The organism is Undibacterium sp. GW821-FHT07F11, from assembly GCF_059418665.1.
In genome coordinates, this window is sequence record NZ_JBWKQH010000001.1 from 115,344 (window position 1) to 173,014 (window position 57,671).

A 57,671-nucleotide genomic window follows, 5' to 3' on the forward strand; every position below is an offset into this window, starting at 1 on the left:
CGAACGTGCGGACGATATTGATTGCCCTGGTTCTGTTCTATCTGATTGAAAAAATCAGCAGCCAGCAATATGTACGCAATATGCTGGCTCTACCTGTCCTGATCTGGATAGTTTATAGTTTTTATTCAAATTATCGTAAAGCCAGGCAAGCGCGTCTGGATTTGATTAAGACAATTCATGACTTGTCACAAGTCAGCAATGAATCCTGGATTGATACCTGCAATGACAGCGCACTCGCCGTAAACTACAACAACAATACTATTTATCTCATCGATGGAAAAATCAGAAAAACCATACCAGCTGGTGAACTCTTGCGTTGGGAAATGTTTCCTGCGCAAGGTACGGAACTCACAGGTATCGTGGTTGGCGGCTCAACCAGCACGCCGCAAGGTCAGGCTGCAGCCGGTGCTGCGATGGGCTATGGAGTGTTTTATATTCTGGGCAGACTGCTATTCAAGCGCAAAGACATCGGCTATATCAAATTCTGGATCAATGATGCTGAGCGTAGCATTGTCAGCGTCTATATTTCCAACAAAGCTATCCTCGATCAGTTACAGCATTTCTCGATGACGATAGGTCACAAAATACTATAGCTTTTTTATCGGTACAGAATGAAAATTTCACACAAGTCGATAGCAGTTGCTTTCTGTAGCATGAGCATTACTGTGCATGCACAAATGTGGACTGACATGCCGCGCATGGATCAAAATGCCAATGTCATCACGCAACGTGCTGACAGCCCCATTTATAGCCGCATGGCCAGCGACAAAAAATACCGTGAGTTTGCCTACAATGCCATCAACGTCAAGGGTGAGCAACTTGGCTATAAACTTGTACTTGAATCACGCGAGGCGCTGTTCGCAGACAAAAAATTACGCAAAGTCTTTGAAGCCAAAGCAGGTACGTATTTTGTCTCTTACTGGATCAGAGAAAGTCCCAACTTTCGCAAAATGCCCTTCAAGCGCAATGCCGATGTATTACTGGTCGTCGTTGACACAATGCCAGCAAATAAAGACAATCCAGAATTCAAGGCTGCCGCCAGCAAACTACCGTATGTAACGTATCAAATTCGTTGGGAACAATTCAAAAGCAATCATAGTGGCGGCATAGTCGGTGACGACACAGGTTCAGCAGTCAAATGGAATTGCAAAACCAAGGAAGGCCAGATCATGCCGACCATGATACAAACCATTATCATCCACAAGCCCAACTTCAAAAAAGAAGAAGAATGGTATCGCACAGCGTATTACATTACCGATGCGGGTGAACTCAAGGACAATGGTGCGGGCAGAAGAAATATCTGCACTGAACGCAGTATCGGCCCTGATGATGAAGTATCTAGCTGGGTGCGTTTTTTTGGTGGTGTTGGTGGCTGATACTAACCAGGGAAATGAAGCTTGCTGAGGATGCCGTACTTTATGCAACGAACATCCTCACCCATCCCCAGCACTGTCAGATTATTTGGCAGGCACGTCCGGCAAACTCAAGGCCAGCTCAGCAATCTGATCCTTGCGCATGAAGACCACGCCCGGATGCTGCAAAGCATACTGCAAGAATTCCCCCATGATCTTGACACGCGACGGGGTGCCGCCTATGCGGTCATGCAGGGAAACCGACATCATGCGCCGCCTGTATCCTGACTCCATATATAGCTGATCGAATTCGTCCCGCAATTCCTGGCCAAAGGCTTGCGCTGTCAATGGCCCCTCCGCCCCAAAGCGGGCAATATCGTTATTGCGCAAAGTGTAGGGAACGATGGCAAAATCCTTGTCATTGACTATGCTCATCATCGGTTCATCCGCACTGAGATCATCGATGTGATAGGTGAAACCCAATGACTGCAATATCCCCAGGGTACGTGGCGTGCCACGCAACCAGAAGGCATTAAAACCGACAGGACGCGTGCCTGTTGCCGTTTCTATCGCTGCGATATTGGCGATATACGATGTACGCTCTTCAGCCTCACTCATGGTCCAGTGTGGCGTCCAGCTATGTCCATGCGCTGCTGCTTCATGACCGCGCTGCACGATCTCCCGGGCAAGTTCTGGTCTTTGCAATACTGCCTGCCCCACCATGTGTGAAGTCACGGGTATCTTGAATCTGTCCCACAAATCCAGCATGCGCGGTATGCCTTCACGTGCGCCATATTCAAACCAGGTACGGGCTGGCAAGTCAGGCAGACTGGTGTCTGCCATGGCAGGGAAAGGTGAGCCATTCTGGTGTTCTGATTGAGCACCGGCTTCAAACTGCATAGAAACAGAGACCACCATGCGTATACCATCTGGCCAAAAATGACCATCAGGCAGATTGATTTTGTTTTTCATTTCAAGCTCCTTAGAACCTGTTTACGATCTGTAGCGAGCGTGCGTCAGCGGGGTCAGGGTAACAAAAACGCAGCGCAAAAAGCGGAATTTACTCTCTAGTACATGAGCACTTTGAGCAGCACATGAACCCCGATCACGAACGCGCAGTAAGATCGGAAGCTGGTTCTTATATCACTGTTTGATGACGCCCAATTGCTGCAACAGCGTCAGGTTATCTTCGAGATGCCAGTTTTCTGCAATACGGCCATCGGAGACGCGGTAGATATCAGTTGCAATAAAATCGACCTTGCGGCCATCTCCTTGCTGACCATGAAAGCTGCCGCTGAAGTGTCCGGTAAAATGCAGACGACCTATGACACGGTCACCGATCAGCAGCATTTCCTCCACTTCCAGTGTCAGGTCAGGCACAGCAGCACGAAAATTTTTTGATGCAAACAATGGCCCCTGCGGGCCTTGAGGCCGGCCTGCGGGTAAATTTCTGTCCATAAAATTATCTGCCAGTGCGGCTTGCGCAAACTGTGCCTCACCGGTATTCCAGAAAGCGTAATAACGCCTTGCTGCGAGTGACATGCTTTGCTGTTGCGCTACCGGGATGGACTGATCAGCAATGATGTGGCGCGGCTGCGGCAAGTTGTCTTGCGCATAAGCGGTGCCTGCGTAAGTGTTAATGGCTAGTAACAGACCGAGGCCTGCTAAAAATTTGACATGCATGATATTCCTTTCTGTTTGGTTAATCCTGATATGTAAAGCGAATTTCGCCTGAACACTACTGTGCTACCATTCCAATTTATTGAAAATAGGCTTAATAATTAAAGCATCTATTCCAATTTAGAAAAGATAGGTGGTTTGTGCATGATAGAACTGGCTGATATGAAGCTGTTTGTGCAGGCGGTAATCAGCGGCAGCCTGTCTGCTGCTGGCCGTGAATTGGGGTTTTCACCAGCCGTAGGCAGCAAGCGCATGAGCCGGCTGGAAGCCGCCTTGGGGACGAGGCTGCTGCAACGCAGTTCGCGCCGACTTAGCCTGACGGAAGAAGGCGCACTGTATTTCGAGCGCTGCCAGGCCATTTTGCTGGATGTTGCCAATGCCGAGGCAGAACTGGGACAAGGCCAGGCAGAGCCACGTGGCATGCTACGCGTCTCCTCGCCGGTCGCTTTGGGCAGGCACTACATAGGCCCCGCATTGGCAAAATTTGCCAGTCAATATCCAGAGCTGCAAGTACAGCTTTCGCTGAGTGACCAGTTGATTGATCTGCTTGCATCCGGCTTCGATTGTGCCATCAGGATAGGTGCAAACAACGATTCACGCCTGGTCGCACGCACACTGGCAGCCAACCGCCGTGTCATTTGCGCGGCTCCCGCGTATATCGTCAAGCATGGCAAACCAGATACACCAGCCGATTTACTGCAGCACAGTTGCATACTCATGCAATCGTCCAGCGTCATGTATGCAGACTGGCATTTTCATTCCCTCGCATCACAAGAAGAACAAACCATCAGGGTACGCGGCAACTGGCTAACCGATAATGGTGAGCAGGCGCATGACTGGGCAATCGCAGGTCTGGGGTTGGTCAGACGATCAGTGTGGGATGTGGCAGCAGCTTTGGCAAGCGGTGAGTTGATTGAAGTTTTGTCAGAATGGGCAGATATCAGCGCACCGATACAAATCATGTATCCATCGCGCCGCTATTTACCGCTGCGCACTCGCTTGTTCATAGATTTGCTGGTGGCAGAATTTGCAGCAGCAGAAAGTAACAACCATCCACAGAGAAATAAATAAAAATATCCACATCATTATTTTGCATACTTGCCGCTGGCTGTCGCTTATGCATGGCCACACCCGCAGACACTGCGCATGCCATGGTCGTCATCAATGAGGATGATGTCAAACGTGATGAGCCACCACCGCACGGTGCAATTGGCATGTCAACGGCTTACCGCATCAGTGATGCCGCACCTGCACCACGCAGCATGGAATTCAGGAAACGCATCCTGCATCCCAAGGCAGAGATAGGTTTGCACCCAATTGCCCATGACGAAATTTATTACGTGCTTTCTGGCGAAGGCATAGTCAGTTCAGACGGCAAGACTGCAGCTTTAAAAACTGGCATGGCCGCCTACTTATACAAGGGTGCAGTAGTTGGTATAAAACAAGTGGGGACTGTGCCGTTGAGCATTATTGTCAGCTATCCCAATGCTGCACATTAAAGCTCAGTCGCCCAGCTCTATCAGGTCAGACAAAGGCAGGCCTTGCGGCTTGACATACATGGCAAGTATCCAGGCCTTTGCGGTATCTGACGCATATTGATTGAGCATACCCACAATAAAATCAATGGATGACTTGTCCAGGGCAGCGAAGGGATCATCAAGCAAACTGACTGTGGCACCAGCAGCAAAAGCCGCGGCCAGCCAGACCTTGCGTTTGCTCCCGGTAGACAGCATGAATATCTGCTTGTTGATATGTGGAGTCAAACCAAGGCCCTCAATGGCTTGCGCCAAAACAGCATCATCAAACCCTCGATATGCGCTGCGCACGGTAGCGAAATATTCAGGCACAGGCAATTGGTCAAACTCATCTGTACGTGGGTCTACCCAGAATACCTGGCTGCGATAGGTATCAGGCTGTGCATGCAAAGGTGCATCTTTAATCTGTAATTGCCCGCTTTGTGCACTTAAGTCACCTGCCAGCAATTGCAACAAACTGGTCTTGCCGCGACCATCACCACCCAGAACCAGCGTAATGCCTGCGGGTATATCGCAAGACCAGTTGGTGAACAAAGGCTGGCCGGGATAATGAAAAGTCAGATCAGTCGCTTGCAGGATCGTGTTTCTCTGGTTGCTCGTGGTTGTCATTGCGCAGGCATCTATTTATTTGGTGATGACGCATAGTATAAGCTGTCATCACGAAAAGACACTGGCAAAGCGGCAAGCCCTGACTGCTTCACTCTTTGACGAGGTAACCCCGCATGATCCAGCTCAGCGTTGCATTACCACCATTTTGTGGAACATAAGCATTCCAGAACATGCCATAACCACCGGGAACACGGATACCAGCTGCCAGTAACTGGGTTTTCATGGGATAGCCGGTACTGGCCTCCAGCGGCACCCGTGCCAGGGTGACAATGCCAGAATTTGCTTGTCCGGGCGGGCTCAGATACAAGGTGGCTGTGCCCGCCAGTGCCAATGGATTCTGTATCGTTTCTATCTCCAGTATCACCAGTGAATAGCCGTTAGGGACGGAATATGAACTGGTAGTCCCTGGCGGCAATTGGCCACCTTGCCACACACTCCATTGTGCGATACCGCCGCCATAAAAAGATTTGTTGCCGTTGATGGCGATCATGCGGGCGGCGGGTACACCGAGATGCGTCAGCTCCTGCGCTTGCACAGCCGGGCTGGATAAGAAATAAAAGCTGCTTGCCAATAACAGGCATTTAAGTTTGTTCAACATTGGGAGTGCCCAGATAGAGATGAATAAGTGACTACAGCAGTCAAGTACTTCGCATGGTCACAGAGTTCATGGTCTGCAGTAAGTGTTCCTTGTCACAAGAATGTATGACTAATGTCATATTCTCATTTTCAATTGCCTTATCCGCCTCAATCTCTGTCTTGCCCTGAATAAAGCGTGCTAGACTTTTTTGAGTTTGTTTCTGATCCACTTAATCCAATTGCACCTGTCTGCGGTGACCATGAATACACCATTCTCTCTATCAAAAAGCACCGTTTGCAGTTTTCTGCTTGTAATGGGCGCGCTGTACGGCAATGTGGTACATGCCGAGCCTGAAGTGACCGCATGCAAACTCAAAGTTTTTTCCATTGATCCTGACACCAGGGGCAGCAATATCCGCAGCGGCCCGGGCTCCGAACACAAGGTGCTGGCCAGCATCAAAGACAGCGATTCACAAATGGACATCACAGGCTCAGCCGGGAAATGGCTGCGTGTTCGCCAGGTCAGTGGCATGGGTGGCGAGGTGTATTTCAAAGGCGAGGGCTGGGTATTCGCACCCTTGACTGGCGTCAATGCGCGGACAAGTGTGAGCCTGCGTGCCAACCCGCTTACGCAAAGTGCCATGACAGGAAAAGTTCCTGCCGATGCAGGTGCATCAGTGCAAAGCTGCCATGGCGAATTGCTGGAGATACAATATAAAAACATGAAGGGATGGATGCCTCCTCGCTCATATTGCGGCAATCCTGTGACGACCTGCTCATAAAAAATACTGTCATACAAAAGCCCCATAATTGCTGTAGCACTGTGGGGCTTTTTCCATCAGAGAACGTCAATTAATACTGGCTTTCCCTGTCATCAAAATTCAAAGGCACCAATATCGATCATGCCATCCTGCTTGCGCAAGATCGCAGCGCCGGGTTGTGCCACTGGCAGCAAACTGGATGTCAGATTACCCAGACCATTGCCAGCATTGATCAGAGGCGAACCAATTGCCGGGCGATAATCATGCTGTGCCACGTTCGCCAATACCGGATTATTATTGGCACCCAGATTGCTATTCCAGCCATTCACGACAGCACCTGTCAGATGCCCGACCCAATACTGCGCAGCATTTGGCGAAACCCAGTTATTTGTCATATTGACGGTACCCTTGCCCAGTGCCATGGCCTGTACTTTACCTGGCGAGCCCGGCGTGACTGGTAATGCATAAAACAGATTATTCCTGACATCGGCAACAGCATTGGGCATGCCCAGATTAAACATCAGCGTCTCTGGATAAATGCCATGGGTAGCGTCACCTCTTACCACCATCGTATTATTGTAGAAGAACAGGGTGCCCTGACGATAATTTGCCGTCAGACCACTGTCACCGCCATAATTGACCAGGTTGGTACTATTGCTACCCGGCGTCACATCAAACAGATTGCCATAGACATAGGTCGATGCATAATTTGGCTCACCATAAATGAGTGCATTACCACCAGTAGAATCCATCAGATGCAGTTGCAGTCCACAGCTTGACGCAAAGGTGTTGTAACGGACAACCAGACCCGATGAACGGTCTTTTAAACAATCACCAAAAGCACCCGGGCGCACATCACCGAAATAGTTGTACTGGAAGATGATATCGCGCGCTTCTGTATAGCTATTGTGCTCAGAGTAGCCGTTAGTCACATTGGGGACAGGTGCATTGCCGTTGTTGTAGAAGGTATTAGCTTCGATCAGCACATCTTGCGACAACTCCACCAGCGTGCCGTTTTTTGAATTAATGAAAAGGCCATTACCACAATTGTGCATGACATTATTTTTCACCACCAGATGTGCTGCGGCTTCGACAAACAGGCAGGTGCCGAAGGCAGCATAACTGTCTGTTTTCTTGCCCTGCGCATCAGAGAAGGAATTGCCATATACAGAGTTGCGGATATCCAGGTTCTCAATGCCGATATAACCCGCCGGGCCATTATTGTAGTTGTAACCAGCCTGCGGCCCCACCATGACCAGGCCCAGCTTATACAGAGCGCGACTGGTGCTCGCATTGTCATGATATTGCAGGGTGCGTGCAGCCTGGCCTGGCAGTGTCTCCAACTGTGTTGCCAGCTTGCCCTGGGCATCTGGCGCACCATCAATGATGGGACGCGCACCGGTCACGGGGTCAGGCACACCGATAACACGCATGAATTTATTCGCAGCAGTTGGCGCCAGATTGGTACCCGCTGAAATCAATATCATTTCATGGTAAGGCACATTGTTTGGCTTGGCATAAATCCTGACGGTGTCGCAGCCTTTCAACTGGCTCCACGGCAGTTGGCCCAAGGCGGTATAGGTCTTGCCCACACCTACATCATAATAATTGATGGCAGCACAGGCAGACTGATCTGCATTCATGGTCGGCGTGCTTGCCCTGATGATGGTAGATGAACCGGAAGCAGGCGGTATGCCTGTGCTGGCTGCCGTGATGACAAAAACCCGTGAGCGGCTATAAACAACACCCGCTACAGTAGCGCTGGCTGTAATAGTGGCGCTGCCTGAGGGTGCATTGGCAGGCACTGCCAATAAATAATTGCCTAGTGCATTAGCGACAGCGACCTTGCTGACTGTCATCAGCGCAGGGTTACTGCTGCTGACCGTGATGGCCACTGATGTGTCTGTCGCGCCGGTCTCGCTTATAAATTCGATGAGCGCATATTCCAAGGAACCAGCATTGCGCGCATTGCTGGCTTCAAAACCCACGGTTTTGGATGAGAACCCTATACGAGCCGGGGTAGTGACTGCATTTGCTGTCTGTGCAGACAGTGAAATTGCGGTCACTGAAACGACAACCAGACAAAAGCCAAAAGCCAGTACCCTGATCAGCTTTTGATGCAGTTTTTGATACAGTTTTTGATGCATTTTCATACCATTCCTCCTGACGACGCGACTTTACAAATGAAGGCAAATGAAATCAAATGAATGTTGTCGCAAAAAATTGAATATGCGGATTTCAAATCTGGCGAGTATCATCACAAGTCTGCGTTCATAAAATAAGTGTCGGTCGTCAGGTATTTATATGACATTGAGCATATTGAATGCAGACTCTGTTTGTGAAGACCTGATACGGAAAATAGATTCTGTCGCAAACAGGCTGCCTTGCTGATTCATCTGAAAGGATGCTGGAAAGAAAAATCTGAGAAAACCTTCTTTTTTAACTTGCATCTCGCCTGTATCCATGCACTAGGGCAAGGCTTGTATCTATTCCGGACGACAGCGCAGGTGCAAACTTATCCAATCTTAATTTCAATCCTTCAAGAAAGAGACATGCATCATGATCAAACTGACCCGAATGAAACTGACCCACTTGATACAGGCACTGGTGCTGACCTCCGTCGTAGCCACTGGCAGCGCGGGTGCTGCCGATCCAAGTTCCGCCAATGAAAAAGACCAGCTGCGCTCTACCCTGCTAGAAAGCAAAGAGAAAAACAAGGGCATTACCATCCATACCAGCGGCAACAATGTCGCCATGGTGGTCACTGCGCTGGAAGAAAAATATGTCATCGGACGTAACCAGCAAGCCAGCCGCATCGTCATCCGTCTGGACCGTATAGACGGTGTCTCTGCAGCATTCTGATCCATATTGCCAACGTCAGGCATCGTCAAACGAAGCGCAAAATCAAGGAGAATTACGATGTCTGACTGGGCATTTTTGGCAACAGGCCTGGCCGTAACAGGTTTTGTGTATGGCTGGCGGCGCAAGCCACCTGGTACTGGCGAACATTCCTACCTTGGCTGGATCATGGCTTTTGTATTCGGCGCACCAATAGCTAGCCTGCTATTGGCAAACCTGTTTGGCAGCGCTGTATTGGGTTGGATTTTTGGCTTGTCGTTGATGTTCATGTGGCCGCTGGCCATCCTGTTCATCGCAGGCAAGGCAGCTGGTTCGCTGCTGGCTCAGCGCGAACAGCATAACAATCATGAGCCTCCCATGCTGCACATACGTATCGACAGGGACAGTGTGCATGCAGGCGATGACACCGTGTCACATGCCGAAAACATCGCCATCCCTGCCAACACCAGCCTGGCAAGCTTGCTCGAGCAAATCCGCGCAGGCAATTTCCTGCCATCCATCAGCGGCGGCAAAGCAACGTGGATGATAGAATCTTCAGGGAGCCAGTTCAAGACCATAGGTGTACTGGCCCAGCAATGGCAAGATCCCTGCATGATCATAGATGCAGCGGAAAATGTAACGCAGCACTTTGCAGGCCACCAAGCCAATCTGTTCTTCCGTTATCGCTGCCAGATTGACCCTGAAACCGTACATGCAGAATTGCAGGCTTCGTATGCAAACAGTATTAGCCAGACACCAATACATGGCCCTGGCGGCATCGCCAGCCTGGTAAAGCATGCAAGCTATCTGCGCAGTCTGATGAATCCGGGTTCAGACAGATGTTAAGGAAAATCAGAAAATACCCACCCTGGATCATATTAATGGGCATCATCTCTTTCTTGTTCGGATGCGGTAATGAATCAGCTTATTATAAAAAGAATGGCAAATGGCATTACGACGGCACTGTCATGGACAGCCAGAATGGCCTCGTCAATTTCACACCCATAGATGACTATTTTGCCAAAGATGCGCGTTACGCTTATTACAGAGGCGTGCCGATTTTTAACGGCAATGATGCGAGTGACAGTGCCAGTTTCCAGGTGCTGAGTAAATACTATGCCAAGGATAAGTCCATGGTGTTTTTTTGCGATACCGAGCGTGACAGCAAGGAATACTGGAGCATCAAACGTACTGTCGTCAAAGAAATCAGGGATGCTGACCCAGCCAGCTTCCGCATGATGAGCGACGGTTATCTGGCCAGAGATAAATCACATCTCTTCAGACAAGACAAGATCGTGCCGGTGCAGGATATTGACAGTTTCGTCCTGCTGGAACATTTCTTCGCAAAAGACAAATTACGTGGCTACTACCGTGAAACTGAGATTGCAGGCAGTGACGGCCTTACTTTCACAGCGCTGGATGCACACTATGCAAAAGACCGGTCAAAAATTTACTACGTCGATGGATTCAATGTGGGCGGAAGTCTCAGGAGCGTCAGTTACGAAACATTCAGAGTAATAGAAGAAGGCTATGCCCTTGATGGCAACAAAGCCTATTACCATGGTGATGTCATCAGCAAAGAAGATGTAGTTTCATTGCAGTATCTGGCGATGGGATATGCAAAAACTTCACGCCAGGTTTTCTATTATGGGAAACTGCTAAAGGGTGCAGATGCGCCCAGTTTTGCCATGGTCGAACGCTTTAACGGCAATTTTGATGCGACAGATAAAACCGGCCAATACAGTGCAGGGGAACGCGTCAAGGCGTCACCGTAAAACCTGTGCACTACTTTGTATATATAGCTTAGTTTTTTGCAGCGCTGGCCATGCCATGCCGCATGACCGTCGCCATATGATCAAACAAGCCTTCCCAGGCACTGCGATGCGCGGCAGTAAACCTGGCACCGCCGCGTTCTGCCAGGGTATCAATCAGGACATTGCGCATCACACCAAAGTAAGCCTGCTGAACCTGATAATGATGATGGCGCACGCCGGAAGCGCGCAATAGCAACAGCAATTGCTCGGGCTGATGTACCAGTGCCACGGTTTCTTCAAGCGTGTGGGTCAAGCGCCCCTGTTGCTCTGTCATGTCACCGGAAAATAACTCGATCACCGCTGGTGCAGCGGCAAACAGCTTGCGATAAAAATCAACAGCCAGATCACCAGGCGCAGTAATTGCCGCAGCCCAGCCCGATGTGATCAACGCAGCGATTTCGCCTTGAATAGTCATCAGCCATTGTTCAGCTGCGGCCATCTGAGCTTTATTGGGTGCACGAGAAGTTGGTGCTGATGGTGCCTTGGTCATCGGTAGGGCTCTTGTTTTCAGGGTTAACAGTCTTTGGACTTTGGAATGAATAGATGTTAAGTATATCCGGTATCGTCACTGGCATAGAAGAAACTGGCTATACAGACAAATACATACTTCAGTATGCATGGGCAAAATCACTATTTGATACTCAAGCCTGTACCGGATATGTTATAAGTATTGGAGGCAATGTTGCACTGCGAGTTTCATCAGATTCTATTGCCTTCCCCTTATTACATCAGCGGATGGCCTGGTAAATTCTTGCAAAATTGAGGATTTTTTGTGACAAAGAACAAGTATCAAATATTGGCAGATGAATTGGCTGATGCGATATTGAGCAAAAAATTGGCCGTCAATGCACGCCTGCCCTCAGTACGCGAACTCATGCAACAACATCAGCTCAGCCTGGCGACTGTCACCAATGCCCTGCATACCCTGGAAGAAAAAGGCCTGGTCGAACCACGTGGCAAGGCAGGCTATTTTGTCAAACCACCAGCCCGGCAAGAGATATCAACCTCTCAGCCACATACTCAGGCAGATTTGCAAAACATGTCTGCCAGCGTACTGAAGTGGGGGCCAGCTGAAGACCTGTTTCCTCAACAACGCTGGCAAAGTCTGTTGGGCAGTGTGATACGCCGCCACCCATTTCTGTCTACGCGCCATGCCCACGCCTATGGCCATCCTCGCCTGCGTGCTGAATTGGCAAAACGCAGTGCTGAGAATGGTTGTTTTCTGAAGGAAGAAGAATTAATCGTCACACAGGGTGCGACAGAAGCCCTGTTACTGGCCTTGCGGGCAACCAGTGAAGCTGGAAGCAAGGTATTGGTGCAGGCCCCCGTCAGCGTTCTGTATAGCCGTCTGCTGGAAACCTTTACCCTGACACCGGTAACCGTGCACAGCAGCGTAGACGCGCCAGATTTTCTGGCGGAAGTACAGGCCATACTTGAAGGAGACGACCCACCCAAGGTTTTTCTGCTGGTCGCCAATTACCATTTTCCAACCGGTGCACTGATGCCTTTGCCAGTGAAACGCAATCTGCTAAGACTGGCAGAAAAGCATGGCGTCACCATCATAGAAGATGATGTTTACGGCGACTTGCAACATGATGGTGCACGGCCACTGACCTTGAAATCCTTTGACCTCAAAGGCAATGTCATTTACGTCAACTCCTGCTCTAAAACCCTGGCACCCGGCTTGCGCATAGGCTGGCTGGCGGCGGGTAGCTGGCGTGAACGCATAGAATATTTGAAAAGCGCATCGGCCAGCAGTGTCAATGAATTATCACAACTTGTTCTGGCAGAATTTCTGGCCCAGGGCAGCCATGTGCCGCACTTGCGCAAATACCGCCAGCAATTAAAAACACGCACCGGTGAATATTTATCCATACTGCGTTTGGTGCTCGGCAATACCGTCAAACTGGCCGATATGCCAGGTGGCTATAGCTATTGGCTACCCTTGCCAGGCAAGATCAGTTCAGAAGAAATACAAACACAAATCCGCGCCAACTGGCCTTTGCTGGATGAAGCTGAGACACCACAGATTGCGCTGGTCTCAAACGGCGTTTGCGTAAATACGTCAATCCCGCTGACTGATCCCCTGCGCCAGTCACTGACTGCATTTTGCTTTTATCTGCGTGGATTCTATTAGCGCTTTTTTATGTGAATAAAGCAGTAAAAAAAACGGGCTCTTACCCGCTTTTTTATTTTGTATCTACCGACAAGATCCCTGCTTGTATCTATCTGCAAAATCCGCTCTCCAACATACTTATTCCCATGCCAAGGCATGATCAGGCGCATTTATACACCACTGTCTGATACTGCATAAGAGCATCTGAGCACGCTGTACTTTCTGAACACTCTTGTATTCATACAGAAAGCACTGCCTTGTATCTAACAATGCGTCCGTCTGTAATCAATACTAGGCAGACTCGAACTCATTTCATAAATAGGATGAGTGCGAACAAGGCGATTTGGGGTGCAGTGCAAGGCGTGACGCGCAGCTAAGGCGTCTGCCTTAGCAAGCGGCACAACGCAGCAATTCACCCAAATCGTCAGTTCCCGAAGGGTTTGCCTCATAACGCGTGCTGGACTGCGTTATGAGGCAAACGCATCTCATCCTATTTATGAAATGAGTTCGAATATTCATCTGCTTATGAAAAGAATTTTTATGCAAACTTCACAAAAATTATTTTACAAAAGATATCAACATGATTTCATATGTTCCGCACCGGCCGGTAAAAATGAAAGCAAGACCACGGCTGTATTACTGGAAGAAATTTCACGCCTGAAGCGTTTTATTTCCGATCTGGAAATTGAAAACCGCACTGACATCCTGACTGGATTATTGAATCGTCGCGGCTTCATTGCAGAATTGAATATGGCCTGGGACCGATGGGTACGTTATGCGGTGCCAACCACGCTGATCATGCTGGACATGAATCGCTTCAAACAGATCAACGACACTTATGGACATGATGTCGGTGACAAGGCATTAAAGCTCATCGCTGTCTATCTGCAAAACAATTTGCGCTCAACCGACATTCTTGGTCGTCTTGGTGGTGATGAATTTGCCGTGATTTTGCCGCATACCAATGCTGAAGAGACCCAGCAGATAGTCAGCAAACTACTGGAAGCCAGCCCTGTCTTACAGATAACTTGGCAGCAGCAACATATCACTATCCCACTGGAATTTGCTCTCGGTTTTTCTGAAGTAAATACCGCTCTTGGCCCGCCCCGGGCCTGGCTGCAAGCTGCTGACTTGCAGATGTACCAAAGCAAAGCTGCCACTGCAGACTAAACACAAACTTTCAACAAACCAACTGCCATTTCAACCGGAGATTTAAAATGAACCAACAAACCGTCACACTCGTACAAGACTCATGGAAACAAGTAGCGACAATTGCCCCTCAGGCAGCTGCCTTGTTTTATCAGAATTTGTTTGCAGCAGATCCGTCACTGAAGCCGATGTTCAGAGGTGACATGACAGAGCAGGGGAAAAAACTCATGCAAATGATAGGTGCAGCTGTTGGCAAACTCAATGACCTGGATAATCTGGTGCCGGTGCTGCAAGGCCTGGCCGTGCGTCACGATGGTTACGGAGTCAAAGAATCCCACTATCAGACAGTTGGTGCTGCTTTGTTAAAAACACTGGGGCAAGGTCTGGGCGATCGCTTTACCAACGATACCAAAGATGCCTGGGCAACAGTATATGGTGTGATGGCGAATGTGATGATTACGGCATCACGTGCTACTGTCGCCGCTTGAAGAAAAATTTGTACTCTCTTTAAGAGGAATGTCAAAGTGAACTTTGTATCTGGAAAGACTGGTGATTTTATCCCTGCCTCAATGAGGCTATCAAACCGCAAAAGAAAAAACGGAGATACCAGGGATAACACCACGTCTTTTTTTTGGTTGATCTTGCTAGTCTGGTTTTTGTTGAAATATACAAAAACTATTCCACACACTGGCGAGCTGCTAATGGTAACCGTGACATTGGCCGGTTTCATACTATTGTTTGAATACAGCTTAAAGTTTGATGACCGCCGCCTGGTGGCCTGCATTATCGTTGCCGCCATCACGGGTATATTGTGGGCTAACTATAATGCAGGTGCTGCCGCATTTGTCATGGTCGGTGTCGGTATGTGCTCGCGCATTGAAAATCCCCGCTCTGCCTATGCAGTCTTGTATATAGTTTGCGCAATGTTATTGATGGCTGATGCTGCCTGGCAGTTGCCTTCTGATTTTCTAATACCAACATTGTTATTTTGCATGCCGGTTGGCCTGGTAGGCATACTATTGGAAAAGTCTGCACGCACAGACGAAAAATTTCTAAGTACACAGGAAGAAGTAGCAAACCATGCCCGCCTCGCTGAGCGCGAAAGAATTTCACGCGATATTCACGATGTGCTTGGCCATACGCTGTCAGTCATCGCCTTGAAGGCTGATCTGGCACGCAAGCTGATCAAAACTGACCTGAGCGCTTGCGCCCATGAACTGATCGACATAGAACACAGTGCACGTAACACCTTGAGAGAAGTGCGTACCACCGTGCGCAACTGCCGTGCGAGCAGTTTGAATGCAGAATTGGCTACTGCAAAAAAAACATTGCAGGCGGCCAATATCCACTTGATTTCCCTGATTGAGCAATGCAGCATCCCCCTGTCAATGGAAAATGTTATCGCACTTTCTTTAAGAGAAGCCGTTACCAATATTATCCGGCACACCAAGGCGAGCAAATGCAAAATCACCTTGTCTTCTGATTCAAAAAATATCAAGCTGACTATTGCAGACAACGGTGCTATCCAGGCAGGCAGCACCATCAAGAAAGGCTGCGGCTTAAGCGGCATGACAGAACGCATACATGCTCATCAAGGAACAGTCAACATCCATCATGTCAATGGCCTGAGCATAGAGATTTTTCTCCCTCTCAAAGGTGCGACATGATACGCATCGTGATCGCAGAAGACCATGCACTGGTATCAGGCGCGCTTGCTGCACTGCTGCGTTTTGAGCCTGATATGCAAGTCATCTCGCTGGCAAAGAATGGCCAGCAGGCACTGGAAGTCTGTCAGAAAGAATGCCCTGACATCCTGTTAACTGACATAGAAATGCCTGTCATGACAGGGCTTGAACTGGCTGCCTGTATTGCAGAACAAAAATTGCCTTGCAAAGTCATCATGCTGACCACCTTCGCCCGCGCTGGCTACTTGCGCCGTGCCACTGCCAGTGGCGTGCGCGGCTACATCCTGAAAGACACGCCCTCAGACAGTCTGGCAACCGCAATCCGCACGGTACAGTCAGGTGGCCGCGTGATTGCACCAGAACTCGCCATGGAAGGCTGGAACGGCCCGCACGACCCCTTATCAGAACGCGAACGCCAGGTACTGCGTCTGGCAGGTTCAGGCGCTGGCAATGCCGACATTGCCAGGCAAATCCATTTATCGGAAGGCACAGTGCGTAATTACCTGTCAGATGCCATTGGCAAGCTGCATGTAAGAAACCGTGGTGAAGCTTACAGGATTGCCAGTGATGCGGGCTGGCTATAGTCACACTCTATAGCCACACTTCATCCTGTAACTCTTCATTCTTCAAGGTATTTTCCATGATTGATCAAACCTGGATGTTGGCACTGACAAAGCTGGCCATTCCTGCTGCAGGCATCCTGCTCATGTTGCTGATTGCGCATTACCGTCAATTTTCATTACGTGAAGATTTTGGCTTTCGCGTCTTCAGGACATCTACTGCCACTGTATTTTTACTTCTCTGGATATTGCTAATCATCCTGGAAGAAGTCATGAGTGAGGTATTCAATCTCGCCCAGGCCAGGCACTGGCCCGCGTTGCCATTGTCTGTCGTGCTGATACGCATACTGGCAATTGGGGTGATAGGGCCAATATCTGAGGAAATGGCCTGGCGAGGCATTTTCTTTAGCTGGATTAACAAGAAGTTGGGAGCAGTCGCAGCCATCATCCTTCCATCACTCATATGGGCACCCTTGCACCTGCAATATGAAGGGGCAACGCAAATCATACTCATCATCGACGGTATATTTTTTGGTTTGGTGCGCTATAAAACACGATCAGTCTGGCCACCTATCATCTTACACATCATCGGCAATCTGTTTTCTATCTATCAGTCCCTGGCCTGAGTAGCCTCAATGACAATCCGATAAACGAAGAAGCCAGCCTTGGTATCGCTTAATTCGGAGTTAAAAAAATAACAGAAGCTAAGACGGCCTGTTTTCTTACGCGTCTTTCAGACACCGCTGATACTGAAAACAGCATCTTCGCCCTACCATTTTCAATTATTTATTCCAATCATGCGTCTACTATATGAGCCAACCGCTAACGCCGTCCCTTATTTGCGCTTGTGCAGGCTGGAATGTACCAGGTCTGATAAATGAACAATTATTAGAGCAATTTCCATCATTAGAGCAGGTGCAGGGCGAAATAAACTCCTCAAAGAATGCTGAAGCTACGCTGACGCATTTAGAACGATATGCACAATTCCTGACGGGTGTTGAGATCGATTCTTCATTTTATCGCTCACATCTGCCATCGACCTATGCACGCTGGCGTAATAGTGTCCCTGCAGAATTTCGTTTTTCAGTTAAAGTGCCCAAAGCCATTACTCATGTTCTGCGCTTAAAAAACTGTGAATATGAATTGCAAAAATTTACTCTGGAAACTTCCAGGCTGGAAGAAAAATTAGGTTGTTTGTTGATACAGCTTCCTCCCAGTTTGCCATTCGACTATGGGATTGTGCACAAATTTCTTTGTCAGATAAAACAACTTAGTAAAACACCGCTTGCCTTAGAACCACGTCACGCAAGCTGGTTTGAGCCTGCTTCATTCGACTTACTGGCTGAAAAGGAAATTTGCCTTGTCGCAGCAGATCCAGGTATTGCAGGATATGACGCGTTGCAAGATAACTTCCCCATCACAGCGTCTACTGTGTATTTACGGCTTCATGGCAGTCCACACATGTATAAATCCAGTTATGACAAAACCTATCTGGAAAACTTGTCGCTGCGCATTGCTATTTTATTAAAACAGGGACGGCATATTTGGTGCGTGTTCGACAATACTGCAGAGGGAGCAGCATTCCCAAACGCCGTGACTTTACAAAGACAGCACAGCCTGACCTCCAATAAGCCTCTTGCGCAAGCACTTAAAGCGACTATATAATTCATATACGTTTCATATATAAGGATGTCACATGGGCATAGTCAACATCGACGATGATCTGCACGACCAGATGCGCAAAGCCAGCTCTGTGGCTTGCCGCTCCATTAATGCGCAAGCTGCTTTCTGGATCAAGATAGGCATGTTGTGCGAAATGAACCCAACCATGTCTTTCAATGAGATTGTGGTGCATGAACTGAAAGCCGCGGGCGTAGAACCCCTGGCTTTCAGAGGAGCATTGACATGACCAAACGGCCGGAAGAAATCGCCCTGATGGCAGAATCAGGCAAGCTGCTGGCGAGCGTGTTTACCCATCTGGATCAATTGAGCCTGATCGGCATGTCCACCATGCAGGTGAATAACCTGGTCGACAGCTTCATCGTCAATGAACTCAAGGCACGCCCCGCAAGCAAGGGACAGTACGGCTATGCCTATGCCTTGAATTCATCGCGCAATAGCGTGGTGTGCCATGGCGTGCCATCTGCAACAGAAATTCTGCAGGACGGTGATATCGTCAATTTTGATATCACCCTGGAGAAAAACGGCTTTATTGCCGACTCCAGCAAAACCTATCTGGTCGGCGAAGTAACAGCGTCTGCCAAACGGCTGGTGCAAGTGACCTATGAAGCCATGTGGAAAGGCATCAAGGCCGTACGACCTGGTGCCAGGCTGGGTGATATAGGTCATGCCATTGAAAGCCATGCCAGGAAAAATGGTTACTCTGTCGTCAGAGAATATTGCGGTCACGGCATAGGCCGCGAAATGCACGAGCCGCCCGAAGTGCTGCACTGGGGACGGCCACGCACAGGCCTGATATTAAAGGAAGGCATGGTGTTCACCATAGAACCCATGATCAACCAGGGCCGTCATGATGTCGAGACCGAAGATGATGGCTGGACAGTTGTTACCATAGACGGGAAATTATCTGCACAATTCGAGCATACCGTGGCCGTCACAAAAACTGGTGTACAGGTTTTGACGCTGCGCGCCGGAGAAAGAGCCTTGAACTGAGACCGGATAATGCACTCAGGGTCCAAGACGCACAGGTATGCCAGCCGCAGCACCAATATTGAAATAAGGTCTGGTCGCTAATTGCAAGCCACGGGCCGCCTGTGCATTGGCGAAAGTCCCTGGCTTGAATTCAATCTCCACTTCCTGCCCTGAGACCTTGAATGACTTTATCTGATAGTCCGAAATGATTTTTCCGTTGGCTTGTTTGAGTAAGACATGCTCTTTACTCAAACGTGAACGTTGAAGAACAAACCAGTTTGACTTACCTACCGCTTGTTCCACATCAACCGTAAAATGCAAATCCCTGAGCTTGTGCAGACGCGCATTTGCCAATGTGACCTTGCGGCTCAGTTGTGCATTGCTGCGCTTGATGACAGTCAATGATGCCGTGTCTTCATCGGTATAAATACGGCCATCTGTTTTTGATGTATCAGTGCTACCAGCAATACTGTCTATACGGATAGTCACTCCCGTTGCCGGGTCTGAAAACACATCACCAGCTTGCCAGGTCGCACCCTGCTCATAGCCATCCAGGCTCTTGTTGACTGGACGCCAGACACCGGTCAAATTACGTTCGCCGCCTACCTCAGGACTATGGTAATACTGTCTGGATATGATCTGCAGCACAGGCTGCTCACCGCTTTCAGGCAGCGTGGTATCCAGTCTGTACAACAATACTCCTGCCTGCTTTGCCTGCTGGTTCTCACTATTCACACCCAGCCTGGTGCGAAATTCAGCGACGTAAGCCGTAGCCAAACCCGTGCGCATCACAACCATCTTGCTGCCACCTGGCGTTTCAACCGGGCTGATGACATGATGGCTGGGCAGCTCGCTGGCCTGGCTGACGACATCGACCTGATCGTCGCGTATCCAGTGCATTTTCCACTTGTGCCAGGCGAGAAAATCTGTGGACTGCCCTCCTATATTCCCCATCATGTCCCATCCACCAACATAGAAGAAGCGATCAACTTCTTCACCCTTGATCTCAGGCTTGTACATATATAAATCAGGCAAGCCAAAAGTATGACCAGTCTCGTGGATCAGCCAGCGATAGCCCCAGATGAACAAGTCATTCCCGGCGGTGACGAAGTTGTCCAGCGTATGGGCTTTGCCATCGCGCTCGACCAGTACCACACGCGAAGGCACTTGCGCCTGCCCCATGTACTGGTCATTGATCGTAGCCGGGCCATTGGGCAAACCGGACTTGCCTTGCGCAGGAATGATCAGCAGCAGATCATAGGCATCCACGCGTATGCCATAACGCTCATAGGCGAGTTGCGCTACATCGTGGGCGTAGTGAAACATGTCACCGGTATCTTCCGTATTGCCACCCCATTTATAGTCCTTTGCTTTCTTCCCAAGCATCAGCCAATCGAGCTTGCGGTTGTGCTGAGGCGAGACCAGTTTAAGTTGCAACTGGCCATAAGACGAGGTGTTGAACCAGTTAGCTGCTGGTTGCAAATAATTCAGATAGGGGCCGAACTGGCTGTATTGCTTGTATTGCGCTTCTGCATCAGCCGCTTTGCGGTCAGGGAATTCCACAAACAAGACCAGCATGGTTTTTGTGCGCAGAGTGGGTGTGTTTGTCGCTGTAGCATTTTTTGCGATGAGATGTCCGCCAGTGTCGCGATCTGGTCTGGTATCGCTGAAGCGGTACATACCACGCTGCCCGGTCTGCGTATCAACAAAAGCTGGATCAGTGACGATGGTATTCCAGCCTTCATCAGTCCAGCCGCTGGTACCAATAAGATAGCCGTTCTCAGTTGGTTCACCGGTCTTCAATACAGGTATGGGCCGGGTCGCTGCGTACTTGCCAAATGCGCGGGTCGCGATGGTTGTGCCTTTCGCGCTGACGCGGGCGAAAACCGAAGCACTAAGCGAGATAGCTAACTCGTCACCCTTGATCTTGACATCAAGAATATCATTGGGAGCGACGATCAAACCATCAGGACGCCTGACCAGAACGTCTGCACCTGTGATGCCGCTCAAGGGCGCATTGCTGCGCAGCTTGATACCAGTAAGCCCGTTGAATACAGCCTGCTCCAGCTTTACATTTACTGTCGATTGTGCGGATGCGACCGACGGCACGCACAGCGATATCACACATAACGCAAGCGCGTACTTCAGTATCTGGAAAATCCGACTCATGCCACTGCCTCATCCAATTTCAGATACTTTTCAAACCAGGCAATGCGACGCAACCAGCTATCTATGCGGTTGGCGTGTTCACGAAAACTGCCATGGCCTTCACGCGGATAAATTGCCAGTTCGGCAGTAACGCCATGTTCCCGCAAGGCTGCATAAAATTGCTGGGCCTCGCTCACTGGCGTGCAGCGATCGTCACTACCATGTATCAGTAAGGTAGGGGTAATAGACGCATTTGTTTGCCTCAGTATCTGCATCAGCGGAGAACGCTCAAGGGCAACGTACATATTGGCTTTATCCGTCAATGGCCCGCCATTGATGAAGTTATGGAAATCATGTTCACAAGCGTAATGACAACTGACATGGCTGGAAATCGACGATACCGGCACGGCAGCCTTGAAACGCTGTGTGGTCGCCACCGCCCAGTTGCTCAGATAGCCCCCATAACTACTGCCAGTGACGCCCAGACGTTCTGCATCGGCAAATCCAAGTGCAATGCAATGATCGATACCGGCTTGAATATCATCAAATTCAGCCCCTGCCGGATCACCGATATTCATGCGGGCGAACTCCTGCCCCCAGCCGGTATTGCCACGATAATTGGGCAGGAAAACTGCAAAGCCAGCCAGCACATAGGGCAAGGCACTGCCAGGATTGAAGCTGTATTTGTTTGCATAGCTGGGGCCGCCGTGGATATCGACTATCATCGGTAAAGGTGATGATCCACGAATAAGCGGCAATAAGACCAGACCCTCAAGCGCCAGGCCATCCTTGCCACGCCATGCGATATGATGCACTGCAGGATAATCAGGGAGCGCAGAAATGACATCTGAATTCAAGTCACTGATGCGCGTCCATTCAGCTTCATGCATTTGCTTCCAGTAAACTTCTGGCGGCATGCCTGTAGATTCGCGCACGGTAGCGATCATCTTGCCATTGGCTGACACTGCAATGCGGGCTGTATAGCTATTTTCACCCAGCGTTGCATCTTCTTGCTGTTGCCACTCTACATCACCATCAACTGACATCACGCCATACACTGTACCCAGTCCTTGCCAGCCAGCAAACCATAGCCTGTTATTGCACAGCCAATGAATAGAGCTCAGGTTGAATTGCTGCTCGCGACCATGAATAGCTACTTGCCCGGTCGCCAGATCAAGTATGCGCATTTCACCTGCCACCAGGCCACGATCACTGGCCCAGGCTTCCACGAAAGCGAGCTTGCTGCCGTCGGGGCTTGCCGCAAGTCCCTGCAACTGCCAGACAGGGGTATGCAAGACCGTGATTGCACGGCTGTCAAAATCAACGCGCAGCAATTGCGCATGATGCCAGCCACGCTCGCTGGCATCGCGCGAAGCTATGACGATTGCACCACCGGGTAGCAGATCAAATTCCCATACGCTATGTTCACTCGGCCCGACTTCTTCTGTCGTGCCGCAAGCGAGCGTGATACGAAATAGCCGGCGGCGTACACCATCACCCGACGTAAGTTCGGGTTCTTGCGCATCGCCCCACCAAATCCTGGTAGCGGCACGGGTTGCGCCACCGTTCAGGCCACGGTCGGCAGCAAGCACGACAATAGTATTACCGTCAGCAGACCAGCGTATATCCTCTATGGTGCCGGGGACCTGACCTATGCCTTTTACTTCACCAGACGTCTCCCGCAGGAAAAGTGCAAACTTACCCGGGCAATCATCATCCGAAGCGAATGCCAGCCTGTCGTCGCAGGGAGATGGTCTGACAAGTATGGCAGTGTGCGGCCCGTCTGTGAGTTGCTGCGCACCTGTCGCGTCGAACCGCCAGATACGGCTGGGATTAGGCACTCCGGCCTTGCTGCTGGCGCTGCGTATGCTGGCGAACACGGCATCGCCAGTACAATTGAAAGAAAGATCGGATGCAAAGCGCAAGCTGGCAAGTACGTCGAGAGCGGCTTCTATTGTCATTGAAATATTTTCCTGGTGATGGAGAGCGCAAATCGCTTGCCTTCCCTTAGCGGCGTCCCTTAACGGCGTCCCTTAACTGCCGCAAAGTTAACCATCGGATGCAAAAAAGGGCTTGATGCTTTTACTCGATTATTTTCAAGAAATCGGCACAGCCACTACATCATCGTGGGCCGGTACATCACTGTGCTGATTTCGGCATGCCAACTAATGAGAATAATCAAGACTTGCAGTAAAGCTGCTGCAATACTGGTACAGCACATGAAAAACAATTGTAATGCGAGAAAATTTGTATCCGCCGTGTTTTTAGAACAAGTCAGATTTGCCGCAATTGAAACCTGAGAGGGGTCTCAACATGTCAGAACCTACAATTGATAACCCTGAAGGTCTGGTTGACTGGTTCCGGCGCGGCGGCGTCACAGGCCCCTTGCGCAACTGCATAGGCCCGCTGCCCATGTCCAGGGCATCCATCGTGCGCTGGTCTTCCGACAAGCCGGATACGACCATACAAACCATAGGCACGCATGCCAATAATTACCGCATTGCGGTCTTGCTCGAACCCCTGGAATCACAAATCTGGAATGGCGAACGAGCAGTCTGCGGTGGGATGATAGGCGCAAATCGCTTTCGCATCTGCCCACCTACATCACAAGGTCGCTGGCGGCGTATGAGCAGCTGCGACATCGTCAATATCTTCATCCCCACCAATGCCATCAGTGCCCTGGGTCGCTTGCGTGATTCTGAAGCACCGTCCTTGCTGGCAGACATCCCATTCACGCCAGACCGCATGGTCATGGACCTGGTCGGAAAATTGCTCAATGCGCAGATGCTGGCCGGGCCACTCGAGCAGCAGTTTTGCGACAGCATGATCACTGCCCTGGCGAGCTACTTGCTGGAGAATTATTCCCAATCAGTGCCCGGACAAAAGCCCAGCAGCCTGTGCGGCACACGCCTGCAAAAAGTGCTTGCCCATATTTCCGAGTGTGTGGCCGAAGATGTGTCGATTGCTGCCCTGGCTGATTCCTGTTCCATGAGTGAATCACATTTCTCTAGAGAGTTCCGCAAAGCCGTCGGGCTTCCACCTCATCAGTACGTCATGAAATTGCGCCTGGAGCGCGCCAGCCTGGCTTTACTGGAAGGTGATGCGCGCATCATTGATATCGCATTTTCCCTGGGCTTCAATAACGTCAGCCATTTTTCACGCGCTTTTGCCATGCGCTATGGCTTGCCACCTGCCAACTTCAGACGGAATCATGCCAGCTGCGCCTGACAAACGATAGGCACTTATTACAACAGGATTTTGCAATTTTGGCAGGATTTGTAGCGTAGTTGCGCCTTTGGCACTGCACAATGCGACAGGCTGTCTGTTCGGATAAAATGCTCGCGCTGCAAAGACAAGTATTTTGCAGCCACATTCTCCCACTCTGCCAAATTGCCTGAAGAAAGTATGCATCCTATGCGCCATCGCTTGTCAATTTTCTATGCTGCTGTCGCCTCGCTTTTTATCTCAGGCTGTACCTCAATGGCGACTACGGAAAGCAATCGCAGCCAGCCAGAAACCGACAGCTTGCGTGCCGAGTGTCCCACCGAAGTTCGCTATGCTGCAGTCGCCCCGGCAACAGCCACGCTGGCTGAATTAAAAGCATTGGCAGAAACCCGTCTGGCGGCCCTGCATCTGAAGGCCGTATGGGCCATACCTGAAGCTGAAACCTTCATCGATAGCCAGGCCGACAGGCTGCGCCTGCAACGCCTGCTCAGCGTCGTTCTGCCTGCGCTGGAGCGTTATCCCTCCGTACTGTTTGAACGCATGCGCCTGAGCGATATCGCCCTGGTCAAGAACCTCAGCGTGGCCGGTCAGCGGCGGCGTGCCATGCCAGCACCGCAAACTGCCAGCGTGGTCTATTCCGACAACGATGAAGACATCTGCCTGGCGGGCATGGAGCTGCGCATACATCATGAGTTCTATCACTTCATCGAACACCGCACCTACGCGGACTTCTACTATCGAGACCCTGTCTGGCTGGCCCTGAACCCGGCTACCGTGTCCTACGGCAGTGGTGGTGCAACAGCCTATGGCAAAGGCTTCGTCAACCTCGGCCACCCTGCTGCTGGCATGGTGAGCCGCTATGCACTGTACGGCCCGGAAGAAGACAAGGCAGAAATGTTTGGCTGGATGATGACGCCAGGCTATGCCCAGCGCGTGCTGCAATGGACTGCTGACGACACCGCCCTCGCCAGCAAGCATGGTTTCATGATGCGCTTCTTCCAGGATCAGAGCGGCGGCGCGATGGGACAGGATTATTTCATGCAAAGAGCGCAGGCGGTAGCTGCCACTGCAGTCTATAAATAAGCCTCTGAGTGACTCTCTAAATGGCATAAATTGACTAAAGCTTTTTGAGCAGGTTTCGATAACTTCAGCAAGAAATGCAAAGCAGGGATTTTTTCCCGCGGCAATACTCGGCTCCATCGTATTTGCGTGATTGATGTTGAATCACAATGTGGAGTTGATGTATGCAATGGGTAAGTATAGTCATTGGCATCACCATCGTCTTCATCACGCAGCGATATCACGGCACACCAAGAGGCGCCGGTGATTCACTCAAATAGCAAGAAGACTGGAGACGCAGTGATTAAGAAAAGTTTACATTATGGCAGTGCAATTCTGCTATTGGGCGGCATGACTGTTAACGCATCAGCCCAGGAAACCGATAAAACAAAAGAAGTAGAAAAGGTAGAACGCGTTACCATCACGGGATCGTCAATCAAGCGTATCGATGCCGAAACAGCGTTGCCCGTGACCGTGATCAAGGCGGATGAATTTGTAAAGAAAGGAATGACAACGATAGAAGAAGTCATGACCTCTTTGTCGATGAATCAGCAAACCACAGTAGCGGCAGGTAACGTCGGCGCAGAAACCGGCGGTAAATCTTCTGCCAATATGCGCGGCCTGGGCGACGGGCGTACCCTGATTTTGCTGGATGGCCATCGTCTGCCAAATCACCCCTATGACGGCAGCAGCGTTGACTTGTACAGTATTCCTTTTGCCGCCATCGACAGGATAGAAGTATTACGTGATGGTGCTTCACATATCTATGGCACCGATGCGATTGCCGGTGTCATCAACTTTATCACCAAGCGTTCGGTCAAGGGTACGACCGTGACACTGGAAGCTGTCGTGCCGCAACAAAGCGGTGCCAGGGAAAAACGCTTCAGCATCACCTCTGGTTTCGGTGATCTTGATAAAGATGGCTACAATATATTCGGTTCCATCGATCATCATGAACAGGCGCGGATGATGGTGACGGAGCGTGCATTTTCAGCCACTGGAATCTTGCCAGACAAAGGCATCAGCAAAACCAGTGGCACGACCTTTCCTGCCAATTTCTTTTCTACCGCAGGCATTTCAGGCAACCCAAGTTTTGCATCTGGTTGCCTGCCGCCAGATGCCATCAAGAGCACAACAAACCAGACCTGTCGCGAGGATTATGCGCGCTTTGTCGATGGCATTCCTGAAACAAAGCAAAGCAGCTTCCTCGGCAAAGCTTCAATGAAAGTCGGTTCGGATGGCGTGGTCGGCCTGGAATTGCTGCATAGCGAAAGTACCAATATCAACCGTATCGCGCCGCCACCGATGACCGGCCTGATCATGCATTCCAGCAGCAAGTGGTACCCGGGCGGCACAGGCGGCACGCCAGCCGTTGCTGGCCTGACCGGCGAAGACCTGACAGTCAGTTGGCGCACGGTCGAAGGTGGCCGTCGTGAAGCGACCAATCTCGGCGTTTCTGACCGTCTGGTGGCGTCTTTGTCTGGCACGGTAGCAGGATGGGATCTCAGCGGCTCCATTACCAGTGCGCGCACCAGGGTGACCGAGGATTTGAGCGCAGGCTATCTGAATGATGAGGCGATACAGAACGGCATCAATAACGGTATCCTGAATCCCTTCGGTATGCAGGATGCTGCCGGGGCAAGCTTGCTGGCAAGCTCACAGGTACGCGGCCAGGTCATTGCCGCAACTGCCCGCAATACCGGCTTCGACATGCGTGCGACACGCGACCTGATGCAGCTTCCTGCCGGTCCTCTGGGCTTTTCTGTAGGGGTTGAGGGACGGCGCGAGACTTCGGAATTCATTGTCAAGCGTGGCCCCCTGGACCAGATGATGATATCCCGTGCCAGCGGCCTGGTTGCAGCCAAGGATACCAGCGGCTCCCGCAGTCTTTCAGCGGTCTTTGCAGAAGTCAATATTCCCATCACCCGTGAACTTGAAACACAGGTCGCTGCGCGTTATGATCGCTACAACGATGCAGGCAACAGCTTCAATCCCAAGATTGGTTTTCGCTATCAACCTTCCAAGATGTGGCTTTTGCGCGGTTCCATGAATACCGGTTTTCGCGCGCCTACGCTCTACGAGTTGAATGGTCCTATCGTCAGCAGCATTACGTCCACGCAGTACAACGATCCCCTGCTGTGTCCGGGCGGCGTAGCAAAAGCTGGTGTGAATCCCAATATCTCCTGCAACATGAATTTGCCAACCCACGTGGGCGGGAACCGTGATCTCAAACCCGAGCGCGCCAAGTCATACTCGCTCGGCATGGTATTTGAACCCAATTCAAAACTGACCATGTCGCTGGACTATGCCAATATCTCGATTCGCGATCAAATCGGCCAGGTGTTGTACGAAGAGGTAATACTCAACGACTTCGACAAGTACCGTGATCGCTATCACTACAATGCTGCCGGCACTGCGCTTGACTACATCAATGTGTCATCGCTGGGCAATTCGGGAGAAGTCATGACACAGGTAGTGGATATGACGGCCCAATGGCGTCTGTCACCATTCTCCTTCGGCACCATCGACGGCTGGTTCAATGGTTCTTATGTGTTGAAGAATACCTATACGACCATAGACGGAGAAACGCCTGACAACATAGGCGTCTATAACGGGGTGGTACGCTGGCGCCATAATGCGGCAATCCGCTGGTCTCAAGGGCCATGGTCGGCCACCTTATCCCAGCGTTATTCGGGAGGTTACACCGACCAGAACCTGGTGGAAGACAAGTTCAAGCAAAACGTGTCCGCCAATTCCATATGGACCCTGGCGACCAGTTACACTGGTTTCAAAAACCTGACGCTATCGGCTGGCATCAAGAACCTGCTCAATACCAATCCGCCGTTCTCGAATCAGACGCCGAATGCACAAACCGGCTATGACCCGAGGTTTGCAGATCCTATAGGTCGCTCGTTTTATGTGCGGGCTAGTTATAAACTGTAAGACGCTCAAAAATCATGCATGCACCGAGTTGTGCATGCGTGATTTTCTCATTTACTGGGATGCAGCAGCCTTGCTGCGCGCCACATGCAATTTCTTGTGGCTGTCGATGAGGCGCTGGTGTCTTTCCAGCCCTTCCAGTTTCATGCTGGTTGGTGTCAGGCCATAGAAGCGCACGCTGCCATCGACTGATCCCAATACTGCATCCATACGCTCGTTGCCAAACATGCGGCGGAAGTTGACGACGTAATCATCCAGTTCCAGATCGTCATCCAGCGTCACTTCCAGCACTACATTCAAGGCCTGATAAAACAAGCCGCGATCAACCGTGTTGTCGTTGTATTGCAGGAAGGTTTCGACCAGTTCTTTCGCCTCTTCAAAGTCCTGTAAAGCGAGATTGATCAGCAACTTCAATTCCACAACCGTGAGCTGGCCCCAGATCGTGTTCTCGTCAAACTCTATGCCTATCAGGGTGGCGATGTCGCTGTACTCGTCCAGCTCATTATTCTCAAGACGCTCCAGCAAGTCTTCCAGTTGCTCATCGTCCAGCGTATGCAAATTCAGGATATCAGCGCGGAACAACAAGGCCTTGTTGGTGTTATCCCAGATCAGGTCTTCTACCGGATAAACCTCGGAATAACCCGGCACCAGTATCCGGCATGCGGTAGCACCCAGATGATCGTACACCGCCATGTAAACTTCTTTGCCCATCTCCTTGAGTATGCCGAACAGGGTCGCGGCTTCATCTGCATTGGAATTTTCGCCCTGGCCTGAAAAATCCCACTCAACAAATTCGTAATCAGCCTTGGCACTAAAGAAGCGCCACGACACCATGCCGCTGGAATCGATGAAGTGTTCAACAAAATTATTTGGCTCCGTCACCGCATTACTGACAAAAGTAGGCTGAGGCAAATCATTGAGGCCTTCAAAACTGCGGCCTTGCAGCAATTCTGTCAGGCTGCGTTCCAGCGCCACTTCCAGGCTGGGGTGCGCACCGAAAGAGGCAAACACACCACCCGTGCGCGGATTCATCAGGGTCACGCACATGACAGGGTATTGACCACCCAGCGACGCATCTTTCACCAGCACAGGGAAGCCCTGTTCTTCCAGACCCTGTATGCCAGCCAAAATGCCAGGATATTTCGCCAGCACGTCTTGCGGCACATCCGGCAAGGCGATTTCGCCTTCGAGGATTTCACGTTTGACGGCACGTTCAAAAATCTCGGACAGACATTGCACCTGCGCTTCAGCCAGCGTATTACCGGCACTCATGCCATTGCTGGCAAAAAGGTTTTCGATGAGATTGGATGGAAAATAAACGACCTCGCCATCTGACTGACGCACATAAGGCAACGAGCAGATACCACGCTCTGCATTGCCAGAATTGGTATCCACCAAATGCGAACCACGCAGTTCGCCATCGGGGTTGTAAATCTCCAGACTATACTCATCCAGAATATCTTTAGGCAGTGCATCTTTTTTGCCAGGCTTGAACCAGCGCTCTTCCGGGTAATGTACAAAGGCCGCATTGGCGATATCTTCACCCCAGAACGAACCCGCATAAAAATGGTTGCAACTCAGGCGCTCGATATACTCACCCAGGGCCGACGCCAGCGCGCTTTCCTTGGTCGCGCCCTTGCCATTGGTAAAACACATGGGCGAATGCGCATCGCGTATATGCAGCGACCACACATTAGGAATAATATTGCGCCACGAAGCAATCTCTATCTTGATACCCAGCCCCGCCAGCAAGCCAGACATATTGGCAATGGTCTGCTCCAGCGGCAAATCCTTGCCCAGGATATAGGTCGCCGCATCGGCAGAAGGGTTCAAGGTCAGCAAAGCCTGCGCATCAGCATCCAGGTTCTCGACCTCTTCAATCACAAACTCCGGCCCCGCCTGCACCACTTTTTTGACCGTGCAACGGTCGATGGAACGCAAAATACCTTCACGGTCCTTGGCAGAAATATCCGCAGGCAACTCCACCTGTATCTTGAAAATCTGCGCGTAACGGTTTTCAGGATCAACAATATTATTCTGCGACAGCCGGATATTTTCAGTAGGAATATTGCGCGTATTGCAATACAACTTCACAAAATAAGCCGCACACAAGGCCGACGAAGCCAGAAAGTAATCAAAAGGACCAGGCGCAGAACCATCCCCCTTGTAACGGATAGGCTGATCAGCCACTACCGTAAAATCATCGAACTTGGCTTCAAGACGAAGCTTATCGAGAAAGTTAACCTTAATTTCCATGGGGGGAGTTCCAAAATAGTGTACGAAAGCGTGTAGGCGGTATTATCCGTTGTTTTAGCCATACAGCATAGGTTGTTGACCAGCCGCATGCCTAAGCCTGAATTGATGCGAATAAACCGTTCGGCGCACTCCGCTCAAAACCACTGCTAAACTCACTAAATCCATAATCATTAGTTACTTCACATGCAATTTTGAAAACAATTGTTAATGTTTAATTGTCAAGTTGACTGAATAGTTAGTGTGGAATTAGAGTGAGCTCAGCACGAAGATTGACCGACCGGACTTAATTTTTTTTCGACTGTGCACTGCCTTGCTTCCTCTGAAGCCTTTGCAGCGATTTTTAGCAAAACATATTTGCCAATCACGTAGTTATGCTAACCAAATAATAAAACAAACAAATGAAGAGAGCGAAGTATGAAAAATGAACTTGACCCACTCATCTATCTTGCACTGGTATCTCTTGTTACTGTCATGATTGTAGGTGCTTGGGTCATCTTGAAGACGCCAGAAAGTGCCGATCTCGAAGCCCGAAAATTGCGCTTTGCTGCGGCCACCTTCACCGGTATTACGATGCTTTTCGTCTTCGTGTCTGTTCTTTATTACGTTGGTGGAGAAGAAGGTTCGGGTAAGCAGATTTTTGACAAAGGCTTTACCGCGATGTTCACTCTCGCTGGAACAATTGTGGGATATTTATTCGGCGCAACGAAGAACTCAGCGGAGTCAAAACCAAAATCAACTGAACAATGTGCTTGCAAAAAAAGACCAATTATCTTTCGGCCATCGTCGATCCGAAAATCAAGGGTAAAAATAAAACCTCTTCGATGATTGAACCAACAAGTAAGTAAATACTTACAAAAAACCACATCGAATTCCATAGATAAATATGCGCTACAGTTTTCTATCTGGCTTAAGACTGAAATTAATAAAAATCGTAAGCAACGGCGTCGAGAAAAAATATCTATGTCTGAAAAAACTGAAATTTGAGTGGGACGAGATAGGTTCTAGCGAGCCTCGTCAAGATATAAGAGGTGGATCAATATGATCGAGTGTGATCTTTGCTAACAAACGAATAAGTCTACTTTTCTGAAGTCCCACTACGGCCGTGCAAATCTGAAGCGACATATTTAAGACGTTAGCTCTTAGCCGTAGCCTCCTTTCGTATTTGGACTAGCTTCTTCGCAGATTCGCTCCTCTTTTTATGCTGTGCTTTGACCGCTTCTTCGTAATTGAAAGCTTGATGTGGAATTCTCAATTGTTCCTTTATTAATCGCAGCACAATAAATGTCTTCTCCTCCACCTGTTGAGAGGCAATGACACCTATTTCAAAAAGACTTAATGCAGATTGATATGCCTCAATTTCTACTTTATAGAGCGTGTCAGTAAGTTCATCTAATCGCTTCATGATGAAATCGCACTCCCATTGATGGGCTGACTGAACACTCTCTGCCGGAATTGTTCCGGACCTAAAGAGCGATAGGCGATGCTCATTCAGATTGTCGAGAGCTTGTGAAGTTTCAGTATGCGACTCTTTTAAGTTGGCGACCTTTAAATTAATTTTATCCATTCCTCGACGCATTGCCACCAATTCAGAACCATATGTCTCTAGTTCTGTTACTAGAGCCCTCGCTTCTAGCAACAGATTTGGTTCAGCAACTACGTACATTTTCCCTATAACTCCGGCCTGCTCACTGTACTTGGAAAGCACTGTCTGGACGTCTGAATTCGGATCTGCCACAGCTTGCAGTAGCGCCATTGAATTGGAAATGTATTCGGCAAATCCTAAAAATATTTCCTTTTTAATCGCATGCGCTTGCTCTTCCTTCTTGTGTTTACGAGCAAAATAGTTATTTAGGACGATACCTATAATCGTTACGGATGAAGCAATAAGGGCGCAAATTACCGGCACATATATCATCCACGCCGAAGTTGCGACTGGTACAGAAGCAGCAGAATTAGTCATATCAGAATCATTTAATTGAGGTGTATTTCTTTCGTTCAGTACGAAGTTCACGCGCTTTTTTCAGCTTCTCAAGTATCTCTAATGGCACAACTACCTGCTTTGAGTCGTCGAAAATCCATTCAAAGTAAGCCATTATTATATCCACCAACTCGTACATCAAAAAATGAAACGATTTCGTATCAATGGTAAATTGAGGTCCGAAAAACCATGAATAAACAGAGCTAATTTCACGATCACCCAAGACGACCTTCGCAGGTTCATTCAACTCGAAATGCTTGCTGCCATTGGCAATGTTCCTAATGACATCTTTGATCTCCCTAAATTCCGAAGCCGCCTTTTGAATTTTTTGAAGCGAATGCTTAGGTTTATCTTTGCTCACGCCTTGCAACCAATCCTTGTAGAGATGCCATGCTGTCACGAAGAAATTGAACGCTTCAAACTCTTCCAGGCGGTGTTCCTCAGCATTCTCTTCCCGCTGTCGCAACAGCAATTGGGCGTCGTATTTTAGCTTCTCGTACAAGTCGTAGGGAGTGCTAAGGCCGAATTTTGCAATGTTAGACATGAGATTGTGCTCCAGTAGGGATTGCTCTTAGCCGAACTCGGCTGGTGACGATAAGGATAGCACCTTGCCTATCTGCTAGATACGCGAAACTTCTTAGATTCAGGCGTCTAAGAACCTGTTTGCGGTCTTAATGTGTGTACGTGATTAGGTCTCATGCGCTGCTCAAAATACTCATGTACTAGAGTAGATCCCGTTTCTTGCGCTGAGCTTTATATTGCACTGCCCCCGTTGACGCACGCTCCCTAAAGATTGTAATCAGATTATCACGACTCCGGATCAAACCCAAACACCCTAAGTTCCTGATCACAGCGACAGGCTTTAGCGAGACGTGCGGCCCAGGTGATGGCGTCCTCTCTTGAGGGAAGCTCAAGTACCGTGAATCCACCATTGAGTGGAGGTGCCCACGGGTAACCACTCTCAGCGACTGCGCCATCGGCTGATACCAGAACGGGTGGCGCTGTTTCATCAATGCCACCGGCGAAAACGTAGACGCCTGCTTCCTTAGTCTCGCGTATCACGGCATGGGCGTCTCGCCCTACTGTCTCCATCTCACTGTCGGGTACTTTCATTGCAGCGCTGGGGAATGAAATGAGGTACTTTGCCATGATTTGCTTTCTCCAGGAATTTTGCGGTTAGCGATAAAGGCCACGTTTGGGGTATGCAGGCTGATTGCTTATACTGCAAAATTATTCACTGTATTCTGATGACTGACTACAGTGAATAAATTTGGTTACCGCAGTATGTCGAGCAAGTTGGCTAAGGGATCGCTCATCTGTGCGACAGGAGCAGCACACGACTAGCTGGGCATGAAAATACCGAAAATGACGAGTATCCAAATTAGCAGACCTAGAACGATCCATGCGCAATTCGCGTTTGTGAAACGGCTATTGCTTTCGCCATTGGGATCTCCACAGCTATCATTAATCATTTGCTGTGCACTAAGAAATTGGGCGAGCAATGGCGCTAGAATCAAGAGTGCCACGACGTCCGTGTAGGGCGAGCCGATGGAACGATAACTCAAACGATCAAGCACGTTCGATAAGATCATGGTCAACACCAGCTTTGTTGCTTGCGATTCGTTATTCCATTCGGCCACCGTCGCTTTATCGTGGCCATAGGCTTTGACTTCGCGGAACAAGGCATGTGTGAAAAAGATGGCGAATATCCCACGTGGCACCGGCCAGATCGAGCGGTCGTCATCGAAATTATCCGATATGCGGTTCTTGTAGTTGCTCCAATTCTTATAGAACCAATAGACTGCATACATACCAAGCGTCGCTATATACAGTATCGCCAGTTTTTTTCGGGAGACTATGTAAAAGGTGGGGACGACAAGCGCGACTTCATCGTTGCTCTGGCTTTCGGCCATAGGCTGGTTGCTATTAATCATTGAGGAATTCCAATCTTGCTTTTAATCTGAACGAGCGTTCAGCGTATTAAGATTTTAATATTTTGTCAAATATGCCGCCCCGGCAAGACAATCCCATCAGCACTGCAAACTGTCCAGATGCCCGATTCAGAACATATTCTGAGCATTTGCCGCTGACCGAAAGCAGCTGATTGGAAGAGCTCACTCTACATGAGTGAGCTCGATGCAAGCAACCAGCCGTTTGCTGCTCACTGAAGCAAACTTCCGACCAACTTTATTTACTCTAGTCACTGACTCACGCTGTCCTTATTCAACCGTTACACTTTTTGCCAGGTTACGTGGCTTATCGACATCAGTCCCCCGCGCCAGTGCTGTGTGATAAGCCAGCAATTGCAGTGGCACTACGTGCAGTATGGGTGACAGTTGGCCGTAGTGTTCTGGCAGGCGGATGACGTGTACGCCTTCGCTGGAGGTGATGCGGGAGTCGGCGTCGGCGAAGACGTAGAGTTCGCCGCCGCGGGCGCGGACTTCCTGCATGTTGGACTTGAGTTTTTCTATCAGGGTGTCGTTGGGGGCGACGGTGACGACGGGCATTTCCTTGGTGACCAGGGCCAGTGGGCCGTGTTTGAGTTCACCGGCTGGGTAAGCTTCGGCGTGGATATAGGAAATCTCTTTGAGTTTTAATGCGCCTTCGAGGGCGATGGGGTAATGCAGGCCGCGACCGAGGAAGAGTGCGTTTTCTTTGCGGGCGAATTCTTCTGCCCAGGAGATGATTTGCGGTTCGAGTGCCAGCACGGCGCTGATGGCGACGGGCAGGTGGCGCAGGGCGCGTATGTGCTCCGCTTCGTCAGTTTCGCTGAGGCGGCCTTTGCTTTGTGCGAGCGACAGCGCCAGCAGGAAGAGTGCTGCCAGTTGTGTGGTGAATGCCTTGGTGGATGCCACGCCCACTTCTACCCCGGCGTGGGTGATGTATGACAATGCACATTCACGCACCATGGCGCTGGTGGCGACATTGCAGACTGTGAGTGTGTGCTGCATGCCGAGGCTGCGCGCATGTTTCAGTGCGGCCAGGGTGTCTGCTGTCTCACCACTTTGCGAGATGGTGACGACCAGTGAATTGGGGTTGGGCACGCTTTCGCGGTAGCGGTATTCGCTGGCGATTTCTACATTGACGGGGATTTTTGCTATTGCTTCTATCCAGTATTTGGCAGTCAAGCCTGCGTAATAGCTGGTGCCACAGGCGAGTATCAGGACTGAGTCTATCTGCTTGAAGACTTTGTAGGCACCGTCACCAAACAGTTCGGGCATGATGCTGATGACACCTTCTAGCGTATCGGCAATCGCACGTGGTTGCTCGAAGATTTCTTTTTGCATGTAGTGGCGGTAAGGGCCCAGCTCTGCTGCGCCGCTGTGGGCATGTACGGTTTTCACTTCGCGCTGGACTGACTTGCCTTCGCTATCGACTATCCATACTTTTTGCAATTGCAGGTCTACTACATCACCCTCTTCGAGATAGATAATCTGGTCTGTGGTGCCTGCTATTGCCATGGCGTCTGATGCGAGGAAGTTTTCTCCCTGGCCTACGCCGACGATCAATGGGGAACCCTGGCGTGCACCGACGACGCGGTGTGGTTCGTCGCGGCAGAAGACGGCGATCGCAAATGCACCTGTCAAACGCTTGATGGCGATTTGCACGGTCTCGAACAAATCACCGCGGTAGAGGTGGTCTATCAGGTGGGCGATGACTTCGGTGTCGGTCTGGCTTTCAAAGATGTAGCCAGCTTGCGTGAGTTCTGCGCGCAGTTCTTCATGGTTTTCTATGATGCCGTTGTGCACGAGGGCGATGCGGTCACGTGAGAAATGCGGGTGGGCATTCGATGACGATGGTGCGCCGTGCGTGGCCCAGCGGGTGTGGGCGATGCCCGTGAAACCGGCAAGGCCGGACTGGTCTATCTGTGCCTGCAAGTCGGCCACGCGGGATGTGCTGCGTGAGCGTTGCAGATGGCCATCTACATGCAGGGCGACGCCGCATGAGTCATAGCCACGGTATTCAAGCCGCTTCAAGCCTTCAAGCAAGACGGGGGTGATATTGCGTTGAGCAACTGCGCCGACGATACCGCACATAATGACCTCTGATAAAGAATGAATATGTGTTCATGCTAAAGCAGATGGCTTGATATTTTCTTTCAAAATTAATATATTATTGAAATTTATAGAACATCGATTTTATATTTGAACTATTATTTCAATATATAAGATAATTTGGAATTATTAATCACATGCTTACTGTCAATGAGTTGGATGAACTGGATAAACGCATTTTGCAGCAATTGCAAAAAGATGCCTCGCTGACCAATCATGAGCTGGCCTTGCGGGTGCACGCGTCTGCACCGACCTGCCTGCGCCGCGTCAAGCGGCTGACAGATGAGGGCATCATCAGCCGTCAGGTAGCGTTGCTGGATGCCAGCAAGCTGGGGGCGAGCCTGACTGCCATCGTCGAAATCACGCTGGATCATCAGGCGACGGAGAAGCTGGTGGAGTTTGAGCAACTGGTGGCGCAGGAAGGGGCGGTGCAACAATGTTACCGCGTGTCGCAGGGGCCGGATTTTGTGCTGGTGATACAGGTGGCGGACATGGCGGCTTATCATGCGCTGGCACACAGGCTGTTTGCGACGCATGCGAATGTGCGTAATGTGCGTAGTTTTTTTTCTATCTTGCGCAGTAAATTTGAGACCGCTATCGCTCTATAGGTTTTTTTCAATCATGCCTGTTCAGCGCGGGCGTATGCTCTCCTTGAGTACATGTGCAGGGTAATAACGCTGAAAGCCTTTCCAGACCATCCCGGATTTGGCGACTTGTTCAAGCAAATCCTTCAGCGCAACGGTGTCTTCCGGGCTCAATGACTTCCTGGAAATATAGGCACCGCTGTCCCCCCATGGCAACTCGGGAATAGGTTCGAAACGCAGCTTGTCGAGCATGTCCTGCACACGCACATCATCCATGATGACACCGGCCAGTATGGAAGGTGCCATGATAGTCAGGTCGGCAATACCTGCCTTGAGCAAACGTGCTACGGACAGGGGGTCGCTATCAAAATACAGGCGCTTCTGCCTGGTCAGATCCCTGATCAGGTCTTGATAGGCGGGGCCATAATCAAAACCACGCACCAGGGCGACTTTCAAGTCTTTCTTATCAAGCAGGTCTTGTGCCGATGTGATGGCGAGGCGATTGCCATCAATGGAAATAATCGTGGCCCGGTTATAGATCATGGGGATGAAAATGCCGTGCTCATCTCGCTTGGGAGTACGGCTGGCGGGGATCAACAGGTCTGCCCGCCCGGTTTCAAACAGGAGTTCCAGCCTGGCCCTGGGCACGGCGGACAAGGTAAATTTGCAGGCTTCTTTTTCTACCAGGCCACGCAGCATGTCGGGATAAATGCCGTCAATCTGCTCGCCATTGATGATGACACTGCGCCCTGTCGGGGCGAAGGGTACATTGATCGCGCGCGAACAGGCAGCATGGGCCTGTGCTGCAAATGCTACCAGTCCCGCAAAGAATACTGCCCTGAATACTGCTGTATATATCTGAAACCTCATCAATATTTGCCCACTCATGTTCATACATTAACCATTCCAAGCAACTGCTGCTTGTCTAACGCGGGCGATTTCCTTCTTTCAGCACTTCTGGTTTGTAGTAGCGTAAAAAACCTTTCCAGACCACGCCTGAACGGGCTGCGCGTTCCATCATTTCCTGCAAGGCGTTACGGTCATCCTGGCTCAGGCTTTTCTTTGACAGGTAGATGCCGCTGTCGCTCCAGGGTAATTCAGGCAGAGGGTCAAACCTGAGTTTGTCGGCCATGTCTTCTACCCTGACATCCCCCTGCACCGCACCAGCAAAAATATAGGGCGCCATGATGGAAAAATCAGCTATCCCCGCTTTTAATACCCGGGCTGCAGATACGGTATCGGCCTCGACCACCAGCCTGCCCTGTTTTTGTAATTCTGCAATGATGGCCTGATATGCCTCGCCGTAGTCAAAACCACGCACGACAACAACTTTCAGATTTTTTTGTTCCAGCAATTCTTGCTGGTTATGTATGACAGGGCGCGCAGACTGCAATGAAATCAGGGTGGCACGCGTATAGATCAAGGGGATGAAAAAGCCAAGCTCATCCCGTTTTGCTGTGCGTATGGCAGGAAACAATATATCGGCCTGGCCGTTTTCAAACATCACTTCCAGGCGCGCACGCGGTACTGCCGAAAATTGAAATTGACAGGTTTCTTTGGAAGACAGACTGCGAAAGATATCAGGATAAATACCCGTGACGCTATCACCATTGACGATCACGCTAAAGCCCAGCGACGTGACAGGTGCATTGATAACACGTGAACAGGCAGCCTGGGCATGCAAAGGGAGCTGGCTCAGTAACAACACCAGGACGATACGCACAGCATGGCACTTTGTCAGCATACTCATCAAGACTCACCTTGATCATGAACCAGTACACGATAGAGCATAATGATGCTTTACGGCAAGCACGATTACGGTCAAAAAGTCACTCTTTGTCACATAGAGCAAATAAACTGCTTTCTGAAAGAATTTCTATCTTGCCATAAGCCAGCCTGATCAAACCATCTTGCCTGAAAAATCTTAGTTCTTTCGATAAAGTCTGGCGCGTCATCCCCAGCATCATGGCCAGCGCTTCCTGGGTAACCAGTACTATGGCGTGACCATCTTGTTGACGATACGCCACCTCGGCCAGCAACAGCAGCCGACGGGCCACTCTGGCACGTACCGACCGCAGGCCCGCGTCTTCGACTATGCCATATAACAAGCGTATGCGTCTTGCCAGCATGCGTGTAATTGCAGTGGCAAAGGAATTGCGCTGCATGAGGTTGCGAAAAACTTGCGGCTCCAGCACCAGTAACTCCACCTCAGTCAATGCTGTTGCATCATGGGTGCGCGGTAAATCATCAATAAGAGAAATTTCACCAAACCAGGTTGCCGCTTCCAGAAAGATCAGTATGGCTTCGCGCCCCTCTGCACTGAGGGTAGACATCTTGATGCTGCCGCTGAGCAGGGCATAAAAACCACTGGGCTCATCCCCCTGACGAAACAACATTTCACCAGGCCGCAAGCGCAAATGTTCACAAGAGACTAACATGGTCTTACGGTCTGTCGCAGGCAGGCTGGCAAACCATGGATCGGCCAGCAAGATGCTCATCAAGTTTGCTTGTGATGCCATGAAAGATAAGTCGTTCGCATGAATAGTTGAGATGAATTGTAAAGTATTTGACAGTTTGAGTTGAAAACTGCGTTTAAGGTATATCTGTTATATCTCTACTACGCCTAATCAGGGAGTATTCAAATGCAACATCGCGCGCAATTTGTCCGCATGGAGGACAGCACCCAGGAAGACTGGCAAATCATAGCTGGTGAGTTCCGGCATTTTGTCCAGGGATTGCCGGACAGGGTCATGCAACATCTGCGTCTGCTGGAGGGCGACTATGGCGGTTTCCCGGTGGACCGCTTTACCCATTCACTGCAAACTGCCACGCGCGCCTTGCGGGATGGTCGTGATGATGAATATGTCTGTTGCGCGCTATTGCACGACATAGGCGATACCCTGGGATCTTTTAACCATCCGGATATTGCTGCAGCCATCCTGAAACCTTTTGTCAGCGAAGAAAACCTGTGGATGGTGCAGCACCATGGGATCTTCCAGGGTAATTACTTTTTCCATCACATAGGCATGGACAGGGATATGCGCGAGCAATTTCGCGGACACCCGCATTTTGATCGTACGGCAGAATTTTGCGCCTTATACGACAACCCTTCTTTTGACGCGCATGCAGAGACTTTCCCACTGGTGGAATTTGAACCCATGCTGGCCAAGCTGTTCAGCCAGCCGCGCAATACGATCTACAAAGCAGCCATCAGCGCCGACAACGACAAGTAATAATCAATAGGGCTTACACAAAATTGTCCCAACAAGGCTATCGCTGTGGGAAACCGCTCTTGCAGGAGCGGTTCGTTAAGTTGGCAGACAACATGTTGTCTGAAACCCCAACTACACCGTGGCGACGAAGACAGTACTTTAGTACGGCTAGGAGCTGCAACGCAGTTGGGGCGGTTTTGTGTAAGTCCACGTCACATAAAAACAACACTGGAGACATTATGCATATACCCTCAGTCAAAGATCAGGTCAGCGCAGAAGAATGGCAATTACGCGTTGACCTGGCCGCCTGTTATCGTCTGGTTGCCGCTTATGGCTGGAGTGATCTGGTGTTTACCCACATCAGCGCGCGCATCCCCGGGCCTGAACATCATTTCCTCATCAACCCCTATGGCTTGATGTTTGATGAAATCACGGCGTCCTCTCTGGTGAAGGTGGATCAGCAGTGCAATAAGGTGATTGAATCACCCTTTCCAGTGAACCCGGCTGGCTTTGTAATCCATAGTGCCGTGCATGCTGCGCGGGAAGATGTGCAATGTGTTTTGCATACACATACACGAGCTGGCGTTGCCGTCAGCGCACAAAAATGTGGGGTGCTACCGCTGTCGCAGCAATCGACTTTTGTGCTGGCATCACTGGCTTATCATGATTACGAAGGGGTTGCCTTCAGGGAAGATGAAAAGCCGCGCTTGCAAGCTGACATGGGACAGGCTAACTTCCTGATGTTACGCAATCATGGTTTATTGACAGCGGGCAAATCGATCGCTGATGCCTTCCTGTCGATGTACACCTTTGAAGCGACTTGCCAGATACAACTGGCAGCGCAGGCTGGCGGGGAACTGGTTCATGTCAATCCCCTCATCGTCAAAGGGGTGTCTGAAGCCATGCGCGTGCAGACTGGTGGTCTGGGGGGCGCCTTTGTCTGGCCTTCCCTGATACGCAAACTCGATCGCATGGATGAAAGCTATAAACTATGAAGGCAAAACACAAGGTTGTTGTCATTACCGGTAGTTCAGATGGAATAGGAGCAGAAATCGCGCGTCAACTGGCTAAAAAATATGGCCCCAGCCTGGCACTGGTGCTGGCTGCACGCAATGAAGAAGCACTCAAGAAAGTCGCTGCTGAATGCAAGGCCTTTGGCGCTGTCTCACTGGTCGTCAAGACTGATGTCAGCGTAGAGGCAAATTGCCGCCATCTGATAGAAGCTGCAGTAGAACAATTTGGCAGCATTGATGTACTCATCAATAACGCGGGCAAATCTGCCCAGGCGCTGCTGGAAGAAGTAGACAACCTGGGCTGGTATCAGGAGCTCATGCGCATCAACTTCTGGGGCAGTGTCTGGTGTACCCATGCTGCCCTGCCACATCTCAAAAAATCACGCGGTGCCATCGTCGCCGTATCTTCACTGGCTGGCCTGATCGGCGTGCCTGGCCGCACTGCCTATAGCGCCAGCAAGTTTGCCATGGGCGGATTTTTTGAATGCCTGCGTTCAGAACTGAAAGAAGCCGGGGTCAAGGTGACTCTGGCATATCCTGGTGTAGTTGCTACCCAGATACGCTATAACGGTTATAACGCGGCAGGTGAGGCAGCGGGCAAGAGTGGTTTGAAAGAAGATGATGCCATGTCGATAGAAGAATGTGCATCACTGATCATCCGTGGTTATGAACGTGGAGACCGCGAAGTGGTCATGAGCTTCAAGGGCAAACTGGGACGCTGGCTGAAACTGATAGCACCAGGCCTGGTTGAAAAAATGGCGATGGCAGCCTTGAAGAAAGAAGTCAGGCCGCACTGAACGAGCCACGTCGAAGCACAAAAGCCCTGAACTGTCTGGCAGTTCAGGGCTTTTGATTTTATAGCACCATACGATTAAAAGCGGTGTTGGATACCAACTGTCGCCGATGTCTGGTTCGTCGCAAAACCTGCATCATCACGTGACACACCTGTCAGCTTGTTATTGCTGGCCTTGGCATAGCCAGTAGCGATATAAATGTCAGTACGTTTCGACATCGCATACTTGGCACGCAGTACCAGCATGCCAGGATCAGCATCTGCACCTGAGGCAACATTCTTGATGTCCTGATAGTAGTAGACACCTGTCAAAGTCCAGGCAGGTGTAACTGCATAATTAGCGCCGAGCCACAATGTATCACTACGCTGATCTGCCGCACCTGTCGCCAGGGTTTTCTTGAAATTGCGGTAGCCGGCAAACACTTTGGCAGGGCCAAAATCATACGAGCCACCCAGGTGCAATACTTTGGCCTGGTCGTAAGAACCATTGGCTATCGGTGCGCTATTGTTTTGCTCGTAAGTGATGACTGCAGCCCATGGGCCATCGAATGCGCTTGCAGCAACAATGTATTTGGCATTGCCTGAAGTATTGCCCGCAACTTCGCCAAAGCCATAGGTTGCACCGAGTTTGTAGCCTTTGCCGTCATATTGGTACTTGAGCAAATTGGATACACCAGTCAGCATGCCGTCTTTGCGGTTGCCGGTGGCACCGGCAGAAGTTGCCCAGGAATATTGCGGTGCATAACCCATAGGGTCAAATGGCAAGATGAAATCATAGGTGGTGCTGTAAGAACGGCCAGCAATGATGCGGCCAAAATCACCTTGCAGGCCGACATTGGCCTGACGGCCAAAGATGTCACCATCAGACGCACCGGTATCGAGCAAGACGCCGCCTTCGAGTTGCATGATGGCTTTCAAGCCGCCGCCCAGGTCTTCACTGCCGCGCAAACCAAAACGCGAAGTATTCATACCACCACTATTGAGCTTGAACTGGCTGCCCTTGTTGGCATCCGCATTGTTGTTGTAAGTGATGTTGGCATCAATGAGGCCGTAGATTGTGACACTGGTTTGCGCATGCGCTGCTGTTGCCATGCATGCCAGCGTGGCCGCGCCGAGTAACTTCTTCATCGGTGTTCTCCTATAGAAATTTTTTGTTTTGCAGACAACATGCGTGTCATGTGGTCGGTTCACATGCTAAGGAGTGCAAGCTTTCAGTTGCCTTTCTAAGCCGGGCTCACTTGTCAAACCGGCATCATACTGTTGCGAAATTGCCTCTCTACAGGCCCTCCCGAAGCCTTCATACACCATAGACAGAAATTTCCTGTTTTGCCAGAACTCATTTCACGCCAGTTTTTTCAGGCTTCACACCAGATTCCTGCCGCTGATCTCATACCGGTGGCAGCTTGCGCGACCAGCCCTTAATCTGACATTGCCGTACCAGACAACACACAAACAAACACACAGATTATTAACTTACTGGAGTCCATCATGAAAAACCTCTTTACTACAACTACGATCAAAAACATGCTGCTTACCGCAGGCATCGCTACCCTGTCCATCAGCAATGCCATGGCCTTTTCTGAAACTGAATTCAAAACTGCCGTCAAACAACTGGTAAGTACCTCCAGCATCAGCCAGGAGCAATACGTTGCCAACGCAGTCAGCGCCTGGTTGAACCAGGATTACATCAATTCCCTGGCACAAGCAGAAATAGATGCCAGCAGAACAGCCAACCTGCAGGCGGCCAGTACCTTTAACAATCTGCTGCAACAGGAACCTGGCAATCCTTTGCTGATGTCATATGCCGGTGCCGCGACCGCCAAGTCTTCACTGGATAAATTTGCCAAAGGTGAAAAGACGACAGCACTGGAAGATGGTACGGCGATGGTGGAACAGGCTTTGCAACTGGCCAATAACAGCCAGGCCATGCATGGCAGCGTACCTGTGGCACTGGAAGTGCGCTTTGTCGCTGCCAGCACTTACCTGGCTGTGCCAAAAATCATGAATCGTCATGACAAAGGTGAGCAGTTGCTGAAAGATGTTATCGATGCCCAGCAGTTTGCACAGACTGATGTGAATTTCCGTGGTGCGGTATGGATGCGCGCGGCGACTTTGGCAGCAGAAAAAAACCGTGCAGATGAAGCGAAAAAATACCTGAATGAGATATTGAAAAACAATGCGCCACAGTCCGCAAAAGCTGCGCAGTTATTGCAAACATTGTCCTGATCTGTTGATGTGTATTACTGTGTAGCGGCCAGCCGATATGACTGACGTAACTGACCACTACACCGTGAATGTTTACTTCTTGATTTTGACTGGACGCTGCCAGCCATCGATGGTGATTTGTTTTGCGCGTGATACGGTGAGCTTGCCTTCCGGTGCATCCTTGGTCAGTGTCGTACCCGCCCCCAGCGTCGCACCCTTGCCTACCCGCACTGGTGCTACCAGTTGCGTATCGCTGCCGATGAAAGCATCGTCCTCGATGATGGTGCGGGATTTGTTCACGCCATCATAATTACAGGTAATCGTACCGGCGCCGATATTGACGCGGCTGCCTATGGTAGCGTCACCGATATAGGCCAGGTGATTGGCCTTGCTGTGCGCGGCGATCTGGCTGTTTTTGACTTCAACAAAATTACCGATATGCACGTCTTCTGCCAGCTCTGTGCCCGGGCGCAATCTGGCGTAAGGGCCTATCTGTGATTTGGCGCCAACGATGGCATCTTCTATATGGCAGAAGGCCTTGATGGTGCTGCCTGCTGCTATGCGTGCATTATTGATGACGCAATTCGGGCCTATGGTCACGCCATCTTCCAGTTGCACATCACCGATAAAGACGCAACCTACATCGATAGACACGTCACGCCCGCATTGCAGGCTGCCACGTACATCGATACGCGCCGGGTCATACAGGCCCACACCTTGTTCCAGCAATCTGAGGGCAATGTTTTTTTGATGCGTGCGCTCCAGCTCGGCCAGTTGCACCTTGCTGTTGACACCCAGGGTTTCCCATACTGCGTCGGGCTGGGCTGAGACAACTTCCACGCCATCAGCCACTGCCTGGGCAACGATGTCGGTCAGATAATATTCACCCTGGGCGTTCTTGTTGGATAAATTACCCAGCCACTTTTGCAGATGTGCCGTCGGTATGGACATGATGCCGGTATTGGTTTCTGTGATCTTGCGTTCAGTCTCATTCGCGTCTTTTTGTTCGACGATGCGTTTGATGATGCCGCTCTCTCTGACGATGCGACCCAGTCCGGTAGGGTCAGCCATGTCCACGGTCAGGATGCCCAGCTTGTCCTTGCCAGCCGCCGCGATCAGACGTGCCAGGCTGGCTGGGGTAGTCAAGGGTACGTCGCCATACAAGACCAGGGTAGGCTGGTTGACATCCAGCACAGGCAAAGCCTGGGCGACAGCGTGGCCAGTACCCAGTTGTGGTTCTTGCAATGCAAAGCGCAAGTCTTCTGCAGCGACAGTCGTTGGCACCTGCTCGCCACCGTGGCCATAGATCACACAAATATTGCTGGCCTGGAGTTGCCGCGCCGTCGCAATCACATGGTTCAACAAAGGCTTGCCTGCCAGGGTATGTAAAACCTTGGGCAAGGAAGACTGCATGCGTTTGCCCATGCCTGCAGCAAGAATAACGACGTTCATATGGGGTAAATATAAGTTGATATCGGTAAAAGTTTATCACGTGCAGCTTTGCCGGACTTTATGAAAGACTTACCAAAGACTTGCCAAATTGCCTACTAGCCTTTATTCAGGAAACAAAAATGTACAATTCCTGCTGCTTTTCCGGCACGACTCCATGTACAATTGAGAATAATTATCATTTAGAATGAGCAAGAATAAATTTATGCAATCCGGTACGGACAATTTATCGCAACAACAAAGCAGGGCTTTCTGGTTGCGCCATTTACATCAATGGCATTGGATCAGCTCAGCACTTTGTCTGATTGCCATGATCCTGTTTGCTGCCACGGGTATCACCTTGAATCACTCGGCACAGATAGAAGCTCACCCTGTTGTCAGCAAAAAAGAAGGCAAGCTGCCGCTGGCTTTGTTGTCGCAATTAAACGCTTTGAAAAATACTGATGATGCCCCCATACCTGGCGACGTCAGCGACTGGCTGGCGCAGGACCTGGGTATCAAGCTGAGTGGTCAGGTACCAGAATGGTCGCCGGAAGAAGTGTATGTAGGCTTGCCGCGCCCTGGTGGTGATGCTTGGTTGCGCATTGCTTTGGACAATGGCGAGATTGAATATGAGCTGACCAGCCGTGGCTGGATTGCCTATTTCAATGACTTGCATAAAGGTCGCAATACCGGCACTGCCTGGAACTGGTTTATTGATGTCTTTGCCGTGGTCTGCCTGATTTTTTGTGTGACGGGCCTGTTCCTGCTGAAGATGCATGCAGGCAAGCGTCCGAGTACCTGGCCGGTGGTTGTATTTGGCCTGGTGCTGCCACTCTTACTCGCCCTGATGTTTATTCACTGATTATAAAAGAATTTAAAAGATTTAAACCGTCCACTCTTTGTCCATAAAAAGGTTGTATATCCATGCGTAAATTGCTCCCGTTTGCCATCACCAGTTTGCTGGGTGTCCCGGCCATGAATGCTGTCGCGGCTGATCTGACCCTGAAAGTCGAAGTACCGCGCCTGAATGTGGCTGAATATCACAAGCCTTATGTTGCCATCTGGGTGGAAAAACCAGACCAGACATTTGCTGGCAACCTGTCAGTCTGGTATGACTTGAAAAAACGCGACAATGAAGGCACAAAGTGGTTGAAGGACTTGCGCCAATGGTGGCGTCGCAGTGGTCGTGAATTGCAGATGCCGGTTGAAGGTGTAAGTGGTGCTACCCGTACAACAGGTGAACAAACCCTGAGTTTTGCAGGCGACAAAGGTGTGTTGGCCAAATTGCCAGCTGGTGAATATCAACTCATCGTAGAAGCTGCGCGCGAAGGTGGTGGTCGTGAAGTCGTCAAGGTGCCATTCCAGTGGCAAGCCAAAGGTGAGCAAAGTCTGAAAGCACAGGGCACCAGTGAACTGGGCGCGATTGCTGTCACCATTAAATAATCGATACGCGAATAGACACGCTCATAGACATGTAAAAAAGGCTCAAGAACCATCATGAAAAATTTTAAAAAAATCGCCCTCTTCTCAGCTCTGGCTTGCGCGGCTTTCACGGCTCAGGCGCACCGTGCATTTCTGGTGCCGTCTTCCACCATTGTCGCTGGCAATACGCCATGGGTAACCGTTGATGCAGCGGCTGCTACCGATGTCTTCGTTTTTGATCACAATGCCCTGAAACTGGATAACCTGTTTATCACAGCACCAGATGGCTCGGCATTAAAACCGGAAAACGCCAACACAGGTAAATACCGCAGCAGCTTTGATGTCAAACTGAGCCAGATCGGCAGCTATAAAATCGGTATCCTGAATGAAGGCCTGTTCGCCAGCTACAAGGAAGAAGGCAAGGTAAAACGCTGGCGCGGTACGGCAGAAACATTTGCCAAGGAAGTGCCCGCCAATGCCGAAGAACTGCAAGTCACACAACGCAGTGGTCGCGTAGAAACTTTTGTCACCAATGGTAAACCCGGTGGCAAGGCCATGGATATTACTGGCAGTGGCCTGGAATTGAGCGGTGCCACTCACCCTAACGATCTGGTCGCTGGTGAAACAGCCCAGTTCCGCCTGACACTGGATGGCAAACCAGCAGCCAAAGTCAGTGTCACCCTGATTGCTGGTGGCTTGCGTTATCGCCAAAAACTGGATGAAAAAACTTTCGTCACTGATAGCGACGGCAAGTTCAGCGTGACCTGGGCAAATGCAGGCATGTACTGGATGGAAGCAGAAATCAAGGACGACAAACAAGTCAAAGCTCCAGCCAAATCCAGAGTTGCCAGTTATGTAGTAACGCTGGAAGTCTTGCCGCAATAATAGCTATTAATACTGTGTGAATATGCGTCGTGTTTTTATACCGCTGGATGTAGCGGCACCACAAATTCCGCCTGCCCATGCCATCAGCCATACACTCGGTGGCAACAGCATGGGCACCAGCTGGACTGTGCAACTACTCTGCCTGCCGGCCCGTGACGCGCACGAATTGCAGGCAGGTATAGAGGCTGAGCTGAACCAGGTCGTCATGCAAATGAGTACCTGGGATCCCTCCTCACATTTATGCGAGTTCAACCGTGCACCGGCGCATAGCTGGCAATCTTTGCCAGCAGAGTTTTTCAAGCTGGTTGACTACAGCCTCTATCTGTCACAACAGACAGGCGGAGCTTACGATATCACGACAGGCAAGCTGGTTGATCTGTGGGGTTTTGGCCCTACAGGCAAACGCGCAAACAAACCTACCGAAGCTGAGATCAACAGCACCCTGCAAGCGGGCAACTGGAAATCACTGGAGCTTGACCACCTGGAGCAGCGCTTGCGCCAGAATGGCGCGGGTACCAGCAACGTCGCTCTGGATTTGTCGTCGATTGCCAAAGGCTTTGCCCTGGATCAGATTGCCCGTTACCTTGATGCGCAAAAAATCACCAGCTACTTGATAGAGCTGGGGGGAGAGCTGCGCGGACTGGGCATGAAAAAAGACCAGTCACCCTGGTGGGTCAGAATAGAAAACCCTGCAGACAATGGCGGCAAACTGGACAAGGAATATCTGGTCGCCCTGCACGGCTTGTCGATTGCGACATCCGGCGATTATCGCCAGTATTTTGAACAGGATGGCCACCGCTATGCGCATACCCTGGACCCGCGCACTGGCTACCCGGTAGACAATGATCTGGCATCTGTCACTGTATTGCATCCCGAATGCATGGTGGCTGATGCCATGGCAACTGCGCTGACGGTACTGGGCTGCTCTGCCGGGCTGGCATATGCCAATCAACATCAGATCGCTGCCTTGTTCCTGCAAAGAACAGCATCTGGCTTTGAAGAAAAAATGAGCCAGACCCTTATTGCCATGCTGGATTGAGCAAGATGCGCCTGCCTTCTTTAAGCTGGATGAACCGTATCTGCCTGGCCCTGACTCTCTCGTGCCTGGCCAGCTTTTTTCTTCCTTTACCTGCACAAAAACAATTCAGCACTGCCTTGGTCGTCATAAGCTACCTGAGTTTTTGCCTGCAAACCATGCGCAGGCATAAAGACGAATTAGCTGCCCAGCACAAAGGTTTTAGTTCTGAGCTGGATCAGAATAATGAGCAAAGCATACTGATCGCTTATGCCAGTCAAACAGGTTTTGCGGAACAGATTGCCCTTAAAACTGCGCAGCATTTGCAAGATGCCGGAATGACAGTTGCTATCAGCAGCATGGCCAGCATCAAGCTGGAAACCCTGAGCAAGAGCAGCCGCATGCTGTTCATCGTCAGCACTACCGGTGAAGGCGATGCCCCAGACAATGCAGCAGCCTTCACCCGCCTGGTGATGAGTCAGAAAATCGATTTATCACATTTGCATTTTGCTGTACTGGCACTGGGTGACAGGCATTATCAGCAATTCTGCGCCTTTGCCCACAGAGTGGATCTTTGGCTCAAGCATCAGCAGGCGCATAGTCTGTTTGACATGATAGAAGTCGATAACGGCGATGAGGGTGCGCTACGTCATTGGCAACATTATCTGGGCCTGCTCAGTGGTCACACCGAGATGGCAGACTGGAGCAAACCTGGTTACCAGGAGTGGATATTGACAGAAAGAGAATTGCTTAACCCCGGCAGCCTGGGTGGTCCTGCTTATCGCATCGCCTGTGTCCCGGCACAACATGCTGGCAGTGCTGATTATGCGTGGCAAGCTGGCGATATCGCCGAAATTGGCCCTGATTATCCCCCGGACACAAATCAGGTAAATAAGCAGATAAGTAATATGGCCGAACGCCCTGCCCTGCCACATCGAGAATATTCGATCTCGTCCTTGCCTGCCGATGGCAAACTGGAATTGCTGGTGCGCCAGATGCACAGACCCGATGGCAGCCTGGGCATAGGTTCTGGCTGGCTGACCGCTTATGCAAAAATCGGGCAACCCATCAAACTGCGCATACGCGAGAACCGCAACTTCCACGCGCCATCGCAAGACCATCCACTGATACTGATCGGTAACGGCACCGGACTGGCAGGTTTGCGTGCCCACATCAAAGCACGTACTGCGAATGGTCATTTACACAATTGGTTGTTTTTTGGCGAAAGAAATGAAGCACATGATTTTTTCCATCGCGAAGAAATCCTGGCTTGGAAAACAAATGGTGCGCTCAATAAAGTGAGCCTGTGCTTCTCTCGCGACCAGGCTGAGCGCCGCTATGTACAACATGCCTTGCAAGAGCAACAGGCTGATATCCGGCTGTGGGTAGAGCAAGGGGCTGCCATACTTGTCTGCGGCAGCCTGCAAGGCATGGCGGAAGATGTGCACCAGACCTTGAGTAATCTGCTGGGTCTGGATAAACTGGAACGCATGGCAGAGTTGGGGCTGTACAGACGGGATGTGTACTAAGCGCAGAACGCACTTTTCTGATCGTGCTGGGATCATCAGAAAATGGACCGTCAGTATCGCAATTCAATTTTGCAACACTTGTTGCAATTCCCTACATGAAATTCATGTCTTTTTTCATATACATTGTTGTACGATAGCGTTTGCCCGTTTTTGTTAATATATTTACGGGAATACTTTTGACACGGCAATGCTGGGCTACAGTGTTGCTAAAATCCGTACTTATAACAGGGCTTACCCATCATGGCAGACGTCACCACCATACTCAATAATGGCAGCAGTAAAAACCGCGTTGATATTGTCTTTGTCGCTGAAGGTTATACCGCCGCTGAGCGCGCCCAGTTTTTGGCAGATGCGCAAAAATTTCTCGACAATATGCTGGGTGATGCCAATGCCAAGCTGAATGCTCCATTTTCACCGTATAAAAACCTGTTTAATGCCAACGCCATTTTTGTCGCCTCTGCACAATCAGGTACGGACCAACCCAACAAGAATATCAGCGTCAATACCTATTTCGATGCTACCCAGCATGGTAGTGACGGACGTTTGCTGTATGGTGATTTTTCCAAGGTAAATACGGTTGTCAATGGCGCTGTCGCCAGCGACGCGCATGAACTGGTGATAGTGCTGGTCAATACCGCACTATACGGCGGGGCTGGTGGTTCCATCGCCTGGGCATCTGCCGGAAATATTTCTTCTGCTGAAGTGGTGTTGCATGAAATCGGCCACAGCTTTGCCGGCCTGCAGGATGAATATGTGGATACTTCCATCGCTAGTAATTATCCTGTGACTGATTCTGGCTTCCTGAATAGCCCGCATGTCACCGATTCGCTGAGCCGCATCCCCTGGTCTGCCTGGCTTGGTTATAAGGATGGTGATCTCGGCGTGGTCGGTACTTATGAAGGTGGCTATTACCGTAATACGGGTATTTGGCGCGCAACCCAGGATTCAAAAATGAATCACCTGGGTGTGGCTTTCAGTGCGCCTGAAAAAGAAGCCTTTGCGCTGAAATATTATGCCGCCATTGGTGACTATCTTGACCTGTATTCGAGCATACCCGGCATCTATCAACCATCGGTGCCCGACAGCAGCTTGCTGGCCTATACCTGGAAGATAGGCGGCAACACTGTCAATACCACAGACAAAGTCTATTTTGATGCCTATGGCTCCGGTGCCTACAAGTCAGGGGCCAGCCTGAGCCTGACGACCGTAGATAATACTGGTTATATACGCAAAAACCTCAGTACCACACAACAGACTGAATCCACGACACTGGACAAGACCATCATCAACGTCAGTGGTGCCAGCAGCAGCCTGAATGCCAATAACACTATTTACCAGTTTGATGGCAGCAATAATACGATAGGCCTGAGTGCGCCTCAATCTGTACGTTATGACTATATTGATGGTGGCGCAGGCACAGACACCTTGGTCATCAGTGCCAAACTGGGTACAGGTGGTGGTAGTTATTTTGTCTGGGAAATCGGCAACAACACCATGTTGCTGGGTAACCAGAATGCGGCTTACTGGGCTGCCCACAATGTAGAGAAAATACAGTTCACCGACTACATCGTTAATACCACAGTGTATGACAATGCGCATACCATCAAGACTGGGGAATTGAAGGCGCTGGAAGAATTGTATGTTGCCTATTTCAATCGCGTGCCAGATGCCGATGGCCTTGATTACTGGATCAATCAGTTCAAATCAGGCATGAGTTTCAAGCAGATAGGTGATGCATTTTTCCTGGCGGCAGCCCAGTTCCCGGCACAAACCGGTTATAGCGCCAGCCTCAGCAATACTGATTTCATCAATATCATTTATAAGAATGCCATGGGCAGGACCGATGGCGCTGATGCAGCCGGCATGAAATACTGGCTCAATGAACTTGATACCGGCATACAAAGCCGTGGTTCCATGGTCAGTGCCGTACTCGCAGGCGCACGTGCTTTCACTGGCGATGCGACCTGGGGCTGGGTTGTCAATTTGCTGGACAACAAAATCAAGGTCGCCAACCAGTTTGCAGTGGAATGGGGTTTGAATTACCTGACACCAGAGGCATCCATCACGAATGGTATCGCAATTGCCTCTGCAGTCACGGCGACCGATATTTCAGCAGCGATTGCACTCGTGGGCATTTACGATGGTCAGATACAATTTGCCTGATGTGTAATTCACTTTACGCTTGCTAGCGCAACAAGAAAGCCACCTTTGGGGTGGCTTTCTTATTTGACGATACCGGCGTGTATCGCAGTCTGGCCATCGCTCCAGAATACTTTCTGGACGATGGCATTGATCAGCCATTGCCCACTGGGCTTGATCAAACCAAATTCATACAGACAATGGGTGTGCAGGGTCTGGCCCTCTGCATTCTTGCGAAAAATAACTGTAGAGACTTTTGCCCTGGCAGTATCACCTGTCAATTCTATTTCAGTATTACCACTCAGATGATGGGTCTGCAAATCTTGCAAGGCGATGCGGCGTAATTCCGCGTAATGCTTATTACTCATCTGCTCGGGTGGGGTACCGCGCAAATCTGAATAATCAGTGTAAACAGATGCAGCCAGACAGCCGCATAAAGCATTCCAGTCTTTCAGGTCAAAACTATTGGCAAACCTGGCCAACAGGTTTTGAATGGCATGCAAGTCGGCGCTCATAAAAACTTACTTCAAGATCGAAGACACCACACCGACCAGTTCCCAGCCCAGTATCAGATGCTGGTCAGCATCCAGGTGCACGCCATCGTATTCGCTGGAGGTGACGACACTGCCTGCATCAAAGAAATGGCAGCCTGCAGCGGCGGCAACTTCTTTATAGGCGTCGGCCAGACCCGCACATTTTTCTTCACAACCAGTAAACTTGGGAGCAATCGTACCCTTTGGTATGCGTGGTGGTGGCGGTACAACGACGAGTATGGGCGGGATCTGCATACCAGGTTCTATCGGCGCCTGGCGTATGGTATTGATAATCACAGCCAATCCTTGTGAGGATAACCAGGCGTCATTCTGATGCATGGACTGAAAATCATTAATGCCCAGCATAACGATCACCAGTGACAAGGGTGTCAGGGTTTCTATGCGCTGCGCCAGACCTTGTGATCCATTGCGCCCCGGCTTGAAGGGATCTTCCCACACCGTGCGACGTCCATTCAGGCAATCTTCCACTACGCGCACATGCTGGTCAGCACTGTTGAGGCCGATCTCCAGTACACCTGGCCAGCGCTCTTCAAAGTTCAGACGTTTGCGTGTCGTCGGGATCAAGCCCCAGGACAAAGAATCACCATAGACCAGTATGTGCCGCATGCATTACTCCAGATTAGACTTTTTTCAGATAACAGGCTTTTAACATGAAATTGCCTGCGTCCATTTTACAATCGACTTCATGGTCGCCGCTGACCAGGCGTATGCTTTTGACTTTGCTACCCATTTTTAATGTGGTAGACGAACCTTTGACTTTCAGATCCTTGATGAGGACAACTGCATCGCCATCAGCCAGTACATTGCCGTTTGAATCCTTGACGATGCGCTCATCACTATCTTCCGCTGCCGATGTGGCTTGCATTGGCCATTCATGCGCACAATCGGCGCAGATATAGTTGTCGCCATCTGGGTAAGTATTTTCCATGGAGCAGACTGGGCAGGCGGGAAATTGGGACATGAAGGGCTTTCTTGATGCAAAAAGAAAGATAGTATAGCCGACCGCTCTTCTCAAACCGGTAATACCCGAGCGCATTAGTCAGCCGGACCAGCGGGATCAGCAGAGTCAGTATCATTGACAGTTGCGACAAGAGGGATTTGCATGACAAAACTGGTACCGGCACCTTCTTCACTCTCTATGCGGATATCGCCACCCAGCAAACTGGTGACGATGTTATAGACGATATTCATGCCCAGTCCGGTACCACCCTGACCCAGCTTGGTGGTAAAGAAGGGATCAAATACCCGGCCCAGATTTTCTGTGGGTATGCCCACACCATTGTCGTCGAAGCGCAGTTCTACCCTGTCTTGCCCCAGCATGGTGGCGCTGATCCAGATTTGTCCGTCGGGCTTGCCTTCAAAGGCATGCAGGATGGCATTATCGACCAGATTGCAAATAACCTGATCCAGCGGCCCCGGAAAACTATCCAGTTCTATTTGCTCTGGTATATCCATGTTGATACGCAGACCCGCCTGGCGTATCTTGGCCATCATGGTGGCAATCACATCATGGCAAACCTTGCCGAGATTAAAACGGCGGCGCTTGGAACTGGCCTGGTCGACAGCCACTTGCTTGAAGCTGACAACCAGATCAGCAGCATTGTTCAAGCCATGCTCTATCAACTCACTGGCATGTTGCGCCGCCTGCAAATAAGCCGTCAGATCCGAGCGGCGAATATTGCCGTCACTCACCTTCTGGGCAAATTCCTGGGTCTTGGCTTGCAGGGTACTGGCTGTCAACAAGCTGTTGCCGATGGGAGTATTGAGTTCATGCGCTACACCGGCCACCAGCGAACCCAGGGCTGCCAGTTTTTCACTGCGCATCAAATCATCCTGGGTATGGCGTAGCTCTGTAGTGCGCTCGGCGATATTCTGTTCCAGCAAACTATTGGCTTTCGACAAGGCCGTCTGCACTTTTTTGAGTTCAGTAATGTCGGTATAGGTGGTGACAAAACCTTGCAACTTGCCATTTTCATGGATGGGCTTGCCCTGCACCAGATGGGTATGGGCATTTGGGCGGGTGCGTTCAAACTCATGCGCCTGAAACTGTCTGGCCAGAGTCAGGCGGGTGCTGATAAGTTCTTCAATATCACCTTCCCCATACTCACCACGTTCGGCCATGATGCGCAATAAGTCTTCAAATGGCACCCCCTGGTAAATCGCATCGGGGTGATAATCGAGCACATCAAGAAAACCCTGGTTCCACAAATACAGTTTCAACTGATCATCGAACACACTTAGACCCTGGGGCATATGTGCCAGCACGGCTTTCAGAAACAGGGATTGCTTGCGGAATTCAATTTCTATACGGCGTTTGGCTGTCACATCCATGCAAGTGGTAACAAAGCCACCACCTTCTACCGGCACGCCACGCACTTCTATAATGCTGCCATCAGAACGCAGGCGTTCATAAGAATAAGGGACATCGCTTTGTATGATGGCCATGAGCTTGGCCAGTTTTTCTTCATCGCTGGCGCTGCTGAACTCACCATATTCACCACGTTTGATATTCGCTTCAAACACTTCACGCGCCAAGGGTGGCTGTCCCTGAAACAGGGCTGTTGGCAAATCCAGCATACGCAACAACTCACCGTTCCAGGCCACGACCCTGAGATTTTCATCGATCAGTGAAACACCACCAGGAAAATTTTCCAGTAAAACGCGGAGTTTTTCATTTTTCTTGCGCGTAGCCAGTTCTGCCTGCTTACGCTCTGAAATATCACGTACCACGGCAACGATGCATAGTCGACCATTATCTTCCAGGAGATTCAAGGCTACTTCAGAAGTGAACAGGCTACCATCTGCCCTGCGGGAAGCCCATTCAAAATGTTGGGGCTGACCAGATTTGGTCAGTTCTATATAGCTGTTGGCAGCAGTAAGGGAATCACGCCCGTCAAACTGAGTGGCGGCAGACAGATGCACAGGCGAGCTGGACAGCAATTGCTCTCTTGATAAGCCAAACATTCTTTCCGCACTGGGATTGCAATCAATGAAATGCTCTCCCTCTAACACAAGCAAGGCATCCTGAGCCTGCTCTACCATGGCGCGGTATAGGGCAACTCTGGATACTTCAACTTTGCCTGGCATGGGCTTTCCTGATTGAGCTAAGGGATGGTGTCGAAAGTAAATACAGCTTACATTTTCAGTATTCCTCAAACCTGCACAGACTACAAGCGGCAAATCTGGCGAGGTACAAATTTATGCAATCAGCGGTCCAGGCTAGCTAATAGTTTCTTCATATCAACTGCATAAAATTGCTCAACAGGCTCATATGCCTGCCTGCAGGGCAGGTCCAATTGCAAGCCAGAGTCCATGGTCAATCTTACCTGCGACCGCAGCCTGCAAGCAGCTATGGTGGCAGCCAGGGTGTCAGAATGATTATATAAAGGCAAATTTTCAGACTTGATGATATTCATGCCACCACGCAGTGTCTTGCAACCCTTGACTTCATCCACGCTGATTTTGTCCGCTTGTGGAAACATGCTGGCGCTGCCGCAATCCGCTCTCATCAATTCCTGCATGGCTTGATTGATCATGGCATTCTTTTGTTGCTGGCTGGCGACGACCGGGTGGGCTAGCCCCGTTTGACGGAAAAAATCTATCCAGACAGCCTGCATGCTTTCCTGCTTGCCGAGCAGTCGGGGCAACCATGTACTTTTGCAGTCATGTTCATCGCCACATTCAAGGGCTTGGGCAAAATCTGGCCTTGGTGCCTGCGCCGGTACCTGCCTGAGTTCCTCATAAAAACCATCAAAACGCTCAAATGGTCCTGCCTTGCCCTGCCTGGCTGCCAATCCGTATACATAGACTGCCAGACCACAGCGATAATCAAGCAGCCCGCCACGTATCTGATTTGCTGTCAAATTGCCCCAACTGGACTGACGCACATGCAGCAGACAAT

The 57,671-nt window shown here is 50.3% G+C and carries 56 protein-coding genes (2 of these 56 cut by a window edge); 32 read left to right on the forward strand and 24 right to left on the reverse strand.

Annotation, left to right across the window (positions count from 1 at the left end; all coding sequences use genetic code 11):
* Together AC07OI_RS00450 and AC07OI_RS00455 are read left to right on the forward strand one after the other, a co-directional pair.
* On the forward strand, positions 1–593 hold the 3' portion of the coding sequence (locus tag AC07OI_RS00450; RefSeq protein ID WP_495255920.1) for a hypothetical protein. The gene continues 25 nt to the left of window position 1, outside the view; the window shows 593 of its 618 coding nt (coding positions 26–618); the start codon falls outside the window, past its left edge; it ends in the stop codon at positions 591–593.
* A 60-nt stretch (positions 594–653) separates the two neighbouring features.
* Positions 654–1,376 carry a hypothetical protein gene (locus AC07OI_RS00455; protein ID WP_495255921.1) on the forward strand — a complete coding sequence of 241 codons (723 nt, stop codon included), beginning with the start codon at positions 654–656 and terminating at the stop codon, positions 1,374–1,376.
* 81 nt (positions 1,377–1,457) lie between these two features.
* Here AC07OI_RS00455 and AC07OI_RS00460 read toward each other — a convergent pair whose 3' ends face one another.
* Complete coding sequence (locus tag AC07OI_RS00460; protein ID WP_495255922.1) at positions 1,458–2,324, reverse strand: polysaccharide deacetylase family protein; 867 nt, start codon at positions 2,322–2,324, stop codon at positions 1,458–1,460.
* A gap of 171 nt (positions 2,325–2,495) precedes the next feature.
* Entirely contained in the window at positions 2,496–3,035 is a 540-nt protein-coding gene (locus AC07OI_RS00465) for an ester cyclase (RefSeq protein WP_495255923.1), read from the reverse strand.
* A 141-nt stretch (positions 3,036–3,176) separates the two neighbouring features.
* On the opposite strand from AC07OI_RS00465, the gene AC07OI_RS00470 reads away from it, so the two are divergent.
* Both AC07OI_RS00470 and AC07OI_RS00475 read left to right on the forward strand, forming a co-directional pair.
* On the forward strand, positions 3,177–4,103 hold the full coding sequence (locus AC07OI_RS00470; RefSeq protein WP_495255924.1) for a LysR family transcriptional regulator: 927 nt from the start codon (positions 3,177–3,179) through the stop codon (positions 4,101–4,103).
* A 50-nt stretch (positions 4,104–4,153) separates the two neighbouring features.
* Positions 4,154–4,531 (forward strand): cupin domain-containing protein, encoded by a 378-nt coding sequence (locus AC07OI_RS00475; protein WP_495255925.1) that lies wholly within the window; start codon positions 4,154–4,156, stop codon positions 4,529–4,531.
* 3 nt (positions 4,532–4,534) lie between these two features.
* Here AC07OI_RS00475 and AC07OI_RS00480 read toward each other — a convergent pair whose 3' ends face one another.
* Both AC07OI_RS00480 and AC07OI_RS00485 read right to left on the reverse strand, forming a co-directional pair.
* On the reverse strand, positions 4,535–5,176 hold the full coding sequence (locus AC07OI_RS00480) for an ABC transporter ATP-binding protein (protein WP_495255926.1): 642 nt from the start codon (positions 5,174–5,176) through the stop codon (positions 4,535–4,537).
* Positions 5,177–5,264: 88 nt separating this feature from the next.
* Positions 5,265–5,774 carry a hypothetical protein gene (locus tag AC07OI_RS00485; protein ID WP_495255927.1) on the reverse strand — a complete coding sequence of 170 codons (510 nt, stop codon included), beginning with the start codon at positions 5,772–5,774 and terminating at the stop codon, positions 5,265–5,267.
* Between the two features lie 238 nt (positions 5,775–6,012).
* Here AC07OI_RS00485 and AC07OI_RS00490 point away from each other — a divergent pair, with 238 nt between their 5' ends.
* Complete coding sequence (locus tag AC07OI_RS00490; protein ID WP_495255928.1) at positions 6,013–6,534, forward strand: SH3 domain-containing protein; 522 nt, start codon at positions 6,013–6,015, stop codon at positions 6,532–6,534.
* Between the two features lie 92 nt (positions 6,535–6,626).
* On the opposite strand, the gene AC07OI_RS00495 is transcribed toward AC07OI_RS00490, so the two are convergent.
* The gene (locus tag AC07OI_RS00495; RefSeq protein WP_495255929.1) at positions 6,627–8,666 is read right to left on the reverse strand and encodes a right-handed parallel beta-helix repeat-containing protein; all 2,040 of its coding nucleotides are present in this window, start codon (positions 8,664–8,666) and stop codon (positions 6,627–6,629) included.
* Positions 8,667–9,072: 406 nt separating this feature from the next.
* On the opposite strand from AC07OI_RS00495, the gene AC07OI_RS00500 reads away from it, so the two are divergent.
* From AC07OI_RS00500 to AC07OI_RS00510, 3 genes are read left to right on the forward strand one after another with little or no spacing between them, the layout of a single operon-like run.
* Positions 9,073–9,375, forward strand: coding sequence for a hypothetical protein (locus AC07OI_RS00500; RefSeq protein ID WP_492703717.1), 303 nt, complete (start codon positions 9,073–9,075; stop codon positions 9,373–9,375).
* A 57-nt stretch (positions 9,376–9,432) separates the two neighbouring features.
* Positions 9,433–10,197: a hypothetical protein gene (locus AC07OI_RS00505; protein WP_495255930.1), complete on the forward strand. Its 765-nt coding sequence runs from the start codon at positions 9,433–9,435 to the stop codon at positions 10,195–10,197.
* 35 nt (positions 10,198–10,232) lie between these two features.
* Positions 10,233–11,126 (forward strand): DKNYY domain-containing protein, encoded by an 894-nt coding sequence (locus AC07OI_RS00510; RefSeq protein WP_495255931.1) that lies wholly within the window; start codon positions 10,233–10,235, stop codon positions 11,124–11,126.
* Between the two features lie 28 nt (positions 11,127–11,154).
* Here AC07OI_RS00510 and AC07OI_RS00515 read toward each other — a convergent pair whose 3' ends face one another.
* Positions 11,155–11,604: a globin domain-containing protein gene (locus tag AC07OI_RS00515; RefSeq protein WP_495255932.1), complete on the reverse strand. Its 450-nt coding sequence runs from the start codon at positions 11,602–11,604 to the stop codon at positions 11,155–11,157.
* Between the two features lie 333 nt (positions 11,605–11,937).
* On the opposite strand from AC07OI_RS00515, the gene AC07OI_RS00520 reads away from it, so the two are divergent.
* The 9 genes from AC07OI_RS00520 (at position 11,938) to map (ending at position 19,348) form a co-directional block, all read left to right on the forward strand.
* On the forward strand, positions 11,938–13,302 hold the full coding sequence (locus AC07OI_RS00520) for an aminotransferase-like domain-containing protein (protein ID WP_495255933.1): 1,365 nt from the start codon (positions 11,938–11,940) through the stop codon (positions 13,300–13,302).
* Between the two features lie 519 nt (positions 13,303–13,821).
* Positions 13,822–14,451 carry a GGDEF domain-containing protein gene (locus tag AC07OI_RS00525; protein WP_495255934.1) on the forward strand — a complete coding sequence of 210 codons (630 nt, stop codon included), beginning with the start codon at positions 13,822–13,824 and terminating at the stop codon, positions 14,449–14,451.
* A 47-nt stretch (positions 14,452–14,498) separates the two neighbouring features.
* Positions 14,499–14,918, forward strand: a complete 420-nt coding sequence (locus AC07OI_RS00530; protein WP_495255935.1) for a globin family protein — start codon at positions 14,499–14,501, stop codon at positions 14,916–14,918.
* Positions 14,919–15,131: 213 nt separating this feature from the next.
* Positions 15,132–16,097 carry a sensor histidine kinase gene (locus AC07OI_RS00535; protein ID WP_495255936.1) on the forward strand — a complete coding sequence of 322 codons (966 nt, stop codon included), beginning with the start codon at positions 15,132–15,134 and terminating at the stop codon, positions 16,095–16,097.
* Complete coding sequence (locus AC07OI_RS00540) at positions 16,094–16,699, forward strand: response regulator transcription factor (RefSeq protein ID WP_492703724.1); 606 nt, start codon at positions 16,094–16,096, stop codon at positions 16,697–16,699. Before AC07OI_RS00535 ends, AC07OI_RS00540 begins: the two co-directional genes overlap by 4 nt.
* Positions 16,700–16,755: 56 nt before the next feature.
* Positions 16,756–17,301, forward strand: coding sequence for a CPBP family intramembrane glutamic endopeptidase (locus AC07OI_RS00545; protein WP_495255937.1), 546 nt, complete (start codon positions 16,756–16,758; stop codon positions 17,299–17,301).
* Positions 17,302–17,485: 184 nt separating this feature from the next.
* Positions 17,486–18,340, forward strand: a complete 855-nt coding sequence (locus AC07OI_RS00550; protein ID WP_495255938.1) for a DUF72 domain-containing protein — start codon at positions 17,486–17,488, stop codon at positions 18,338–18,340.
* A gap of 31 nt (positions 18,341–18,371) precedes the next feature.
* Positions 18,372–18,584 (forward strand): ParD-like family protein, encoded by a 213-nt coding sequence (locus AC07OI_RS00555; protein WP_110254862.1) that lies wholly within the window; start codon positions 18,372–18,374, stop codon positions 18,582–18,584.
* A complete protein-coding gene (gene map, locus AC07OI_RS00560; protein WP_495255939.1) occupies positions 18,581–19,348 on the forward strand; it encodes a type I methionyl aminopeptidase in 768 nt (255 codons plus the stop codon). Before AC07OI_RS00555 ends, map begins: the two co-directional genes overlap by 4 nt.
* A gap of 15 nt (positions 19,349–19,363) precedes the next feature.
* On the opposite strand, the gene AC07OI_RS00565 is transcribed toward map, so the two are convergent.
* Together AC07OI_RS00565 and AC07OI_RS00570 are read right to left on the reverse strand one after the other, a co-directional pair.
* On the reverse strand, positions 19,364–21,496 hold the full coding sequence (locus tag AC07OI_RS00565; protein ID WP_495255940.1) for a metallopeptidase domain-containing protein: 2,133 nt from the start codon (positions 21,494–21,496) through the stop codon (positions 19,364–19,366).
* Positions 21,493–23,436, reverse strand: a complete 1,944-nt coding sequence (locus tag AC07OI_RS00570) for a prolyl oligopeptidase family serine peptidase (protein WP_495255941.1) — start codon at positions 23,434–23,436, stop codon at positions 21,493–21,495. The genes AC07OI_RS00565 and AC07OI_RS00570 overlap by 4 nt, the downstream gene beginning before the upstream one ends.
* A 352-nt stretch (positions 23,437–23,788) precedes the next feature.
* Between AC07OI_RS00570 and AC07OI_RS00575 the strand changes: the two genes are divergently transcribed.
* The 3 genes from AC07OI_RS00575 (at position 23,789) to AC07OI_RS00585 (ending at position 28,702) form a co-directional block, all read left to right on the forward strand.
* Positions 23,789–24,703 carry a helix-turn-helix domain-containing protein gene (locus tag AC07OI_RS00575; RefSeq protein ID WP_492703730.1) on the forward strand — a complete coding sequence of 305 codons (915 nt, stop codon included), beginning with the start codon at positions 23,789–23,791 and terminating at the stop codon, positions 24,701–24,703.
* A 252-nt stretch (positions 24,704–24,955) separates the two neighbouring features.
* Complete coding sequence (locus AC07OI_RS00580) at positions 24,956–25,783, forward strand: hypothetical protein (RefSeq protein ID WP_495255942.1); 828 nt, start codon at positions 24,956–24,958, stop codon at positions 25,781–25,783.
* Positions 25,784–26,059: 276 nt separating this feature from the next.
* Positions 26,060–28,702 (forward strand): TonB-dependent receptor plug domain-containing protein, encoded by a 2,643-nt coding sequence (locus AC07OI_RS00585; RefSeq protein ID WP_495255943.1) that lies wholly within the window; start codon positions 26,060–26,062, stop codon positions 28,700–28,702.
* Positions 28,703–28,753: 51 nt separating this feature from the next.
* Here AC07OI_RS00585 and AC07OI_RS00590 read toward each other — a convergent pair whose 3' ends face one another.
* Positions 28,754–30,955, reverse strand: a complete 2,202-nt coding sequence (locus AC07OI_RS00590) for an OsmC domain/YcaO domain-containing protein (RefSeq protein ID WP_495255944.1) — start codon at positions 30,953–30,955, stop codon at positions 28,754–28,756.
* Between the two features lie 414 nt (positions 30,956–31,369).
* Between AC07OI_RS00590 and AC07OI_RS00595 the strand changes: the two genes are divergently transcribed.
* Complete coding sequence (locus tag AC07OI_RS00595; protein ID WP_495255945.1) at positions 31,370–31,780, forward strand: hypothetical protein; 411 nt, start codon at positions 31,370–31,372, stop codon at positions 31,778–31,780.
* Between the two features lie 307 nt (positions 31,781–32,087).
* Here AC07OI_RS00595 and AC07OI_RS00600 read toward each other — a convergent pair whose 3' ends face one another.
* The 5 genes from AC07OI_RS00600 to glmS all read right to left on the reverse strand — a co-directional run bounded on the left by AC07OI_RS00600 (position 32,088) and on the right by glmS (position 36,970).
* Positions 32,088–32,966 carry a hypothetical protein gene (locus AC07OI_RS00600; protein WP_495255946.1) on the reverse strand — a complete coding sequence of 293 codons (879 nt, stop codon included), beginning with the start codon at positions 32,964–32,966 and terminating at the stop codon, positions 32,088–32,090.
* Positions 32,923–33,477 carry a hypothetical protein gene (locus AC07OI_RS00605; RefSeq protein WP_495255947.1) on the reverse strand — a complete coding sequence of 185 codons (555 nt, stop codon included), beginning with the start codon at positions 33,475–33,477 and terminating at the stop codon, positions 32,923–32,925. Before AC07OI_RS00605 ends, AC07OI_RS00600 begins: the two co-directional genes overlap by 44 nt.
* A 263-nt stretch (positions 33,478–33,740) precedes the next feature.
* Positions 33,741–34,082, reverse strand: a complete 342-nt coding sequence (locus tag AC07OI_RS00610) for a YciI family protein (protein WP_495255948.1) — start codon at positions 34,080–34,082, stop codon at positions 33,741–33,743.
* Between the two features lie 191 nt (positions 34,083–34,273).
* Positions 34,274–34,867, reverse strand: coding sequence for a hypothetical protein (locus tag AC07OI_RS00615; protein WP_495255949.1), 594 nt, complete (start codon positions 34,865–34,867; stop codon positions 34,274–34,276).
* A gap of 285 nt (positions 34,868–35,152) precedes the next feature.
* Positions 35,153–36,970: a glutamine--fructose-6-phosphate transaminase (isomerizing) gene (gene glmS / locus AC07OI_RS00620; protein ID WP_495255950.1), complete on the reverse strand. Its 1,818-nt coding sequence runs from the start codon at positions 36,968–36,970 to the stop codon at positions 35,153–35,155.
* Positions 36,971–37,125: 155 nt separating this feature from the next.
* Here glmS and AC07OI_RS00625 point away from each other — a divergent pair, with 155 nt between their 5' ends.
* On the forward strand, positions 37,126–37,596 hold the full coding sequence (locus tag AC07OI_RS00625) for an Lrp/AsnC family transcriptional regulator (protein ID WP_492703737.1): 471 nt from the start codon (positions 37,126–37,128) through the stop codon (positions 37,594–37,596).
* Between the two features lie 21 nt (positions 37,597–37,617).
* Here AC07OI_RS00625 and AC07OI_RS00630 read toward each other — a convergent pair whose 3' ends face one another.
* The 3 genes from AC07OI_RS00630 to AC07OI_RS00640 all read right to left on the reverse strand — a co-directional run bounded on the left by AC07OI_RS00630 (position 37,618) and on the right by AC07OI_RS00640 (position 40,070).
* Complete coding sequence (locus AC07OI_RS00630) at positions 37,618–38,442, reverse strand: substrate-binding periplasmic protein (RefSeq protein ID WP_495255951.1); 825 nt, start codon at positions 38,440–38,442, stop codon at positions 37,618–37,620.
* Positions 38,443–38,497: 55 nt separating this feature from the next.
* Positions 38,498–39,322: a substrate-binding periplasmic protein gene (locus AC07OI_RS00635; RefSeq protein ID WP_495255952.1), complete on the reverse strand. Its 825-nt coding sequence runs from the start codon at positions 39,320–39,322 to the stop codon at positions 38,498–38,500.
* A gap of 79 nt (positions 39,323–39,401) precedes the next feature.
* Entirely contained in the window at positions 39,402–40,070 is a 669-nt protein-coding gene (locus AC07OI_RS00640) for a Crp/Fnr family transcriptional regulator (RefSeq protein WP_495255953.1), read from the reverse strand.
* A 144-nt stretch (positions 40,071–40,214) separates the two neighbouring features.
* On the opposite strand from AC07OI_RS00640, the gene AC07OI_RS00645 reads away from it, so the two are divergent.
* The 3 genes from AC07OI_RS00645 (at position 40,215) to AC07OI_RS00655 (ending at position 42,594) form a co-directional block, all read left to right on the forward strand.
* Positions 40,215–40,805 (forward strand): HD domain-containing protein, encoded by a 591-nt coding sequence (locus tag AC07OI_RS00645; RefSeq protein WP_495255954.1) that lies wholly within the window; start codon positions 40,215–40,217, stop codon positions 40,803–40,805.
* A gap of 218 nt (positions 40,806–41,023) precedes the next feature.
* Positions 41,024–41,779, forward strand: a complete 756-nt coding sequence (locus tag AC07OI_RS00650; protein WP_495255955.1) for a class II aldolase/adducin family protein — start codon at positions 41,024–41,026, stop codon at positions 41,777–41,779.
* Positions 41,776–42,594 (forward strand): SDR family oxidoreductase, encoded by an 819-nt coding sequence (locus AC07OI_RS00655; RefSeq protein ID WP_495255956.1) that lies wholly within the window; start codon positions 41,776–41,778, stop codon positions 42,592–42,594. Before AC07OI_RS00650 ends, AC07OI_RS00655 begins: the two co-directional genes overlap by 4 nt.
* A 74-nt stretch (positions 42,595–42,668) precedes the next feature.
* Here the strand turns inward: AC07OI_RS00655 and AC07OI_RS00660 are convergent, their stop codons facing one another.
* Positions 42,669–43,718, reverse strand: coding sequence for a porin (locus AC07OI_RS00660; RefSeq protein ID WP_492703744.1), 1,050 nt, complete (start codon positions 43,716–43,718; stop codon positions 42,669–42,671).
* Positions 43,719–44,078: 360 nt separating this feature from the next.
* Here AC07OI_RS00660 and AC07OI_RS00665 point away from each other — a divergent pair, with 360 nt between their 5' ends.
* Entirely contained in the window at positions 44,079–44,816 is a 738-nt protein-coding gene (locus AC07OI_RS00665) for a hypothetical protein (protein ID WP_495255957.1), read from the forward strand.
* A gap of 72 nt (positions 44,817–44,888) precedes the next feature.
* Here AC07OI_RS00665 and glmU read toward each other — a convergent pair whose 3' ends face one another.
* A complete protein-coding gene (gene glmU, locus AC07OI_RS00670) occupies positions 44,889–46,247 on the reverse strand; it encodes a bifunctional UDP-N-acetylglucosamine diphosphorylase/glucosamine-1-phosphate N-acetyltransferase GlmU (RefSeq protein WP_495255958.1) in 1,359 nt (452 codons plus the stop codon).
* Between the two features lie 202 nt (positions 46,248–46,449).
* On the opposite strand from glmU, the gene AC07OI_RS00675 reads away from it, so the two are divergent.
* From AC07OI_RS00675 to AC07OI_RS00700, 6 genes are all read left to right on the forward strand, one after another.
* Positions 46,450–47,088, forward strand: coding sequence for a PepSY-associated TM helix domain-containing protein (locus tag AC07OI_RS00675; RefSeq protein ID WP_495255959.1), 639 nt, complete (start codon positions 46,450–46,452; stop codon positions 47,086–47,088).
* Between the two features lie 62 nt (positions 47,089–47,150).
* Complete coding sequence (locus tag AC07OI_RS00680; protein ID WP_492703748.1) at positions 47,151–47,669, forward strand: DUF2271 domain-containing protein; 519 nt, start codon at positions 47,151–47,153, stop codon at positions 47,667–47,669.
* A 54-nt stretch (positions 47,670–47,723) separates the two neighbouring features.
* Positions 47,724–48,533 (forward strand): DUF4198 domain-containing protein, encoded by an 810-nt coding sequence (locus AC07OI_RS00685; RefSeq protein ID WP_495255960.1) that lies wholly within the window; start codon positions 47,724–47,726, stop codon positions 48,531–48,533.
* A gap of 22 nt (positions 48,534–48,555) precedes the next feature.
* Positions 48,556–49,572: an FAD:protein FMN transferase gene (locus AC07OI_RS00690; protein WP_495255961.1), complete on the forward strand. Its 1,017-nt coding sequence runs from the start codon at positions 48,556–48,558 to the stop codon at positions 49,570–49,572.
* Between the two features lie 29 nt (positions 49,573–49,601).
* Complete coding sequence (locus tag AC07OI_RS00695) at positions 49,602–51,077, forward strand: sulfite reductase subunit alpha (RefSeq protein ID WP_495256341.1); 1,476 nt, start codon at positions 49,602–49,604, stop codon at positions 51,075–51,077.
* A gap of 240 nt (positions 51,078–51,317) precedes the next feature.
* Complete coding sequence (locus AC07OI_RS00700; protein ID WP_495255962.1) at positions 51,318–53,240, forward strand: M64 family metallopeptidase; 1,923 nt, start codon at positions 51,318–51,320, stop codon at positions 53,238–53,240.
* 59 nt (positions 53,241–53,299) lie between these two features.
* Here the strand turns inward: AC07OI_RS00700 and AC07OI_RS00705 are convergent, their stop codons facing one another.
* The 5 genes from AC07OI_RS00705 to AC07OI_RS00725 form a co-directional block, all read right to left on the reverse strand.
* Entirely contained in the window at positions 53,300–53,731 is a 432-nt protein-coding gene (locus tag AC07OI_RS00705) for a nuclear transport factor 2 family protein (protein ID WP_492703752.1), read from the reverse strand.
* A gap of 6 nt (positions 53,732–53,737) precedes the next feature.
* Positions 53,738–54,376 (reverse strand): SGNH/GDSL hydrolase family protein, encoded by a 639-nt coding sequence (locus AC07OI_RS00710; RefSeq protein WP_492703753.1) that lies wholly within the window; start codon positions 54,374–54,376, stop codon positions 53,738–53,740.
* Positions 54,377–54,389: 13 nt separating this feature from the next.
* The gene (locus AC07OI_RS00715) at positions 54,390–54,731 is read right to left on the reverse strand and encodes a zinc ribbon domain-containing protein YjdM (RefSeq protein WP_492703754.1); all 342 of its coding nucleotides are present in this window, start codon (positions 54,729–54,731) and stop codon (positions 54,390–54,392) included.
* 74 nt (positions 54,732–54,805) lie between these two features.
* Positions 54,806–56,857: a PAS-domain containing protein gene (locus AC07OI_RS00720; protein ID WP_495255963.1), complete on the reverse strand. Its 2,052-nt coding sequence runs from the start codon at positions 56,855–56,857 to the stop codon at positions 54,806–54,808.
* Between the two features lie 119 nt (positions 56,858–56,976).
* A protein-coding gene (locus tag AC07OI_RS00725) for a hypothetical protein (protein WP_495255964.1) crosses the window boundary here: on the reverse strand, positions 56,977–57,671 show its end. The gene runs 940 nt beyond the window's last position; only the last 695 of its 1,635 coding nucleotides appear in the window; the start codon falls outside the window, past its right edge — the gene reads right to left on this strand; the stop codon is at positions 56,977–56,979.

Coding starts and splice junctions, on each gene's coding strand:
- AC07OI_RS00565 (WP_495255940.1), bottom strand. CDS start 21,496: ATGAGTCGGATTTTCCAGATACTGAAGTACGCGCTTGCGTTATGTGTG.
- AC07OI_RS00550 (WP_495255938.1), top strand. CDS start 17,486: ATGAGCCAACCGCTAACGCCGTCCCTTATTTGCGCTTGTGCAGGCTGG.
- AC07OI_RS00700 (WP_495255962.1), top strand. CDS start 51,318: ATGGCAGACGTCACCACCATACTCAATAATGGCAGCAGTAAAAACCGC.
- AC07OI_RS00640 (WP_495255953.1), bottom strand. CDS start 40,070: ATGAGCATCTTGCTGGCCGATCCATGGTTTGCCAGCCTGCCTGCGACA.
- AC07OI_RS00660 (WP_492703744.1), bottom strand. CDS start 43,718: ATGAAGAAGTTACTCGGCGCGGCCACGCTGGCATGCATGGCAACAGCA.
- map (WP_495255939.1), top strand. CDS start 18,581: ATGACCAAACGGCCGGAAGAAATCGCCCTGATGGCAGAATCAGGCAAG.
- AC07OI_RS00615 (WP_495255949.1), bottom strand. CDS start 34,867: ATGATTAATAGCAACCAGCCTATGGCCGAAAGCCAGAGCAACGATGAA.
- AC07OI_RS00545 (WP_495255937.1), top strand. CDS start 16,756: ATGATTGATCAAACCTGGATGTTGGCACTGACAAAGCTGGCCATTCCT.
- glmS (WP_495255950.1), bottom strand. CDS start 36,970: ATGTGCGGTATCGTCGGCGCAGTTGCTCAACGCAATATCACCCCCGTC.
- AC07OI_RS00665 (WP_495255957.1), top strand. CDS start 44,079: ATGAAAAACCTCTTTACTACAACTACGATCAAAAACATGCTGCTTACC.
- AC07OI_RS00695 (WP_495256341.1), top strand. CDS start 49,602: ATGAACCGTATCTGCCTGGCCCTGACTCTCTCGTGCCTGGCCAGCTTT.
- AC07OI_RS00645 (WP_495255954.1), top strand. CDS start 40,215: ATGCAACATCGCGCGCAATTTGTCCGCATGGAGGACAGCACCCAGGAA.
- AC07OI_RS00525 (WP_495255934.1), top strand. CDS start 13,822: ATGCAAACTTCACAAAAATTATTTTACAAAAGATATCAACATGATTTC.
- AC07OI_RS00625 (WP_492703737.1), top strand. CDS start 37,126: ATGCTTACTGTCAATGAGTTGGATGAACTGGATAAACGCATTTTGCAG.
- AC07OI_RS00650 (WP_495255955.1), top strand. CDS start 41,024: ATGCATATACCCTCAGTCAAAGATCAGGTCAGCGCAGAAGAATGGCAA.
- AC07OI_RS00500 (WP_492703717.1), top strand. CDS start 9,073: ATGATCAAACTGACCCGAATGAAACTGACCCACTTGATACAGGCACTG.
- AC07OI_RS00610 (WP_495255948.1), bottom strand. CDS start 34,082: ATGGCAAAGTACCTCATTTCATTCCCCAGCGCTGCAATGAAAGTACCC.
- AC07OI_RS00570 (WP_495255941.1), bottom strand. CDS start 23,436: ATGACAATAGAAGCCGCTCTCGACGTACTTGCCAGCTTGCGCTTTGCA.
- AC07OI_RS00475 (WP_495255925.1), top strand. CDS start 4,154: ATGGCCACACCCGCAGACACTGCGCATGCCATGGTCGTCATCAATGAG.
- AC07OI_RS00540 (WP_492703724.1), top strand. CDS start 16,094: ATGATACGCATCGTGATCGCAGAAGACCATGCACTGGTATCAGGCGCG.
- AC07OI_RS00480 (WP_495255926.1), bottom strand. CDS start 5,176: ATGACAACCACGAGCAACCAGAGAAACACGATCCTGCAAGCGACTGAT.
- AC07OI_RS00675 (WP_495255959.1), top strand. CDS start 46,450: ATGCAATCCGGTACGGACAATTTATCGCAACAACAAAGCAGGGCTTTC.
- AC07OI_RS00490 (WP_495255928.1), top strand. CDS start 6,013: ATGAATACACCATTCTCTCTATCAAAAAGCACCGTTTGCAGTTTTCTG.
- AC07OI_RS00575 (WP_492703730.1), top strand. CDS start 23,789: ATGTCAGAACCTACAATTGATAACCCTGAAGGTCTGGTTGACTGGTTC.
- AC07OI_RS00485 (WP_495255927.1), bottom strand. CDS start 5,774: ATGTTGAACAAACTTAAATGCCTGTTATTGGCAAGCAGCTTTTATTTC.
- AC07OI_RS00460 (WP_495255922.1), bottom strand. CDS start 2,324: ATGAAAAACAAAATCAATCTGCCTGATGGTCATTTTTGGCCAGATGGT.
- glmU (WP_495255958.1), bottom strand. CDS start 46,247: ATGAACGTCGTTATTCTTGCTGCAGGCATGGGCAAACGCATGCAGTCT.
- AC07OI_RS00535 (WP_495255936.1), top strand. CDS start 15,132: ATGGTAACCGTGACATTGGCCGGTTTCATACTATTGTTTGAATACAGC.
- AC07OI_RS00580 (WP_495255942.1), top strand. CDS start 24,956: ATGGCGACTACGGAAAGCAATCGCAGCCAGCCAGAAACCGACAGCTTG.
- AC07OI_RS00720 (WP_495255963.1), bottom strand. CDS start 56,857: ATGCCAGGCAAAGTTGAAGTATCCAGAGTTGCCCTATACCGCGCCATG.
- AC07OI_RS00555 (WP_110254862.1), top strand. CDS start 18,372: ATGGGCATAGTCAACATCGACGATGATCTGCACGACCAGATGCGCAAA.
- AC07OI_RS00690 (WP_495255961.1), top strand. CDS start 48,556: ATGCGTCGTGTTTTTATACCGCTGGATGTAGCGGCACCACAAATTCCG.
- AC07OI_RS00630 (WP_495255951.1), bottom strand. CDS start 38,442: ATGAGGTTTCAGATATATACAGCAGTATTCAGGGCAGTATTCTTTGCG.
- AC07OI_RS00685 (WP_495255960.1), top strand. CDS start 47,724: ATGAAAAATTTTAAAAAAATCGCCCTCTTCTCAGCTCTGGCTTGCGCG.
- AC07OI_RS00510 (WP_495255931.1), top strand. CDS start 10,233: ATGGGCATCATCTCTTTCTTGTTCGGATGCGGTAATGAATCAGCTTAT.
- AC07OI_RS00595 (WP_495255945.1), top strand. CDS start 31,370: ATGAAAAATGAACTTGACCCACTCATCTATCTTGCACTGGTATCTCTT.
- AC07OI_RS00495 (WP_495255929.1), bottom strand. CDS start 8,666: ATGAAAATGCATCAAAAACTGTATCAAAAACTGCATCAAAAGCTGATC.
- AC07OI_RS00515 (WP_495255932.1), bottom strand. CDS start 11,604: ATGGCCGCAGCTGAACAATGGCTGATGACTATTCAAGGCGAAATCGCT.
- AC07OI_RS00590 (WP_495255944.1), bottom strand. CDS start 30,955: ATGGAAATTAAGGTTAACTTTCTCGATAAGCTTCGTCTTGAAGCCAAG.
- AC07OI_RS00455 (WP_495255921.1), top strand. CDS start 654: ATGAGCATTACTGTGCATGCACAAATGTGGACTGACATGCCGCGCATG.
- AC07OI_RS00605 (WP_495255947.1), bottom strand. CDS start 33,477: ATGTCTAACATTGCAAAATTCGGCCTTAGCACTCCCTACGACTTGTAC.
- AC07OI_RS00715 (WP_492703754.1), bottom strand. CDS start 54,731: ATGTCCCAATTTCCCGCCTGCCCAGTCTGCTCCATGGAAAATACTTAC.
- AC07OI_RS00705 (WP_492703752.1), bottom strand. CDS start 53,731: ATGAGCGCCGACTTGCATGCCATTCAAAACCTGTTGGCCAGGTTTGCC.
- AC07OI_RS00505 (WP_495255930.1), top strand. CDS start 9,433: ATGTCTGACTGGGCATTTTTGGCAACAGGCCTGGCCGTAACAGGTTTT.
- AC07OI_RS00680 (WP_492703748.1), top strand. CDS start 47,151: ATGCGTAAATTGCTCCCGTTTGCCATCACCAGTTTGCTGGGTGTCCCG.
- AC07OI_RS00710 (WP_492703753.1), bottom strand. CDS start 54,376: ATGCGGCACATACTGGTCTATGGTGATTCTTTGTCCTGGGGCTTGATC.
- AC07OI_RS00465 (WP_495255923.1), bottom strand. CDS start 3,035: ATGCATGTCAAATTTTTAGCAGGCCTCGGTCTGTTACTAGCCATTAAC.
- AC07OI_RS00470 (WP_495255924.1), top strand. CDS start 3,177: ATGATAGAACTGGCTGATATGAAGCTGTTTGTGCAGGCGGTAATCAGC.
- AC07OI_RS00635 (WP_495255952.1), bottom strand. CDS start 39,322: ATGAGTATGCTGACAAAGTGCCATGCTGTGCGTATCGTCCTGGTGTTG.
- AC07OI_RS00530 (WP_495255935.1), top strand. CDS start 14,499: ATGAACCAACAAACCGTCACACTCGTACAAGACTCATGGAAACAAGTA.
- AC07OI_RS00655 (WP_495255956.1), top strand. CDS start 41,776: ATGAAGGCAAAACACAAGGTTGTTGTCATTACCGGTAGTTCAGATGGA.